Genomic DNA, 57,523 nt, shown 5'->3' on the forward strand with positions numbered 1-57,523 from the left:
GCCATGCAGCAGTGTGTTCATTAGCGCCAGACGGCGAGTGCCCGGCACCAGTTCTACACCGACAAAGGCACGATTGCGCTGGAATGCTTGGGCTTTGGCGTCGAGGTCGTAGTAATCGTCGGTTTGACTTTTGATATAGGCGTCAGCAGCGATCAAAAAGCCCGCAGTACCGGCGGCCGGGTCTTGTACGGTCTCGCCCGGCTGCGGCTTGATGCAGCGGATGATGCTGTCGATCAGCGGGCGCGGGGTGAAGTACTGGCCGGCGCCGGACTTGGTCTCGCTGGCGTTCTTTTCCAGCAGGCCTTCATAAAGATCGCCGAGGCCGTCTTGGCGGGCGCTGAACCAGTCGATACCGTCGAGGCTCTTGATCAACTGCTCGAGGTGGCGCGGTTCCTTGAGGCGAGTCTGAGCGTCGGCGTAGATGGCGGAAATCAGCGGGTCAGGGTTTTTGCCAAGGTCCAGCAGCATCTGCCGGTAGTGATCAAGCAGGTTAACGCCAGACTTGCCAGCCAGGTCTGGCCAGCGCGCGCCTTCGGGCAGCTTGTGGCCGAAGCTATCGTTGTTCTGCACCTGTTCGTATTCCATCTTGATGAACAGCAGAAGCACGAGCTCGGTGACGTAGTCACTGTAGTTGATGCCATCGTCGCGCAGGACGTCGCAGAGGTTCCAGAGTTTCTGGACGATATCGGAGTTGGTCATGGGGTACCTGTGGCGAAGTGTGTAAAGCGCCAGATTTCGCTGGCGCAAAGAAATGATTGTCTGGGCTCAGTCGTCTGAGGAGCTTTGTTCAGCCTTTAGCGCTCGGCCCGTCGCAGTCAGGCGATAGCGTTGCTTGCTGCTGTTGGGCTTGTCTGGAATGGTCATCTCGACCACGCCAAGCCTCAGTAGTGGGGTCAAAACCTGCTCGCGGAACTTGCTGCGGTTGCTGCGCCCGACGAAGGTCATTAGCTCTGGCGCAGTGTGATCGCCCGTCATCTTGCACAGGATCGTTATCTGCTCTTGCTGCAAAGACAGGCGAGTTTCGGCTTGTTCTCCTTCGACAGCGGACTCAGTCCCTACTTGGTCCCTACTTGGGCCCGACTTAGTCCCTACTTGGTCCCCACTTGGGCCTGAAAGAGGCCCTTTTTCAACGGCGCGCTGAATCACCACCTTGAACTGATTACTCTCCCGGTCGTCCTCCAGCCGGATCATTGGCCAAGCATCAATAGCGCGCGGGATGCCGGTGCCCAAACCGCGATAGGGGAGAATGTGCACAGCATGGGAGGTGAGTGTGGGGTTACGACGGTTGGACAGGCCGAATCGAATTTTCTCGGTATCGAGCACGTCAGGCAGGTGCCCGGGGCTGATCAGTTCGATGCGATCGGCGAAGATCATGATCCGGATGGAGGCGCTGACAAAGTAGTCGCGGTGGATCAGGGCATTGACCAACAGTTCTTCAAACACCTCCTCCGGCACTTCCAGCTGGCCGAGGGTATTGAAGCCCTGCTGTCGCTGCACGTGGCGTAGGTTGCGCTTTATGAAGGCAAGGCTGCGTCGGTACTGCTCCTGCAGATTGCCGTCGATATCTTCGCTGTCTAAATAGTGGCGGTCATGTAGAACCGTGCCCGGAAACGCCACGGCCTTGATATCGAACGCCGGGCACAGACGTTGTGGTGCCTTGCCGAAGAGCAGTAAACCGGCCAAATTGGGTGTGTCGCCACTGGCGAGGCCAAGATTTTCCAGGATGCGGGTAGTTTCCAAACCTGTCTGTTCGGGGGGCTGCCGAAAGCGTCTCTGGAAATACTCGCCAAGCGCTTTGGCGTCGATATCCGCCACGCTGCTGCCCCCGACTGGTACCGCATCGGCACACACCAGTCCGGCCTGCTGGAACAACCGCTGCAGTTCTTCGCGGGCCGTGACCCGACGCTTGTCGGCGCCGTTCTTTACCCAGATGCGACCCTGGTTGTCGACATAGGGTTTATTCAGCCCTTGTTCGACTGTCACCACCATGACCAGCCCGTGCTCGGTCTGAAGGTTGATGGACAATGGATTGATCGCCGGACGGACATTCTGTGAGGCTGCGTTGGAGAGCAGTTGATTGAGTCGCGAAATGTCGGCGCTACTCAATCCGCTCACCGTGCCGGAGTCGTCTACGCCAATCAGCAAATATCCACCGGACGTATTGGCGAACGCCACCAACTCGGCTGCCAAGGCATCGATATTGCTGAAATCGCGCTTGAACTGATGGCGACTGTCTTCACCACGGGCAAGGATCTGATGAAGCTCAGCAGGGGTCATGAGGCATCTCTAAGTAGCGCGGCGATAAGTCGTATAGCAGGGGGATTATCCCTTATGAACGAGCACGCTGGCCAATCCGGTGTTCCAGATCGGTCTCATCCCGTTTGTGCCCAAAGGTTGTTATTCAGGGCATCCAGTACCACGCCCAGGTTGCCGCCGAGCATCTTGTCCAGCCGCGTACTGCCGCCATCGCTCTTGAACGCCTCACCAATCTGCTTCTTGTCAATTACGACCTCGTGCACCAGCTGCTTGGCCAAGCGGTCAAGCCACTTACGCTGAATTTGAGTCCAAGGCTGCAGGGTATAAATCGTCTCCATTGCCTTAGTTACGCGCTGCTCAAATGGTAGCAAAGCCTCTCCGAGGGCGGCGCGGCGGATGAAGCCGACGATGCTGGCAGCGATTTCCTGATTGGTTTGATTGCGCCAGGCGCTTTGCAGGTTCACCTCACTGTAGCCATGCCCGTCGAGCAGCAGGCGCACTTCGCGCAATTGTTCACGGGTCAGGTCTTGCGGGCGGTTGACCACTACGCCGAGGGCCACTGACTGGTTCAACTGATTCTTAATGAAATCGTTGAAGCTTTCCAGATAGTCCGAGGGCTTTTGGTAATCGCCGTAGTTCTGCTCACGGACCACCAGTTCGTCCGTGTGAGTGGAAATCACCGGGTAGTTCAGCGATCCCAGCAGGGCATTAACCGTGGCGAGTTGATCGAGCAGTTGGGCATGCTGTTGGATGAACTGCGCAGCTTGCTGGGGGCCGAGCTGGTGCAGGTGCTGATGCAGTTTGTCCGGGGCTACGCCCCAGGTGTATTCCAGTTCGGCGAGCTTTGCCTTTAGGGTTGGCTTTTGCTCGGCCTTATGGCTGGCCTTACGCAGGATGCGCATGACCCGCTGGCTCAACTGGTCCAGGACGTCGTGGGCATGGCTAGTGTCTGGCTGGTTACCAGGAGCATCGAGGCTGGCTGGGTTGCTTAGCTCGCTGACCAGCTGTTCGAGGCTGATGTTTGGGTCTTTCACTAGCGGCTTCATTGTATCTACTGGCTCGAGGGCGGCGTACAGATCAACCGGATCGTAGATTCTGAATACCGTCTTGCCGATTTCATCGCAGCGGCGAGTCGCGCGGCCCTTCATCTGTTCGTAGAGAATGCGCGAACGCACTCGGCGCATGAACACCAAGTGGCAAATGCGTGGTACGTCGATACCGGTGGTCAATAGGTCGACCGTAATGGCAATGCTCGGGTAGCGCTCGTTCTTGTACTGGCGTATCAGTTGTTTGACCTTGTCACTTTGCCCGGTGATGATCTGTACAGCTGCCTGGTTGTAATCCTCGCCGTGAACGTCCTTGAAGGCTTCGTCGAGAAGGTTTTTGACTCGCTCGGCATGGGCTTGGTTAACGCAAAAGATCATCGTTTTTTCGTCGCCCGATGGGTCGAGCTCTTGTGCCAGTTGCTCGCAGATGACTTTATCGAAACCGGGCGTAATCACGCGGCGATTGAAGGACTCGATTTCGAAGTCGAGTTCGTCCTCGAGCTCGGCGACATCAACCTCGCCGGTGCTCGTATCAATGACGCTGACACTCTCGCCCTTGGCAAAGTGGATGCCATTCTGGCTCAGCAGAGTTTGGTAGCGGATTGGAGGTTCGTGATCAATCAGCCAGTCGTCAGCCACGGCTTCACGGTAGCTGTAGGTGTATATCGGAGCCCCGAAGACCTCGCTGGTGTGCTTGGCTGGGGTAGCGGTGAGCCCGACGCGGCAGGCGTCGAAATAGTCGAGCACGCGACGATACTGCGATAGATACTGGTTGAAGTCGCGCACGGCCAGCTCGCCTTCAGTCATTTCCTGATCGAGGGTGTAACCGCGGTGGGCTTCGTCGACGATAATGCAGTCGAAGGCATCGATGGGCGGCGGAGTGTCCGACTGGAAGATGCGCTTGACCATGGCCTGCACAGTGGCGACCTGAACCCGTGTTTCAGCTTCGGCAGCCATGTCACCTAGTTCTTTGACGTCGTAGATCTGCGCCAACGTGTGGTTCTGTTCCAGCGTCGCCTCGTTGAAGGCTTCGATGGCCTGTTCCCCCAAGGCGCTGCGATCAACCAGGAAAAGAATACGGCGAAAGCGCTCGGCCTTCAGCAGGCGGTACATCAAGCCAATGATAGTGCGCGTTTTTCCGGTTCCTGTCGCCATGGCTAGCAGACAGTTGCGGCGATTGGCGGCTAGCGCCTGCTCGACGGCGCGGATGGCGTTTTCCTGATAGTCACGCAGCTTGAGATATGCGAAGCCTTCCTGCTGTAGTTTCGCCTCGGCGTCCTCACGACTGCGTTTGAGCAGATCGAGTAGGCCGCCCGGCGTGTGGAAGTCCTGCAGAGGCCGGCGCAGGTTGGCCGAGCTGCGCAAGTCACGAAACCAGATGCCAGAAAGCTCAGCGAGCTGCTTAATGAAGGGCCGGCCATTGCAGGCAAAGGCAAACGGGACTTTGAAGTGGCCGCCCTGGCCATCCGCCCAGCCCGTGTTCTGCCCGGCCGGTTGCAGATTATCGGTAACGATCAGTTGGCGTGAATAGCGCTCGGCTTGGGGAATGCGGTCCGCTATGTTGATACGCTTGCGCTTGGCTTCGACGATGGCGACTGGGATTAGGCCGGCGAATAGCACGTAATCAGCGTTTTCTTTCGGCTTGCTGGTTGGCCATTCGGCGATGGCCTTGTTCTTGCCCTTTTCGGGCCGAGTGCCCTTGCTGTAGGTAAGATCGAGTGAATCGGCTTCCCAGCCGGCATCGTTCAACTGTTGATCGATGAGAATACGGGTGAGGTCTTCATTGAGGTCGAACTGGCTGCTTGCCTGCTGAGTTTTACGCGTGACCTGCTGGGCAGCTTGCGGCTGATCTTCAAGCTGTTGTTGCAGCTCTTTCAGCCGCGCCTCGAAATCGACTCGAGCTTTCGATAGTTCTGTCTCGCGTTCAAGGGCAATCTGCTCGTAGACGCGGGCTTCTTCGCTCATCTGCCCAACAAGACTGGCTTGTTCATGCTTTTCTTGCGCCAGTAGCTCGGCTAATTGATGGTTGTTCTCCAATTGCTGGCGACTGTCGCCCAGCTCTGCGCGAAGTTTTTCGATCTGCCCCTGCAGCTCACGTAGAGGCTCACTCGGATCGGCCGGAACCATGAAAGGCCCACCCTTGAAGGTGTTGCCGCCCGTGCCAAATGACTGGTGGTACCAGATCGCCAAGGCACGGGCGACTCTCAGCCCGTCCAGTGCCTCACGATGCTGGGTGCGGAATTCATGGGTAGCCTTATTGCCTTCGATGCGCAGCGTATGGAATAGATTACGGATGTTACCGTCGAGCTGGATTTCACGACTCAGGCGGAATAGCAGATCAGCTTGGGAAGTGGTGGCGTCGAACTCAATGCCTGCTCTTACCGCCAGATCCTGGGCGAGCGCTTCGCCCAACTGGCGCAGTTTAATCAGCGTCGTGTTGGGGTCACTGGAAAATACTCGCTCGGCCGCATTGGCAAGTTGGAAAAAAACCGGATCGTGTTCTTTGAAAAAGGCGAAGTTGCTGTTCTCTGCCATGTTCCATCCCTTGAGTTCGTCACCAGCCATCTCGAGAGTAGTGGCGCTATAAGGGCATAATGCCAGACGAAGTGTGGTGCGTGTTAGGCATATGCAGTCGGTCCAGCTTGACCAGCTATTGGTCGAGGGCGAGACGTTACGCTTGTTCGCGGCGACATTTGCGCATAATTGCCGGACGCGAATTGTACTTCGGTTGAGCCACTGCGTTAGCAGCATGATCTTTTACGTTCTGACCATCTGGGGTGCTGGCCACGGCAGCGTTTGGAAGCTTCGTTCTAATGGAGCCGCTGGGGAGTCAATGGCGAAACGCGCCTGGAATTGCACCAATTGAAAGCATTGGAGTGAGGTAGACGTCGGTGGCATTCAGTAGTGGCGCGGCGAATCTTCACTTTTATCGTGTTAGCCCTTGGTGATGCGTCTTTGGGTAACCGGTTCGCGGTAGTTGAAATCCCACAGCCGCGAGTCGTTGCTGCGTACGCGAAGCTGCAAGACGTCTCCGTGTGTGAGGACGTAGTCCTCGACACCGGTTCGACTCCCTTGAGTTGTCGGTCGGAAAAGCGGGGGCTGGAATACCATTTGGAATACCTGAACGGTCAGAACTCGGCGGAGGCTAAAACACCTCACGTGCGCTTAAAGCCTTGGATTTCACTAATTTCAGGCACAAAAAAAGACGTCCGTGGACGTCTTTAGATGATGAAGTGGTGGAGCCGGGGGGATTTGAACCCCCGTCCGCCAGTACTCCGCTGTCGGTACTACATGCGTAGCCGTGTCTATTAAGTTAACCCTCAGCGACCCGACGGGCAGGGTGCTTTGGGCGAGTTGTGTAAGTTTTAGCCGCTTCGTCCACAACGTACTGCACGGCGATTCTGTTCTATATGACAATCATTTTGGGTTTACAGACATCCCCTGATGATTGCTGGACCCGAAGGTACCAGGAGTGCATGTCAGCTGCAATTAAGCAGCGAGAGCAGCACCGTATTGGTCGTCATTGGCAACTATAAGTAGTTGCAACAGTGGATTTACGACTTCTGTTACCAAGTCGGCATGCACCTAGAGTTTCGCAACCGGCGTCGAATCCTAAACGGCCCCGAGCCTGGTGCTCTGTGTATCTTGTGAGCAACAAGCCTGCGCAGTGTACGCCAAACGGCTCACAAGGCCAACCCGAAGGTTGGCCTGAGCTTCGATCAGTTGTTGGTTCCGCTGGTTTTGCGGATTTCCAGAATGGTTTGCTGGGTTTCAGCCACGCATTCGTCGATCTTGCCCTGGGCCTTGAGTGCCTGGGCCTTTTGCACACTGGCTTCTACCCGTTGATTCAGGTCGGGTGAGGCCATTGCCTGCGCCTTGGCGTTGTTGATGGTTTGCAGATTGGCATCACACAGGTCAGCGGGCTTGTCGGCAGCGAACGAAGCCGACGCCATCATCGAGGCAGTAACGAACAGACCTAACAGTACAGAACGTTTCATATGAATCTCCTTGAACTGAGGGATCCAGACTTCGCTGGCCGTCAGGACGGGCAACCGAATGGAGGACAAGCCCCGATTGTTCGGGGCCTGTTCTGTGGACTGCGGTCGCTCGCAAGGGTTCTATTTTTCTTCAGAGGGCGGTTGCGGGGGCTTTGGCTCGGGTTACCCGGTCCACCAGATACACCAGACCGTGGTAGTCGATTCCACCGTGTTGCGTCAGACCGATCTCACAGGTGCGGCTGGTGGAAATCCCCTCGCTGCACTGTTGCACCGCGTCCTTGAGCGTTCGCAGCGAATGGCTGTTGAGCTCCGGCGTGGTGAAACCCTTGTCGCCGGCGAAACCGCAGCAGTGAATGCCTTCCGGAATCACCACGTTCTTGCTGCATTGGCGCGCCAGGTCGATCAGCGCCTGGCTTTCCCCAAGGTGCTGAGTGCTGCAGGTCACGTGAACGGCAATCGGTGCTTCCTGCGGCGTGAACTCGAGCCGATCCATCAGATGCGTACGGATGAATCGCACAGGGTCATACAGATCCAGACGAACATTTCCCACATCCTGCACCAGTCGCAACGTGCAGGGGCTGGTGTCGCAATAGATCGGATCGAGCCCGCCGCGACTGGCCTGGAGCAATGCGCCGATCAGCTCCTGACGCTTGTGCTCGGCCTGTTCGGCGTAGCCCTTGGACGCGAAGGGCTGGCCGCAGCAGAGGTTGTCCAGGTTGTCCGGGAACACCACCTGATAACCGGCCTTTTCCAGCAGACCACGGGTTTTGTCGTACAGCGACATCTGCTCCTTGTCGCCCGCCGCCGGTCCCATCACCCGCGAGACGCAGGCCGCCAAGTACACAACGCGCGGGCGTTCGTCCGACACGGCCGGGCTGAAGCGAATGGCTTTTTCCGGCTGCGGCATCGCGTGGGTCCACAGCGGCACCTGACCTTTGGACAGCCGCGTCAGGGTGGCCGACAGCTTCGCCAGACGCGGTGCCCCCAACAACATCCGCGCACCGTTGGCCACATGCAGAGTGAAACGCGCACCTTGCAGGGTGGTGGCGAAGTTTCCTTCGATCAGGTTGGCGGTTTTCGTATGGGTTGCGTGACGGCTGCGCAGCTTTTTCACCAGCTCGCCGGTATTGATTCCCACGGGGCAACGTTGCGCACACAAACCGGTCGCGGCGCAGGTATCTATGCCTTGGTAGTCGTAGGCTTTTTCCAGTTCGGTGGTGTCGATCCCGGCGCGTTTTCGCGCCTGAATATCGCGCCAGATCACAATGCGCTGGCGCGGGCTCAGGGTCAGTCCTTTGGAGGGGCAGACCGGTTCGCAGAAACCGCACTCGATGCATTTATCCACAATCTCGTCGGCCGCCGGCAGCGGTTTCAGGTGCTTGAGGTGGATCTGTGGATCTTCGCTGAGCACCACGTCCGGATTGAGAATGCCGTTGGGGTCGAGCAGGCGTTTGAGTTGCCACATCAATTGATAGGCGTCACTGCCCCATTCCAGTTCGACGAAGGGCGCCATGTTGCGCCCGGTGCCGTGTTCGGCCTTCAGCGAACCGCCGAACTCCACGGCCACCAGTTGCGCCACGTCGTCCATGAACGCCTGATAGCGTGCGACTTCTTCCGTGCTGTTGAAGCCTTGGGTGAAGACGAAGTGCAGATTGCCTTCCAGCGCGTGTCCGAAAAGGATCGCTTCGTCGTAGGAATGTTTGTCGAATAGCTCGATCAAGCGGTTTACGCCGATGGCCAGTTGCTCGACCGGGAAGGTCACGTCTTCGATGATCACCGTGGTGCCGGTCTTGCGCACCGCGCCGACGGCAGGGAAGGTGTCCTTGCGGATCGCCCAGAGGCGGGCGTTTTCGACCGGGTCTTCGGTGAAATCGACCTGCTTTTCCACCGGGAAGCCATTGAGCGACGCCATGATCTGCGCCAGTTGTTCCTGCAGCAAAGTGGAAGAGGCGGCGCGGGATTCGATCAACAGCGCGCAGGCATTGTTCGACAGCTGCTGTACGAAAGCCGGCATGCCGGGTTTGTCCTGCACCGAGCGCAGGCTGCGGCGGTCGAGCAGTTCCACGGCCGACACCGGTTGGCTTTTCAGCACGGTGACGGCGTTGCAGCAGGTTTCCACATCCGGGAATACGATCAGCGCCGAGGCCTTGTTCGGATGGTCGATCACCGTGTCGTAAGTCACGGCGCTGATGAAACCGAGAGTGCCTTCGGAACCGACCAGCAAGTGGCTCAAGATATCCACAGGCTCATCGAAATCCACCAGGGCGTTGAGCGACAGGCCGGTGGTATTTTTCAGACGGTATTTGTGGCGGATTCGCGCGGCCAGTTCGGCATTGGCGCGGGTCTCGCGGCCCAAGCTCGCCAGACGTTCCAGCAAGTCACCGTGGCTGACTCGAAACGCCTCGACGCTGGCGGCATCTTCGGTGTCGAGTCGCGTGCCGTCGGCCAGCACCAGACGAATCCCGGCCAGCGTGTGATAGGTGTTTTGCGCAGTGCCGCAGCACATGCCGCTGGCGTTGTTGGCGACGATGCCACCGATTTTGCAGGCATTGATCGACGCCGGATCCGGACCGATCTTGCGCCCGAATGGCGCCAGCCATGCGTTGGCCTGGGCGCCGATCACGCCCGGTTGCAGGCGGATCTGCGTGCCCTGGCCGCGAATTTCACGAGCGTTCCAGTTATCCCCAAGCACGATCAACACCGAATCACTGATCGCCTGGCCGGACAGGCTGGTGCCGGCAGCGCGGAAGGTCACCGGGACCTGATCGCGCTGGGCCAGTTTCAGCAGCGCTACCACTTCATCTTCGGATTCGACGCGGATCACCAGTTGCGGAATCAACCGGTAGAAACTGGCATCGGTGCCGAAAGCCAGGGTCGACAGCGGATCGTCGAAACGCCGTTCGGCAGGAATCAATTGCTGCGCATCGCGCAGGAAAGTCGCCGGTAAGGTCATTGGTCCTCCAGGATCAACACCACCAGATCTTTCGGGCCGTGGGCGCCGTAAGCCAGGACTTGTTCGATGTCGGCGGTTTTCGACGGGCCGGACACCAGCAGCGCGTTGGTCGGCATGCCTTGGGCCCACTCGAATTCCTGCTGCACCTGATAGAAGTTGTCACGAATCTGGCTGGCCTTGAGCAGGGCGAAATGCACCGGCGGCACCAGGCTCATCAACCGTGGCTCTTCGCGGGTCGGCCAGAGAATCAGGCTGCCGGTGGCGGCGATGGCGCCGAGGGTGCCGGTGAGGCTGGCCGGGGTGTCGTTGAACAACTCGGCTTTCCATTCCTCCATCGGCCGGTCGTAGGATTTCAGCGCCGGCAGATCAGGATTGTTCGCCCAGTGTTGTGTGATGCGCTGCCCGTGAGGCGTAGTCGGTGCGATCAGCAGGCTCGGCAACTGACGGTCGCGCAGCAATTGCGCCAGCAGCGCCGGCCACCCATCAGCGGATGTCAGGTGGATTTCGGTGTGCACCGCTTCCATCAGTTTGCGCAGTTGCGGGATCCGTTGTTCGGCGCTGTAGGTGTAAGGCTGGGTCACCAGATCGACGTCGAAGTTGTCGGCAATCGGTGTGGTGCCGGTCAGACTTTTACGCAACTTGCCGAGGATATTTTGCTTGGCGCTCATCAACGGTCTCCTTGTTTGGCCAGGTGTTCGCGAGCCATGTCATGCAGTGAGCGGGCGGCGGGTTTCGGTGCGCTGTGGTTCTGCGTCCACGGCCCGACATTGTTCGGCGCCAGGGCGCGCAGGCGCGTGGCGAAAAACGCAAACAGTCGATACAAGGTCGGCGAGCTGTTGAGCTTCGCCCAGGCGTTCCAGATGAAGCGTTCCTTGCGCGAGTATTTGCTGCCCTGGCCGCGCATCACTTGATGAGGACTGTCGGGGGCTTTGACGTTCTCTTCGCGTAGGCGGCGCAGCAGTGCAGGAATAGGAATTTTTACCGGACACACTTCACCGCAGGCTCCGCACAACGAAGAAGCGCTCGGGTGATCCGGGACTTTCGCCAGGCCGACCATGTGCGGGGTGATGATTTTGCCGATCGGGCCGGGGTAAACCTCGCCGTAGGTATGGCCGCCGACGCGGGTGTAGACCGGGCAATGATTCATGCAGGCGCCGCAGCGGATGCAGTTCAAGGTTTGGCGCAGTTCGCTGTCGGCAAACGCCTGGCTGCGACCGTTGTCGAGCAGTACCAGATGCACTTCCTGCGGGCCGTCGAGTTCATGCTCCTTGCGCGGGCCGGAGATCATGTTGACGTAGGTGGTGATCGGAATGCCCAGCGCCGAGCGGGTCAGCAGCGACAGTAGCGGCACCACGTCGCGCAGGTTTTCCACGACTTTTTCGATGCCGGTGACGGCGATGTGCACCGGCGGCACGGTGGTGGTCATGCGGCCGTTGCCTTCGTTTTCCACCAGCAGCAGGGTGCCGGTTTCGGCCACGGCGAAGTTGACACCGGAAACGCCGATGTCCGCTTCGAAGAATTTCTGCCGCAGGACCCTGCGACCGATCTGAATGAGTTGGTCAACGTCCTTGGTGTATTCCACGCCAAGTTTGTCGTGGAACAAGGACGCGACCTGACCGGCATTCTTGTGGATTGCCGGCATGATTATGTGTGAAGGCTTCTCGTGGTCGAGCTGGACGATGTACTCCCCCATGTCGGACTCCAGACATTCAATGTCCCGAGCCTCGAGGAAATGGTTCATCTCCATCTCTTCGCTGACCATCGATTTGCCCTTGATCACTTGCCGCGCCTCGTGAGCGCGGATGATCGAAAGGACGATGCCATTGGCCTCGTCCACCGTTTCCGCCCAGTGCACTGTCACACCGTTGCGGGTCAGGTTCTGTTCCAGTTGCTCAAGCAGGTCGGGCAACTTGGAGAGCGCGCGGGCACGGATTGCATTGCCCAGTTCACGCAGGTGTTCTCTTTCGTGGGCATCGCTGAAAGCCGCTGCCCGCTTGGTCATCAGTGAATCCATCGCAGTGCGGAAGTTGTTCCGTAACTGCGAATCGCCCAAGGCATTGTGTGCCCGGGTGCGGAAGTCTTCTTCTACGGCAACCGTAGGAATAATCGTGGAAGTGCTCATCGCGCACCTCCGGTTCGTTGCCAGAGGAAGCTCGCCAGGTGTTGCCCGCGCAGTGCTTCCTGCTGTTTTTCCAGCGAGCCGTTGATGTTCATCAGGCAGCCGCAGTCGGCACTGAGTACCTGATGCGCGCCGGATTCCTTCAACGCCCGGGTCTTGTCGGCCACCATCGCGCCGGAAATGTCTGGCATACGGACGCTGAATGTCCCACCGAAGCCACAGCATTCGCTTTCGTGATCGTGGTTGACCCGTTCCACGTTGCTCAACTGCGCCAACAACTCGCGGCCGTGCAGGTGGGTGTTCATTTCCCGTCGCGCCGAACACGAGGTGTGCAGCGCCACTTTGACCGGCTCGCCGCTGTCCTTGAGCTGCACCTTGCAGACGAACAGCAGAAACTCGGCCAATTCATAGGTGCGGGCCGCGAGGGCCTGAACCTGTGTCAACGTTTCCGGCTCGTCCTTGAACAAGTCGGCGTAATGCTCGCGGATCATTCCGGCGCACGAACCCGACGGCACCACCACCGGACAGTCCCCGGCAAACAGCGCCAGTTGCGAGCGCGCCACCGTCCGTGCCTGCTCGGTGTAACCCGATGTGTAGGCCGGTTGTCCGCAGCAGCTCTGCCCTTGCGGGTAGTCGACCCGGATGCCTTCGCGCTCCAGCAAGTGGATCGCGTCCATCCCGGCTTCCGGGTAGAACAGGTCGACCACACACGTGCCGAACAGGTAGACCCGCGACGGTTTCTCGCTGGGGTATTGCCGGGGTTCGGGCAGTGGCGGTGCGACGCGAGTGGCGTTGGGCACAGCGTTGTAAAAAAGCTCGCTCATCAGGCGTGTCTCCGGGTGGGCCCGGTTATCCGTCTGTTGAGGCTGCCGAATATAGAGCGCGTTGCTTTCAGCAGCCTTACAGACCGGGTTGTGAATTGCTGACGCCGGAATCACGAACCGGCGTCGGTTATTTCCATGTCGCTTGTAGTCTTAATGCACCAGCATGCCAGTGAACCAGTAGGCCTGAGCCAAAGTGATCAGGCCGACGATCGTGGCAAAGAATAGGCTGTGCTTGAGGGTGAAGCGGAACAGATCGGATTCCTTGCCCACCAGACCGGTCGCGGCGCAGGCCACGGCGATCGATTGTGGCGAGATCATCTTGCCGGTCACACCGCCGCTGGTATTGGCGGCCACCAGCAAAGTGTCGTTGACCCCGATCTGGTGCGCGGTGGTCGCTTGCAGCGAACTGAACAGGGCGTTGGACGAAGTATCGGAACCGGTCAGGAACACGCCGAGCCAGCCGAGGAAAGGCGAGAAGAACGGAAACGCCGCGCCGGTCGCCGCCAGCACCAGAGCCATGGTCGAGGACATGCCGGAATAGTTGGTGACGAAGGCAAACGCCAACACCATGCCGATCGACAGGATCGGCCAGCGCAGTTCGTAGAAGGTCTCTCTCAAAGTGGTCAGACCAGTTTTGAAATTGATCTTCAGCACCAGCATCGAGATCAGCGCGGAGAAGAAAATCGCCGTGCCGGTCGCGGAAATCGGATCGAGTTTGAATACGGCCGGGATCGCGGTCGGGGCGGCCACGATCGGTGCGGTCTTGATCACCAGTTGATCAAGGTGCGGAATCGCGAAGTTGAACACCCAGGCGTACATCGAACCGCCGGCGGCGAACATGGCCTTGAAGGGCTTGAGCGTCCAGATGGTCACCAGCACGGTGAGGATCAGGAACGGCGACCACGCCTTGAAAATTTCCCCGAGGCTGTAAGGCGAAGCGACTGTGGTGCGCTTCTGGCCGAAACCGCCGACGCTGGCAGTTACCACCGAAGCGGAAACGGCACCGGCAATGTGCTGGCCGGCGGCACGTTTTGGCTGCCAGACCTTCAGGAACAGGGTCAGCGAAATCAGGCTGGCCAGGGCCGACGTGATGTCCGGCAGTTCCGGGCCGATGAAGTTCGAAGTGAAGTATTGAGTCACGGCGAAGCTCAGGCCGGCAACCAGCGCTGCTGGCCAGGTTTCACGCACGCCGCGCAGGCCATCCATCATGAACACCAGCCAGAACGGCACGAACAGCGACAGCAGCGGCAGCTGGCGGCCGGTCATTGCGCCGATCTTGAACGCGTCGATGCCGGTGACTTGCCCGGCCACGATGATCGGAATCCCCAGTGCGCCGAACGCCACCGGTGCGGTGTTGGCGATCAGGCACAGGCCGGCGGCGTACAACGGGTTGAAACCCAGGCCTACGAGCAGCGCAGCGGTAATCGCCACGGGCGCACCGAAACCGGCGGCGCCTTCCAGGAAGGCACCGAAGCAGAAACCGATCAGCAGCACCTGCAAGCGTTGGTCGTCAGTGATCGACAGCACCGAGCTGCGGATGACCTCGAACTGACCGCTCTTGACCGTCAGTTTGTACAGGAACACCGCCGCCACAATGATCCAGGCAATCGGCCACAGGCCGTAGGCGAAGCCATATCCGGCGGCGGCGAACGCCATGTCGACCGGCATCTGGAACGCGAAGATCGCCACGGCGATGGCCAGGGCGAGCGTGATGCTGCCGGCTACATGACCTTTGAGGCGGAACACCGCCAGAGCGAGGAAGAAGAAAACGATGGGGATGACGGCCGCGAGTGCGGACACGCCGAGACTGCCGAGCGGGCTGTAGAGCTGTTGCCAGGTTTGCATATGGGGTGGCCCCTAATTGTTGTTGGTCAGGCGCTGTCAGCGTTCTTGGTTAATTGGTAATACCAATTTACAATCGCTGTTGGCTAGGGTAAAAGCCTTGATGTCGGTGTGTCAATTTGCCGCCCTGAAACTTTCGTCGAATCACCGGTGCAGAATCGATCTGATCCGGTCCGGGGCGTTTCATCTGGCAGGTGTCGGCAAGGCGCCGATAGGCCAGAATAGAGAGCCCGGCGAGCGGTCGGGATGGTGGAGAATTGAGTGATGGGGTTTGATCAGATACGTCAGCGCCGTTTGTCTGATGACATTGTCGAGCGACTGGAAGGGATGATTCTCGAGGGCACGCTGAAGTCCGGCGAGCGTCTGCCGGCCGAGCGGGCACTGGCGGAGCAGTTCGGCGTTTCCCGGCCTTCGTTGCGCGAGGCGATTCAGAAACTGGCGGCCAAGGGCTTGCTGGTCAGCAAGCAGGGCGGCGGCAACTATGTTGTGGAAAGCCTCGGTTCGACGTTCAGCGATCCGCTGCTGCAATTGCTGGAAAGCAATCCCGAGGCACAGCGCGATCTGCTGGAATTTCGTCACACACTGGAGGCATCGTGCGCCTATTACGCAGCGTTGCGCGCCACAGACGTGGATCGTGAACGGCTGACGGCGGCGTTTGAAGAGTTACAGGATTGCTATTCGCGTCACGATGAAGTGAGCCGGGCGGAAGAGGGTGCGGCGGATGCGAAATTCCACCTGGCGATTGCCGAAGCCAGTCACAACGCAGTGTTGCTGCACACCATTCGCGGCTTGTTCGATCTGCTCAAGCGTAACGTGGTGACCAACATCGGTGGCATGTACAAGCAGCGCACGGAAACCCGCGACATGCTGATCACCCAGCATCGGGAATTGTATCTGGCGATTATCGAGGGGCGCGCGGAGCAGGCGCGTGAGGTCTCCAGCCGACACATTCTGTATGTGCAGGAAGTGCTGGAAGAAGTGCGACAGGAAGTGCAGCGCATGGCTCGCGCCGAGCGACGCAAAGGGATGTAAAAAAGACCGCTCCCGTGCCAGGCGCGGGAACGGTCATTCAGGCAGAGGAATCAGTCTTCCTTGCCCTTGTTGCGCACCGCACGCTGCAACTCGCGACCGGCGTCGCGTTCGCGTTCGGTATCGCGCTTGTCGTATTCCTTCTTGCCCTTGCCGAGAGCAATCTCGCACTTGACCATGTGCTTGCTCCAGTACCAGGACAGGCACACGCAGGCGTAACCCTTTTGCTGCACGGCGGCGGCGAGCTTGTCCAGTTCGCGGCGGTTGAGCAGCAACTTGCGGGTACGCACCGGGTCGGCAATGACGTGGGTGCTGGCGGTCATCAGAGGCGTGATGTGGCTGCCGAGCAACCAGGCTTCGCCATCCTTGAGCAACACGTAACTGTCGACCAGTTGCAGCTTGCTTGCCCGCAGACTTTTTACTTCCCAGCCGGCCAGGACCAGACCAGCCTCGAACTTGTGCTCGATGAAGTAATCGTGTCGCGCCTTTTTGTTTTGCGCGATGGTCCCTGTTGGGTGTTTCTTCTGTTTAGCCATAGGGGCGGCATTATATGGAGATAAACGGCTGTCGGCTACGGTGATGCTGCGTGCTTGAGCAGGTTGAGTGAATCCCGGACAATGCGGCCTCTTTTTCTAACGCTTGGGCGTGATAAACGATGTCGACAGACAAGGTTTCTGTCCACGGCAGTTGGGCTAGCCGCTGGGTTTTCATATTCGCCGCGACCGGTTCGGCCGTGGGATTGGGCAGCATCTGGAAATTCCCCTACATGGTCGGGGTCTACGGTGGCGGCGCCTTCGTGCTGATGTTTCTGGCGTGTATCGCGCTGATCGGTATCCCGGTGATGCTCGCCGAAACCCTGATCGGCCGCCGTGCCCGTCAGAGCCCGGCGAATGCCCTGAAGATGCTGGCGCTGGAAGCCGGTCACTCGGGCAAATGGTCGTGGGGTGCGTTCGCCGGGATGATCACGGCGTTGCTGATCCTGTCTTTCTACAGTGTGGTCGGCGGCTGGTCGCTGGATTACATCATTGATATGGGGCGCGGAGATTTTCAGGGGGCTACGGCCGATCAGGTCGGGGCCTATTTTGGCAATGTCATCTCCGACCCCTGGCGCCTGACACTTTGGCACACGGTTTTCATGCTGTTGTCGGCTGTGGTGATCGCCAAGGGCGTGGTTGCCGGGCTTGAGCGCAGCCTGCGGATCATGATGCCGCTGCTGTTCGTGATGGTGCTGGTGCTGCTGGGTTACAGCATGACCACCGGGCATTTCATGGAGGGTGTGCACTTCATGTTCGATTTCCACCCGGAAAAAGTCCTCGACGGCTTGCTGCCGGCCATGGGCCACGCGTTCTTCTCCCTGAGCGTGGGCGTGGGCTCGATCATGATCTACGGCGCCTATATGACCAAGGAAGCTTCGCTGTCCGGTACGGTTGTGGGTGTGGCGTTGCTCGATACCTTTGTTTCGCTGGTGGCCGGTCTGGCCTTGTTTCCGATTGTGTTCGCCGGTGGTTTGAACCCGAGCGAAGGCCCGGGGCTGATGTTCGTCAGCCTGCCATTTGCTTTCGGTAACGTGCTTTTCGGCCAGTTGATGGGCGTGGTGTTTTTCGTTTTAGTGGCGATTGCCGCCTGGAGCTCAGCGATTTCCTTGCTTGAGCCGATGGTCGCCTATCTGGTCGAGCGGACTAAAATCAGTCGTGCCTGGGTGACATTCTGGTTGGCGTTCACCTGTTGGTTCGTTGGCCTGGGCACGGTGTTTTCCTTCAATATCTGGAAGGAAGCCAAATTTTTCGTGAACGATGGCGGGGTGTTCCATCTCTACCAATGGGGTGCGGCCGGTGGCCTGGACTTCTTTGGTGTGATCGACTTCTTCACCTCGCGGATCATGTTGCCGCTCGGCGGGCTGTGCTTTGTGCTGTTTGCCGGTTGGGTGATGGGGCGTGAAGCGGTGCGTGACGAATTGTCGATTCGCAGCCCGGCGCTGTTCGCCCTGTCTCTGTTCTTGATGCGCTATGTGGCGCCCATCGGCATTCTTGTAGTGTTTGCCGCCCAGCTCTGGAAGTGACGCTTACATGACGACACATATTCAACGATCGGCGCTGCTGCCTTACCCGGCGCAATTTCTCTACGACCTGGTCAATGACGTGGCGCGTTACCCCGAGTTTTTGCCGTGGTGCTCGTCTGCAGAAGTCCTGGAAAGCTCGCTCGAGCATATGCGCGCCAGTGTCGGCGTGGCCAAGGGGGGGCTCAGTCAGCACTTCGTGACGCGCAATACGCTGGTGCCGGGGCAGTCGATTGAGATGAACCTGGAGGAGGGGCCGTTCAATCAACTGCACGGCGTCTGGGTGTTCAAGGCGCTGAACGAGAAGGCCTGCAAGATCAGTCTGGATCTGTCCTTCGACTACGCCGGGCCGCTGGTCCGCGCGACGCTCGGTCCTTTGTTCAATCAGGCAGCCAATACACTGGTGGATGCGTTCTGCCAGCGCGCCAAGCAGATGCATGGTTGAGCCGGTGATCGAAATCGAAGTGGTGTATGCCGCCGTTGATCGTCAGGTTTTGCGTGTAATCAGTGTTGCCGAGGGTACGACGGTGCGTGCGGCGCTGATGGCGTCCGGGATTGATGCTGAGTTTCCGGAGCTGGATCTGATCAGTTGTCCTTTGGGGATCTTCGGCAAAGTGATCGCTGATCCTGATGCCCGGCGGGTTCAGGAAGGCGATCGCATCGAGATCTATCGACCGTTGTTGGCTGATCCGAAAGAGGTGCGCCGTCTGCGTGCCGCCAAGGCTGCCGAAGCCAAGGCGCGAAACCAGTAGGGTGGTCGAACGGCAGGCAATAAAAAACCCGGAATTTCCGGGTTTTTTATTGCGTCGCAAATTATTGCGGCGAGGTGTCCAGCGGTTCTGGCGTTGGAACCGGAACGGTTTCCACACCATCGACGTCCTTCTGGATCTGATCCAGCAAGGAGCCTGGCTTGGCCGGTTTTTCCGGTTTCGGCTGCTCGGTGTTCTCAGCAGGAGCGGTCACGCTGGTGCCACTGTCCTTGCCGAGAATGGCTTCGTCACGGCTGACGCCCGGCATGAAGTCACCGGACAGGCTGACAAGACGGTCATTCGAGTCGAAAATGACACTCATGCGTTCCTGCTGGCGTTCACCGCCACCCGGTTGCAGGCTGTACAGATAATCCCAGCGGTTGGCATGGAACGTGTCGGCAAGCAGAGGGTTGCCCATGATAAACCGTACTTGCGGCCGGGTCATTCCCGGGCGTAACTGGTCTATCATGTCCTGCGTGACGACATTGCCCTGCTGGATGTCGATTTTGTAAACCCCGGGGAATGAACAACCGGCGAGTGCGAGCAGTCCCACAAAGGTGAAACTGGTTAGCAAGAGCTTGGTGTTTTGCATCGGTGGGCGACTTCCACTATCTTGGCTGGGACAACGTAAACGCCGATCATACCCGCATTAAGAGAAGCTGCGAAGCAGCATCGCGAGAAAGCTGACCATGGTTGAAAATAGCGAACTACGCAAAGCCGGCCTCAAAGTGACCCTGCCACGGGTCAAGATCCTGCAAATGCTCGACTCTACCGAGCAGCGTCACATGAGTGCCGAGGACGTCTACAAGGCGTTGATGGAAGCTGGCGAGGATGTCGGTCTGGCCACGGTTTACCGTGTTCTGACCCAGTTCGAAGCGGCTGGCCTCGTGGTCCGTCACAACTTCGACGGCGGCCACGCGGTATTCGAATTGGCCGATGGTGGCCACCACGACCATATGGTTAACGTGGAGTCGGGCGAAGTCATCGAATTCTTCGACGAAGAAATCGAAAAGCTTCAGAAGGCGATCGTCGAGAAGCACGATTACGAGTTGGTTGATCACAATCTCGTCCTGTACGTACGCAAGAAAAAGTAAGCATGTCGCGCGAATTTCAGGTTCGCGAAACGAACGAAGGCGACCCGAGGGTCGCCTTCGTGCTTTCTGCGGTTCTTAAACCTTTGCGGTTACGACCATCTTCTTCGCGTGCGCCAAGGACTCTTTGGTCAGATCGATGCCGCCCAACATCCGCGCGACTTCTTCTATGCGGTCATTCTTGCTCAGCTTCGAAACGGCCGTATGAGTCGCCTGCTCGCCACGTACCTTGTGCACGAACAGGTGCTGATGCCCCTGAGCCGCAACTTGCGGCAAATGCGTGACCGTCAGAACCTGTCCGCGATCCCCGAGGCGGCGTAACAATTGGCCGACGATTTCCGCCGTCGGACCGCCAATCCCCACGTCCACTTCGTCGAATACCAATGTCGGTACGCGAGAGGTCTGGGCTGTAATCACCTGGATGGCCAGGCTGATCCGTGACAACTCACCGCCGGACGCCACTTTGGCCAAGGCTTTCAAGGGTTGACCCGGGTTGGCGCTCACCAGCAGCTCGACTTGTTCCAGACCATTGGGTTGCAACTCGCTGCTATTGTTGGCGCGCAGTTCGATGGTGAAGCGCCCGCCGGGCATGCCCAGGCGCTGAATCTCCTGTTCCACCGCGCTTGCCAGGCTGCCGGCTGCCTGATGGCGCAGCTCACTGAGTTCCCGAGCCTTTTCCTGATAGTGGCGGGCATAGGAAGCGAGTTCTTCGGCGAGGCGTTCGATGGATTCATCGTTGGCGTCCAGCGCTTCGATTTCGTCGAGCAGCTTCTGCTGCATCTCTGCCACTTCCGTCGGCTGAATGCGGTGTTTGCGTGCCAATGTGTAAATGGAGTCCAGGCGTTCCTCGAGATATTGCAGGCGCGCCGGATCAGCGTCGAAGTTGTCGAGAAAACGATTGAGCTCGCCGACGGCCTCTTCGACCTGGATTTGCGCACTGGTCAGCAGGCTGCTCGCTTCACCCAGCGCACCCACCGAGCTGTTCACGCTCGACAGTCGGTTGAGGCTGGCCGTCAAGGCATTCAGCACATTGCCGGAATCGCTTTCGCTGCATTGCTCGACCACTTGTCGGCAGATGCCGAGCAGGGTTTCGGCGTTGGTCAGGTTCTTGTGTTGCTGCTCCAGCTCTTCCAGCTCGTTTTCACCGAGGCCGAGGTTTTCCAGTTCTTCGAGTTGATAGCTGAGCAGTTGATGGCGTGCACGCTGTTCGTCGCCGGAGTTGGAAAGGCGTTCCAGCTCCTGGCGAGTCTGGCGCCAGCGCTGGGCGGCCAGGTGAACCTGGCGTGCCAGATCGGTGGCCCCGGCGTACTCGTCGAGCAGGCGCCGGTGGGTGTCGGTCTTGAGCAGGGATTGGTGTTCGTGCTGGCTGTGGATATCGATCAGCAGCTCGCCGAGTGCCTTGAGATCGCCAAGCGGGCAGGGCGTGCCATTTATATAGCCGCGTGACCGACCTTCGGACGTGATGACCCGGCGCAGGATGCACGGGCCGTCGATTTCCAGGTCGCGTTCCGCCAGCCAGGCGCTGGCCTCGGGGATGTCGGCTAGGTCGAAGGTCGCCAGGATATCGGCCTTGTCGGCGCCCGGTCGAACCACGCCGCTATCGGCGCGATCACCGAGCGTCAGGCCCAGGGCGTCGAGCATGATCGACTTGCCGGCGCCGGTTTCCCCGGTAATCACGCTCATGCCGCGATCGAGTTCGAGATCGAGATGTTCAACGATGGCGTAGTTGTGTACGGACAGGTGCACCAGCATAAAGGCCGCTCCCAGGCTTCAGGTCTGGTTATTTATACAGTGTTTTGTTTCGGGCTGACAATGCCCTCGCTTGGATCGATGAGGATGATCCGATCAAATGCCTGTCGCGCCCGGGAATGCCAATGCAGCACTTTTTTGTAGGGTTAATCGTTGTCAGCCCTTGAAGCCTGATTTTGCGGCCCCATATATCGGGGCAGAAGCGCGAATCGAACTCGCGGACGATATTGAAAGGAGAATTCTATGGCTGACGAACAGACAGTAGATACGCAAAATCCAGAAGCCAATCAGGCGCCCGAGGCCTCGGGTGATGACCTGGCGACCCGTGTACAAGTGCTCGAAGAGCAATTGGCCGCCGCGCAGGATCAATCGCTGCGCGTAGCTGCCGATCTGCAGAACGTCCGCCGCCGTGCCGAGCAGGATGTCGAAAAGGCGCACAAGTTTGCGCTGGAAAAATTCGCCGGCGATCTGCTGCCGATCGTCGACAGCCTGGAGCGTGGTCTCGAGCTGTCGAGCCCGGATGACGAAAGCATCCGTCCGATGCGCGAAGGCATCGAGCTGACCCTGAAAATGTTTCACGACACCCTCACGCGCTATCAGCTTGTCGCTGTCAGCCCGCAGGAAGGCGAACCGTTCAATGCCGTGGAGCATCAGGCGATGGCCATGCAGGAAAGTGCTGACCTGGAGCCGAACAGCATTCTGAAGGTGTTCCAGAAGGGCTACCAGCTCAACGGTCGCCTGCTGCGTCCGGCGATGGTCGTGGTCAGCAAGGCGCCGGCGCCAGTTTCGCCTTCGATTGACGAGAAGGCTTGAAATTAGCCGCAAGGCCCCCATTTACAAGTCAAGCGTTTAAGTATTACCGCAGTCAGCCACCACTGCTGCGGCAAAAAAATCCAAAGTTTCGGGAGAGTGAACATGGGCAAAATTATCGGTATCGACCTGGGGACTACCAACTCCTGCGTCTCCGTGCTGGAAAACGGCAAAGCCAAAGTTATTGAGAACGCTGAAGGCGCGCGCACCACGCCGTCGATCATCGCTTACGCCAACGATGGCGAAATCCTGGTCGGTCAGTCGGCCAAGCGTCAGGCTGTGACCAACCCGCACAACACCCTTTTCGCAGTGAAGCGTCTGATCGGTCGCCGCTTCGAAGAAGAAGTTGTACAGAAAGACATCAAGCTGGTGCCTTACAAGATCGTCAAGGCTAACAATGGTGACGCTTGGGTCGAGGCCTCCGGCAAGCAGATGGCTCCGCCGCAAATCAGCGCCGAAGTCCTGAAAAAGATGAAGAAGACCGCCGAAGACTATCTCGGTGAGGCTGTGACCGAAGCGGTGATCACCGTTCCGGCGTACTTCAACGACAGTCAGCGTCAGGCAACTAAAGATGCTGGCCGCATCGCCGGTCTGGACGTAAAACGTATCATCAACGAACCGACCGCTGCTGCTCTGGCTTACGGTATGGACAAGGCCAAGGGCGATCACACCGTGATCGTTTACGACCTCGGTGGTGGTACTTTCGACGTCTCCGTGATCGAGATCGCTGAAGTTGACGGCGAGCACCAGTTCGAAGTGCTGGCCACCAACGGCGACACCTTCCTGGGTGGCGAAGACTTCGACATGCGCCTGATCGACTACCTCGTCGACGAGTTCAAGAAAGAGTCCGGCATGGACCTGAAGAACGATCCTCTGGCCCTGCAGCGTCTGAAAGAAGCCGCTGAGAAAGCCAAGATCGAGCTGTCTTCCTCGCAGTCGACCGACGTCAACCTGCCGTACATTACTGCAGACGCGACCGGTCCGAAGCATCTGAATGTGAAGATCTCCCGTGCCAAGCTCGAATCGCTGGTTGAAGATCTGGTGACTCGTACCATCGAGCCATGCCGCATTGCTCTGAAAGACGCCGGCATCGACGCCAGCAAGATTGACGACGTGATCCTGGTCGGCGGTCAGACCCGTATGCCGATGGTGCAGAAAGCTGTTTCGGATTTCTTCGGTAAAGAAGCACGTAAAGACGTGAACCCGGACGAAGCTGTTGCCATGGGTGCTGCGATCCAGGGCGCCGTTCTGGCCGGTGACGTGAAAGACGTTCTGCTGCTCGACGTCAGCCCGCTGACCCTGGGTATCGAAACCATGGGTGGCGTGATGACCGCGCTGATCGAGAAAAACACCACGATTCCTACCAAGAAATCGCAAGTGTTCTCGACGGCCGACGACAACCAGGGCGCCGTGACCATTCACGTCCTGCAAGGCGAGCGCAAGCAAGCCGCACAGAACAAGTCCTTGGGCAAGTTCGACCTGGCCGATATTCCACCTGCTCCACGTGGTGTGCCGCAGATCGAAGTGACCTTCGACATCGACGCCAACGGCATCCTGCACGTAGGTGCGAAGGACAAGGCGACTGGCAAAGAGCAGAAGATCACCATCAAGGCCAACTCTGGTCTGTCGGATGAAGAAATCCAGAAGATGGTGCGCGACGCCGAGCTGAACGCCGAGGAAGACCGCAAGTTCGAAGAGCTGGCCGCTGCCCGTAACCAGGGTGATGCACTGGTTCACTCGACTCGCAAGATGATCGCCGACGCTGGCGACAAAGTGACTGCAGAAGAGAAGACTGCAATCGAAGCGGCTGTGGTTGCCCTGGAAGCTGCCGTCAAAGGCGACGACAAGGCTGCCATCGACGCCAAGGTTGAAGAGCTGTCGAAAGTCTCTGCACCGGTTGCTCAGAAGATGTACGCCGAACAGGCTCAGCCTGCTGAAGGCGCAGCACCGCACGACGAGAAAGCTGAAAAGGCTGACGATGTTGTCGATGCCGAGTTCGAAGAAGTCAAAGACCACAAGTAAGTTGTTGGTCGCCCGGTTGACTGCCTTGCGGCGGTGACTGGTAGGATGTCGCCGCGCGGGAGCTTGCTCCCGCGTTGGCGTATCTGGAATACGCGAATTTTTACAGCATGCGACAAGCTTCGTGTGTTGGCGGTATGGCCGGGAATGCTCCTGCTTTTCGCGCCGCAAATACCGCATGAACCAAAGACCAGGATCGTTGAATTGACGTGAGTTGGGTCCGGGCCTGTATTGGGGCTCAACGAGTTTGGCGAAGCTCAGGAGGGATTTGCCGAACGTCCTCAAGAGTATGAAGAACTTATGGCTAAGCGTGACTATTACGAAGTGTTGGGTGTTGAGCGCGGCTCAAGCGAAGCAGACCTGAAAAAGGCCTATCGCCGTCTGGCGATGAAGCACCACCCGGACCGTAATCCCGGTGACAAGGCGTCGGAAGATCTGTTCAAGGAGGCCAACGAAGCCTACGAAGTGCTGTCCGATTCCAGCAAGCGTGCAGCGTACGATCAGTACGGTCATGCCGGCGTCGACCCGAGCATGGGCGGCGGCGGTGCCGGTTTCGGCGGTCAGAACTTCTCCGATATCTTCGGTGATGTCTTCAGTGACTTCTTCGGTGGCGGTCGCGGCGGTTCCCGTGGCGGCGCTCAGCGCGGCAGCGATTTGCGTTACACCCTGGAACTGAACCTGGAAGAAGCGGTACGCGGTACGACCGTGAATATCCGCGTTCCGACGCTGGTCAATTGCAAACCATGCGATGGCTCGGGCGCCAAGAAAGGCTCGTCACCATCGACGTGCCCGACTTGCGGCGGCATCGGTCAGGTACGCATGCAGCAAGGCTTCTTCTCGGTGCAGCAGACCTGCCCGCGCTGCCATGGCCAGGGCAAGATCATTTCCGACCCGTGCGACTCCTGCCACGGCGACGGTCGCGTCGAAGAATACAAAACCCTTTCCGTCAAAGTGCCGGCCGGTGTCGACACCGGTGACCGCATTCGTCTGTCCGGTGAAGGCGAGGCGGGCACTCAGGGTGGTCCGACCGGCGACCTGTACGTGGTGATCAATGTCCGCGAACACGACATCTTCCAGCGTGACGGCAAGCATCTGTTCTGCGAAGTGCCGATCAGCTTCGTCGACGCGGCCCTGGGCGGCGAGCTGGAAATTCCGACCCTCGACGGTCGCGTCAAGCTGAAGATTCCGGAAGGGACTCAGACCGGCAAGCAGTTCCGCGTGCGCGGCAAAGGCGTGGCGCCAGTGCGTGGCGGTGGTGCGGGTGACCTGATGTGCCGCGTGGCCGTCGAGACGCCGGTCAATCTGACCCGTCGTCAACGTGAACTGCTGGAAGAGTTCCGCAGCTCCCTGGCGGACGACAACAGCCACTCCCCGAAAACCACCGGTTGGTTCGACGGTGTGAAACGCTTCTTCGGCGATCTGTAAGGAGTCGGCATGCGACGTATAGCTGTGATGGGCGCTGCCGGGCGCATGGGCAAGATTCTGGTCGAGGCGGTGCAGCAGCGCGCGCCACTGACCGGTCTGACGGCCGCGATTGTCCGCCCTGGCAGTACGCTGATCGGTGTGGATGCCGGTGAGCTGGCTTCGCTCGGTCGAATCGGCGTGCCGCTGTCCGGGAATCTGGAATCAGTGGCGGAAGAGTTCGATGTGTTGATCGACTTCACCCTGCCGGAAGTGATGCTGAAAAACCTGGCCTTCTGCCGCAAGGCCGGCAAGGCGATGGTGATCGGCACGACCGGGCTGGACGCTGCGCAGAAGCAGTTGCTGGCCGAGGCGGGCAAGGATATTCCGATCGTGTTCGCCGCCAACTTCAGTGTCGGCGTCAACCTGTCGCTGAAGCTGCTCGACATGGCGGCACGGGTGTTGGCGGAAGATGCGGACATCGAAATCATCGAAGCCCATCACCGGCACAAGATTGATGCGCCGTCGGGTACGGCCCTGCGCATGGGTGAAGTGATCGCCAATGCGCTGGATCGTGATCTGCAGAAAGTCGCGGTCTATGGTCGTGAAGGCCACACTGGTGCCCGTGAGCGTGAAACTATCGGCTTTGCCACTGTTCGCGGTGGTGATGTAGTGGGCGATCACACGGTGTTGTTTGCCTGCGAGGGCGAGCGGCTGGAGATCACGCACAAGGCTTCGAGTCGCATGACATTCGCCAAGGGCGCGGTGCGTGCGGCGTTGTGGCTGGATGCTCGCGAGCCTGGTTTGTACGACATGCAGGACGTGCTCGGCCTGCATTGAGATGTTCTGAAGCCGGCGCAAACGCCCTGTTTGTGCCGGTTTTGCTCCGCCGGGCGACGCCCTGTCGCATTCTCTGGCCTTTCAGGCTCATTGGCGGTAGACCAAAAATCCCTTTTTCTGTAAGCTACAGCTTTAGTGTGTCCACTAAAAGCGCGCAGAATAATTCAGTGAAGAAGCGGGGTGACGTGTCCATACGTCACTCCGCTTTTTTACAACCTGCGATTGCCCTTTCATGCGTTATTTACGGGAGGTCTTCTTGACTAAGCCAGCCATACTCGCCCTTGCTGATGGCAGCATTTTTCGCGGCGAAGCCATTGGAGCCGACGGTCAGACCGTTGGTGAGGTGGTGTTCAACACCGCAATGACCGGCTATCAGGAAATCCTTACCGATCCTTCCTACGCCCAACAGATCGTTACCCTGACTTACCCGCACATCGGCAACACCGGCACCACGCCGGAAGACGCCGAGTCCGATCGCGTCTGGTCCGCTGGGCTGGTCATTCGTGACCTGCCGCTGGTAGCGAGCAACTGGCGTAACACGATGTCCCTGTCCGATTACCTGAAAGCCAACAATGTTGTGGCGATCGCCGGTATCGACACCCGCCGCCTGACCCGCATCCTGCGTGAAAAAGGCGCACAGAACGGCTGCATCATGGCCGGCGACAACATCTCCGAAGAGGCGGCCATCGCCGCGGCGCAAGGCTTCCCGGGCCTGAAGGGCATGGATCTGGCGAAAGTCGTCAGCACCAAGACCCAATACGAATGGCGCTCCACTGTCTGGGATCTGAAAACCGACAGCCACGCGACCATCGAAGCCTCCGAGCTGCCTTACCACGTGGTTGCCTACGACTACGGCGTCAAGGTCAACATCCTGCGCATGTTGGTCGAGCGCGGCTGCCGCGTCACTGTCGTTCCGGCACAGACCCCGGCGGCCGACGTGCTGGCCTTGAAGCCGGACGGCGTGTTCCTGTCCAACGGTCCTGGTGATCCGGAGCCTTGCGACTACGCGATCCAAGCGATCAAGGAAGTGCTGGAAACCGAAATTCCAGTCTTCGGCATCTGCCTCGGTCACCAGCTGCTGGCTCTGGCCTCCGGCGCCAAGACCCTGAAAATGGGCCACGGCCACCACGGTGCCAACCACCCGGTGCAGGATCTGGACACTGGCGTCGTGATGATCACCAGCCAGAACCACGGTTTCGCGGTTGACGAAGAAACCCTGCCAGCCAACGTCCGCGCGATCCATAAATCGCTGTTCGACGGCACCCTGCAAGGCATCGAGCGCACCGACAAGAGCGCGTTCAGCTTCCAGGGTCACCCTGAGGCGAGCCCGGGCCCGAACGATGTGGCCCCTCTGTTTGACCGCTTCATCAACGAGATGGCCAAGCGACGCTAAGCGCTCGCCTTGAGACTGTAGCGAGAAGCCCTTGAGGGCGGCCCCGGAACCGGCGGCCCCCTCGGGACTTCAGAAATCGATCAAGACGGCTTGCCGACTGACCTGCGGATTTGAGTGACAAACCCATGCCAAAACGTACAGACATTAAAAGCATCCTGATTCTCGGCGCTGGCCCGATCGTTATCGGCCAGGCCTGCGAATTCGACTACTCCGGCGCCCAGGCCTGTAAAGCCCTGCGCGAAGAGGGTTACCGCGTCATCCTGGTGAACTCCAACCCGGCCACCATCATGACCGACCCGGACATGGCCGACGCGACCTACATCGAGCCGATCAAATGGCAGACCGTTGCCAAGATCATCGAGAAAGAGCGTCCGGATGCCGTGTTGCCAACCATGGGCGGCCAGACTGCTCTGAACTGCGCCCTGGACCTGGAGCGCGAAGGCGTTCTGGAGAAGTTCGGCGTTGAGATGATCGGTGCCAACGCCGACACCATCGACAAGGCTGAAGACCGTTCGCGTTTCGACAAGGCGATGAAAGCCATCGGCCTGGAATGCCCGCGTTCCGGTATCGCCCACAGCATGGAAGAAGCCAACGCGGTGCTCGAGCGCCTGGGCTTCCCGTGCATCATCCGTCCGTCCTTCACCATGGGCGGCACCGGTGGCGGTATCGCTTACAACCGTGAAGAGTTCGAAGAAATCTGCGCCCGTGGTCTGGACCTGTCGCCAACCAAAGAGCTGCTGATCGACGAATCGCTGATCGGCTGGAAAGAATATGAGATGGAAGTTGTCCGCGACAAAAAGGACAACTGCATCATCGTCTGCTCGATCGAAAACTTCGACCCGATGGGCGTGCACACCGGTGACTCGATCACCGTTGCCCCGGCTCAGACCCTGACCGACAAGGAATACCAGATCCTGCGTAACGCCTCGCTGGCGGTACTGCGCGAGATCGGCGTCGAAACCGGCGGTTCCAACGTTCAGTTCGGTATCTGCCCGGACACCGGCCGCATGGTCGTGATCGAAATGAACCCGCGTGTATCCCGCTCGTCGGCTCTGGCCTCGAAAGCCACCGGTTTCCCGATCGCCAAGATCGCGGCCAAGCTGGCGGTCGGTTACACCCTCGACGAACTGCAGAACGACATCACTGGCGGTCGTACCCCGGCGTCCTTCGAGCCGTCCATCGACTACGTCGTGACCAAGCTGCCGCGCTTCGCTTTCGAGAAGTTCGCCAACGCTGACGCGCGCCTGACCACTCAGATGAAGTCGGTCGGTGAAGTCATGGCCATCGGCCGTACCTTCCAGGAATCCCTGCAGAAAGCCCTGCGCGGTCTGGAAGTGGGTGTTTGCGGCCTGGACGAGAAAGTCGACCTGAGCAACCCGGAAAGCATGAGCGTGCTCAAGCGCGAACTGACCGTGCCGGGCGCCGAGCGTATCTGGTACGTGGCGGACGCCTTCCGCGCCGGCATGACCGTCGAAGAAATCTTCGGCATGAACATGATCGATCCGTGGTTCCTGGTGCAGATCGAAGATCTGATCAAGGATGAAGAGAAGGTCAAGACTCTCGGTCTGTCCGCTATTGACCGCGATCTGATGTACAAGCTCAAGCGCAAAGGTTTCTCCGACCAGCGTCTGGCCAAGCTGCTGGGCGTCACCGAGAAGAACCTGCGCACTCACCGACACAAGCTGGAAGTGTTCCCGGTCTACAAGCGCGTCGACACCTGCGCGGCCGAGTTCGCCACCGACACCGCCTACCTGTACTCGACCTACGAGGAAGAGTGCGAAGCCGCGCCGTCCGGTCGCGACAAGATCATCATCCTCGGCGGTGGCCCGAACCGTATCGGTCAGGGCATCGAGTTCGACTACTGCTGCGTTCACGCGGCACTGGCGCTGCGCGATGACGGTTACGAGACCATCATGGTCAACTGCAACCCGGAAACCGTTTCCACTGACTACGACACTTCCGACCGTCTGTACTTCGAACCGGTGACCCTGGAAGACGTGCTGGAAATCTGCCGCGTCGAGAAGCCGAAAGGCGTGATCGTCCAGTACGGCGGCCAGACGCCTCTGAAACTGGCTCGCGCCCTGGAAGCAGCCGGCGTGCCGATCATCGGCACCAGCCCTGACGCCATCGACCGTGCCGAAGACCGTGAGCGCTTCCAGCAAATGGTCGAGCGTCTAAACCTGCGTCAGCCGCCAAACGCTACCGTGCGCAGCGAAGACGAAGCCGTTCGCGCTGCCGCGAAAATCGGTTACCCGCTGGTGGTGCGTCCGTCCTACGTACTGGGCGGCCGGGCGATGGAAATCGTCTACAAGGAAGAAGAACTCAAGCGTTACCTGCGTGACGCGGTGCAAGTGTCGAACGACAGTCCGGTGCTGCTCGACCACTTCCTCAACTGCGCCATCGAGATGGACGTGGATGCGGTCTGCGACGGCAAGGACGTAGTGATCGGCGCGATCATGCAGCACATCGAACAGGCGGGCGTTCACTCCGGTGACTCCGCGTGCTCGCTGCCGCCGTACTCGCTGCCGGCACACATCCAGGACGAGATGCGCGAACAGGTCAAGAAAATGGCCCTGGAGCTGGGCGTGGTCGGCCTGATGAACGTTCAGTTGGCGCTGCAAGGCGAAGACATCTACGTCATCGAAGTCAACCCGCGTGCTTCCCGTACCGTACCGTTCGTGTCGAAGTGCATCGGTATTTCCCTGGCAATGGTCGCGGCTCGCGTGATGGCCGGTAAAACCCTGAAGGAAATCGGCTTCACCAAAGAAATCATCCCGAACTTCTACAGTGTGAAAGAGGCGGTGTTCCCGTTCGCCAAATTCCCTGGCGTTGACCCGATCCTCGGCCCAGAGATGAAGTCCACTGGTGAAGTGATGGGCGTCGGCGACACCTTCGGCGAAGCCTTCGCCAAAGCCCAGATGGGCGCCAGCGAAGTGCTGCCGACCGGCGGTACCGCATTCATCAGCGTGCGCGATGATGACAAACCACTGGTTGCAGGCGTGGCCCGTGATCTGATCAACTTGGGCTTCGAAGTCGTCGCCACTGCCGGCACTGCCAAGCTGATCGAAGCCGCAGGTCTGAAAGTGCGTCGCGTGAACAAGGTGACCGAGGGGCGTCCGCACGTGGTCGACATGATCAAGAATGACGAAGTCACTTTGATCATCAACACCACCGAAGGCCGCCAGTCGATCGCCGATTCCTATTCCATTCGCCGTAACGCCTTGCAGCACAAGATTTACTGCACCACCACCATTGCTGCTGGCGAAGCTATCTGTGAAGCGCTGAAATTCGGTCCCGAGAAGACCGTACGCCGCTTGCAGGATCTACACGCAGGATTGAAGGCATGAATAAATACCCAATGACCGTCCAGGGCTCCAAGGCCCTGGAAGAAGAGCATGCTCACCTGACCAAGGTCGTTCGTCCGAAGCTCAGCCAGGACATCGGTACGGCCCGCGAGTTGGGTGATTTGAAAGAAAACGCTGAATACCATGCTGCGCGCGAACAGCAAGGCATGGTCGAGGCGCGGATCCGTGACATCGAAGGTCGCCTGCAGAACGCGGTGATCATTGACGTGACGACCATTCCGCACACCGGCAAAGTGATTTTCGGCACTACCGTCGAAATCGCCAACGTCGAGACTGATGAAAGCGTGACTTACCAGATCGTGGGTGAGGATGAGGCGGACATCAAACTCGGCAAGATTTCCGTCGGCTCGCCGATCGCTCGCGCCTTGATTGCCAAGGAAGAGGGCGATACGGTCGTCGTGAAAACGCCAGGTGGCGATATCGAGTACGAGATTGTCGAAGTCCGTCACATCTGAGGGTGGGCGCCTGCTGCATGCGGGCGCAATGCTCTGGCAACTGGCCCAGATGTTGTGGGTCGGTGGCCTGTGGCTGGTACATCTCGGTCTGCGACCGGTGCTGGGTCAAATCGGCCTGGCACCGCTGCTGATCGATGAAGTTGCAAGTACGTTTGAAGTGGCGGTGGTGGGGTTTGCCGTCGCGTGCGTGATATTTCAGGCTTTGGTGCTGGTACAGGCCGAGGGCCTTGCCAGTCTATGGCGGGATTTTCGCGGGCAAGTGTTGCTGATGGCGTTGTATGCGTGTGCGATGTTTGTCGCAGTGCGTGGCGGCTGGCCGGATGCGCAGCGCTGGCAGGTGTTCAGCTTTCTTGTGTTGGGTTTTTCCGGGTTGGTGCTGGTATTGCAGCCGGTGCCGGGATGGAGTGGCAGGGTGCGCGAAGCACACCCATGACCCTTGCCATCACTTGAAGCGATGGACGTTCGACAGCTGCTTGTTGACGCTGAAGTTCTTGCGGTAAATCAGTGCCATCTTGCCGATGACTTGAACCAGATCGGCCTTGCCGACCTTGCACAGCTCTGCAACGGACGCCAGGCGCGCCTCGCGATCGAGGATGTTGAGCTTGATCTTGATCAGCTCGTGATCTGCCAATGCGCGTTCGAGCTCGGCTAAAACACCCTCAGTCAAACCGTTGTCAGCCACAGTCAGAACCGGTTTCAGGTGGTGACCAATGGATTTGTATTGTTTCTTCTGCTCTGGAGTGAGCGGCATAATCTGACCCTTTCGTCTGGATTCTGTAAAATGGCGGCCATTTTACCCGAGGGCTCGTGGATCCGCCCAATTAATCACGACCCTAATCAACGAGGTGCCCAATGGCGCGTTCCAAGACAAGCCTTGGTTGGCTGAAAAGACATGTCAATGATCCCTATGTGAAGCAAGCGCAGAAGGATGGCTACCGCTCGCGTGCGAGTTACAAGCTTCTGGAGATCCAGGAGAAATACAAACTGATCCGTCCGGGCATGAACGTCGTCGACCTGGGCGCGGCGCCTGGCGGCTGGTCGCAGGTCACCAGCCGGCTGATCGGTGGTCAGGGGCGACTGATCGCCTCGGACATCCTGGAAATGGACAGCATCCCGGACGTGACTTTCATCCAGGGTGACTTCACCGAGGATGCAGTGCTCGCTCAGATCCTTGAGGCTGTGGGTAATTCGCAGGTGGACCTTGTGATTTCCGATATGGCCCCCAATATGAGTGGTACGCCTGAAGTGGACATGCCAAAAGCCATGTTCCTTTGCGAGCTGGCGCTTGATCTGGCGGAACGGATACTCAAGCCGGGTGGCAATTTCGTGATCAAGATTTTTCAGGGCGAAGGGTTCGATACTTACCTGAAGGATGCTCGCAAGAAGTTCGACAAGATCCAGATGATCAAGCCGGACTCCTCTCGTGGCAGCTCTCGCGAGCAGTACATGCTGGCTTGGGGCTACCGCGGTCGTAGCGAGTAAAACGAGGTTTTTTGGCGGGGCGATAGGTTTTTCATATTTCGCCCCGCGCGCATAAGCGAATATTGTGTAGAAAGTGTTTCACAAAGGGTTACAGACGGCGCCTGCCAGAGCTGTAGGTAATGTAGTAAGTTAGGCCGGTGAATATCATGCGAAGCGCGCGCCAGTAGCGGAGCTTGCTTCAGAGGGTAGTTAATTGAACGATATGGCAAAGAATCTGATCCTGTGGTTGATCATCGCGGCTGTCCTGGTGACGGTGATGAACAACTTCTCCAGCCCTAACGAGCCGCAGACCCTCAACTATTCCGACTTCATCCAGCAGGTCAAGGATGGCAAGGTCGAGCGCGTGGCCGTCGACGGCTATGTGATTACCGGCAAGCGCAACGATGGCGACAGCTTCAAGACCATTCGTCCGGCAATTCAGGACAATGGCTTGATTGGCGACCTGGTCGACAACCACGTTGTAGTAGAAGGCAAGCAGCCTGAACAGCAAAGCATCTGGACCCAGCTTCTGGTAGCCAGCTTCCCGATCCTGGTGATCATCGCGGTGTTCATGTTCTTCATGCGCCAGATGCAGGGCGGTGCGGGTGGCAAGGGCGGGCCGATGAGCTTTGGCAAGAGCAAGGCGCGTCTGCTGTCCGAAGATCAGGTGAAAACCACCCTGGCTGACGTTGCCGGTTGCGACGAAGCGAAGGAAGAAGTGGGTGAGCTGGTCGAGTTCCTCCGTGATCCGGGCAAGTTCCAGCGCCTGGGCGGCCGCATTCCTCGCGGCGTGCTGATGGTTGGCCCTCCGGGTACCGGTAAAACCTTGCTGGCCAAGGCGATTGCCGGCGAAGCCAAGGTGCCGTTCTTCACCATTTCCGGTTCCGACTTCGTCGAAATGTTCGTCGGTGTCGGTGCGAGCCGCGTTCGTGACATGTTCGAACAGGCCAAGAAGCACGCTCCATGCATCATCTTCATTGACGAGATCGACGCCGTTGGTCGCCATCGTGGCGCCGGCATGGGGGGCGGTCACGACGAGCGCGAACAGACTCTCAACCAGTTGCTGGTCGAGATGGACGGTTTCGAAATGAATGACGGCATCATCGTCATTGCAGCGACCAACCGTCCTGACGTGCTGGACCCTGCTTTGCTGCGTCCGGGTCGTTTCGACCGTCAGGTGGTGGTCGGCTTGCCGGACATCCGTGGTCGCGAGCAGATCCTCAAGGTTCACATGCGTAAAGTGCCAATGGGTGACGATGTCGCTCCGGCCGTTATCGCACGTGGCACGCCGGGTTTCTCCGGTGCCGATCTGGCGAACCTGGTCAACGAGGCTTCTTTGTTTGCTGCCCGTGCCGGCAAGCGCATCGTCGAAATGAAGGAGTTCGAACTGGCCAAAGACAAGATCATGATGGGCGCCGAGCGCAAATCCATGGTCATGTCCGAGAAGGAAAAGCAGAACACCGCTTATCACGAAGCAGGCCACGCCATTGTTGGCCGCGTCGTGCCCGAGCATGATCCGGTCTACAAGGTGTCGATCATCCCGCGCGGTCGTGCGTTGGGTGTGACCATGTTCCTGCCGGAAGAGGATCGCTACAGCCTGTCCAAGCGTGCGCTGATCAGTCAGATCTGCTCGCTGTACGGCGGCCGTATTGCCGAAGAGATGACTTTGGGCTTTGACGGTGTAACCACGGGTGCTTCCAACGACATCATGCGTGCGAGTCAGATTGCGCGGAACATGGTGACCAAGTGGGGTCTGTCGGAAAAACTGGGTCCGTTGATGTACGCCGAAGAAGAGGGTGAAGTATTCCTCGGTCGCGGCGGTGGCGGTCAGAATGCCAGCTTCTCAGGTGAGACAGCCAAGCTGATCGACTCCGAAGTGCGCAGCATCATCGATCAGTGCTACGGCACCGCCAAACAGATACTCACGGACAACCGCGACAAGCTCGATGCCATGGCGGATGCCCTGATGAAGTACGAGACGATCGATGCCGAGCAGATCGACGACATCATGGCCGGTCGTACACCGCGCGAGCCTCGCGACTGGTCGGGTGGTACCGGTACTGGCACGCCGCCTGTCATTCAGGGCGAGCGTTCGGAAACACCGATTGGCGGCCCGGCTGCCGACGTTTAAGGTTTGAAATGACTTCTGTACAGTCCCTGACCCGGTTGCCTTGCGGCAACCGGGTTCTTGATTTGGCCCGGACGCACGTCATGGGCATTCTCAACGTAACTCCCGATTCCTTTTCCGACGGTGGCCGATACAGCCAGCACGATGCTGCCTTGCGTCATGCAGAAGCCATGGTTGCAGCGGGTGCGACGCTGATCGATGTGGGCGGGGAGTCGACCCGTCCGGGCGCGCGGGCAGTTTCTCCATTGGAGGAGCTGGAGCGCGTCGCTCCTGTCGTCGAGCTGATCAATCGCGAACTGGATGTGGTCATATCGGTCGATACGTCCACTCCGGCGGTCATGCGCGAAACAGCGCGTTTGGGTGCCGGCTTGATCAACGACGTTCGTTCGCTACGGCGGGATGGCGCGCTTGATGCGGCGGCGGCCACGGGATTGCCCGTGTGCCTGATGCACATGCTCGGCGAGCCTGGCGACATGCAGGATGATCCGCGTTATCAGGATGTCACCCGGGAAGTGGGTGAGTTTCTTGCTGAACGCATGGCTCGGTGTGAGGTGGCAGGCATTCCGGCCGAGCGGATCGTTCTCGATCCGGGCTTCGGCTTCGCCAAAACCCTGCAGCACAATCTAAGCTTGTTCAAGCATATGGAAGCCCTGCATGCGCTGGGGCGGCCACTGTTAGTGGGCGTTTCGCGCAAAAGCATGATCGGTCATGCGTTGAATCGCCCTGTAGGTGAGCGTCTTTACGGTGGTCTGGCATTGGCTGCCCTGGCATCGGTGAAAGGTGCGCGTATATTGCGCGTCCATGATGTGGCGGAAACGGTGGACGTGGTGCGAATGCTCGCAGCCGTGGAATCAGCCGAATAAGAATGATGGAGCACTTATGAGCAAGAAATACTTTGGTACTGACGGCATTCGTGGTCGTGTCGGGGAATACCCGATCACTCCGGACTTCATGCTCAAGCTCGGCTGGGCTGCCGGCATGGCCTTTCGCAAGATGGGCGCCTGCAAGGTGCTGGTCGGCAAGGACACGCGGATTTCCGGTTACATGTTCGAATCGGCACTTGAAGCTGGCCTGACATCTGCCGGCGCCGATGTAATGCTGCTCGGCCCGATGCCGACTCCAGCTATTGCCTACCTGTCGCGGACCTTCCAGGCTGAGGCCGGGATCGTGATCAGTGCATCGCACAATCCGCATGACGATAACGGCATCAAGTTTTTCTCCGGCAAGGGCACCAAGTTGCCCGATGAGCTGGAGCTGATGATTGAAGAGCTGCTCGATACGCCAATGACCGTTGTCGAGTCGAGCAAGATCGGCAAGGTGTCGCGCATCAATGATGCGTCAGGCCGCTATATCGAGTTCTGCAAGAGCTCCGTGCCGACTGGCACCAGTTTCTCCGGCCTGAAGATCGTCATCGACTGCGCACACGGTGCCACTTATAAGGTAGCGCCGAGTGTTTTTCGTGAGCTGGGTGCCGAGGTCGTTGTTCTGTCGGCTCAGCCTAACGGTCTGAACATCAATGACAACTGTGGCTCCACGCACATGGGCCAATTGCAGGCGGCGGTGTTGTCCGAGCATGCGGATCTGGGTATCGCCTTCGACGGTGATGGTGATCGGGTGCTGATGGTCGACCACACCGGGGCGATAGTCGATGGTGACGAGCTGATTTTCATCATCGCGCGCGATCTGCATGAGCGAGGCAAATTGCAGGGCGGTGTGGTCGGTACGCTGATGAGCAATCTGGGCCTGGAGTTGGCTCTGGCGGATCTGGGTATTCCTTTTGTGCGTGCAAATGTCGGCGACCGCTATGTGATTGCCGAATTGCTGGAGCGCGATTGGCTGGTCGGGGGCGAGAACTCCGGACATGTCGTTTGCTTCAACCACACGACGACTGGCGATGCGATCATTGCGGCGTTGCAGGTGCTGATGGCATTGAAAACACGCAACGAAGGTCTGGCGCAAACTCGTCAGGCCCTGCGTAAGTGTCCTCAAGTGCTGATCAACGTGCGCTTCGGCGGTGGCGACAGCCCGCTGGAGCACCCGGCTGTCAAGGAAGCGAGCGCTCGCGTAACCCAGGCGATGGCGGGTCGTGGTCGCGTGCTTTTGCGCAAGTCCGGAACAGAGCCTCTGGTGCGTGTGATGGTCGAAGGCGAGGACGAATCCCAGGTTCGTGGCTATGCCGAGGAACTGGCAAAACTGGTAACTGAAGTTTCTGCCTGATTCGGCTTGCCAGCCATGATTGTGTTGGGTAACATCTGCGCCCACTTTGACCGACGAGGTACAGCATGCGTCGCCCTATGGTAGCTGGTAACTGGAAGATGCACGGTACCCGCGCCAGCGTCGCTGAGCTGATCAACGGCCTTCGTCATCTGGCCTTGCCAAGCGGTGTTGATGTCGCGGTATTCCCGCCTTGCTTGTATATCAATCAAGTGATTGATGGCTTGAAAGGTAAATCGATTTCGGTTGGTGCGCAGAATTCTGCGGTGGAATCCATGCAAGGTGCCTTGACGGGCGAGATTGCGCCGAGTCAGTTGGTGGATGCAGGTTGTTCCCTGGTGCTTGTCGGGCACTCCGAGCGTCGCCAGATCATGGGCGAGCGAGACGGAATGCTGAATCGCAAGTTTGCAGCGGCGCAGGCATGTGGCTTGATTCCGGTGTTGTGTGTAGGGGAGACCCTGGAGCAGCGCGAAGCCGGAAAGACTCTTGAGGTTGTCGGGCGTCAGCTGGGCAGTATCATCGAGGAGCTGGGTGTCGGTGCTTTTGCCAATGCGGTGATTGCTTATGAGCCGGTCTGGGCGATTGGTACCGGGCTGACTGCAACGCCGCAGCAGGCTCAGGATGTGCATAAGGCCATTCGTGAGCAGTTGGCGGCAGAGAATTCTGAAGTGGCACGAGGTGTGCGACTTCTATACGGCGGCAGCGTGAAGGCGGCCAATGCGGTCGAACTGTTCGGCATGCCGGATATCGATGGGGGGCTCATTGGTGGGGCTTCCCTGAATGCAGATGAGTTCGGTGCGATTTGTCGCGCCGCGGGAAACTGAAAAAATGCTGGAAACAGTCGTAGTCGTTTTTCATCTGCTGGGTGCATTGGGCGTAGTTGCTCTGGTTTTGCTGCAGCAGGGTAAAGGTGCGGACGCTGGCGCGTCTTTCGGAGCAGGTGCTTCAAATACTGTGTTCGGAAGCCAAGGTTCCTCTACCTTTCTTAGTAAGTTTACTGCTATACTTGCCGCCGGTTTCTTCATAACCAGCTTGGGGTTAGGGTACTTTGCTAAAGAGAAGGCTCATCAGCTGACTCAAGCAGGTTTGCCAAACCCGGCAGTGTTGGAAGTTCCAAAGCAACAACCGGCTTCTGATGATGTCCCGGTGCTTCAAGAGCAAAAGTCGGCTACTCCAGCGACTGACGTACCTCCAGCTCAAGAGCAGAAGTAAGAAGGGTTTCAAACGTAGTATTGCCGAGGTGGTGGAATTGGTAGACACGCAACCTTGAGGTGGTTGTGCCCATAGGGTGTAGGGGTTCGAGTCCCCTTCTCGGTACCAATTAGTCAGGAGAGCCCGCTGTTGCGGGCTTTCTTGCAGGTGGAAGGTTACATTGACCCTATAAGGGATCGGTCGTATACTTCCGCCCCAGCTTTGTCGCGGGGTGGAGCAGTCTGGTAGCTCGTCGGGCTCATAACCCGAAGGTCGTCGGTTCAAATCCGGCCCCCGCAACCAGTTTAAGGAGCCCCTTTTAAGGGGCTTTTTGTTAGCTGGACACTTTCAACGCCGCTGTTCGACGGCGTTTCAAGGATGGGCGTTTCGCCCATTTTTTTATTTTGCATAGCATGCACATACATGCACGAGGGGGTTCAGGTGTCGAGCAAGCTAGAAGAGTTGCAGGCCTTGTTGGCCCCGGTGGTCGTGGCCCTAGGCTATGAATGCTGGGGTATTGAGTTTTCGGCTCAAGGTCGCCACTCAATGTTGCGCGTTTATATCGATAAGGAAGGCGGCGTACTGGTGGACGATTGCGCCATCGTCAGCCGTCAGATCAGCGGTGTGCTGGATGTTGAAGATCCGATTTCCGTTGAATACACCCTTGAAGTTTCCTCGCCAGGCATGGAACGCCCACTGTTCACTCTTGAGCAGTTTGCCAAATATGTCGGTGAACAAGTGAAGATCAAGCTGCGCTCGCCTTTTGAAGGTCGACGCAACTTTCAGGGCCTTCTGCGCGGTGTAGAAGAGCAGGACGTCGTGGTGCAGGTGGAAAACCATGAGTTCCTGTTGCCGATCGATATGATCGACAAGGCCAACATTATTCCCAGTTTTGACTGAGACGCGGATCCCGCGGATCCAATGGCTTGCGAAAGGCGAGGCGTACGATGAGCAAAGAAGTACTGCTGGTTGTTGAGTCGGTATCCAATGAAAAGGGTGTACCGGCAAGCGTAATTTTTGAAGCGCTGGAGCTGGCTCTGGCCACTGCTACCAAAAAGCGTTTTGAAGACGAAGTTGATCTGCGTGTGGAAATCAACCGCCACACCGGTTCCTACGAAACATTCCGTCGCTGGACGGTCGTCGAAGAGAATGATCTCGATGATCCGGCCATCGAAACCTGGCCGAGCAAGGTTGCTGAAACGCACCCTGGCGCCAAGGTTGGCGACGTCGTTGAAGAAAAGATCGAGTCCATCGAGTTCGGCCGCATCGCTGCGCAGACCGCCAAGCAGGTCATCGTGCAGAAAGTGCGCGAAGCCGAACGCGCTCAAGTGGTTGACGCTTATCGCGAGCGCCTCGGAGAAATCATCTCCGGCACCGTGAAGAAAGTGACCCGCGACAACGTGATCGTCGACTTGGGTAATAACGCTGAAGCGTTGCTGGCCCGTGAAGACATCATTTCTCGCGAAACCTTCCGTGTTGGCGTGCGTCTGCGTGCGCTGCTCAAGGAAATCCGCACCGAGAACCGCGGTCCTCAGCTGATCCTGTCGCGTACCGCGCCGGAAATGCTGATCGAGCTGTTCCGTATCGAAGTGCCGGAAATTGCTGAAGGTCTGATCGAAGTCATGGCCGCATCCCGTGATCCGGGTTCGCGTGCCAAGATCGCTGTCCGTTCCAAGGACAAACGCATCGACCCGCAAGGCGCGTGCATCGGTATGCGCGGTTCGCGCGTCCAGGCCGTGTCGGGCGAGTTGGGTGGCGAGCGTGTCGACATCGTCCTTTGGGACGATAATCCGGCTCAGTTCGTGATCAATGCCATGTCGCCGGCAGAAGTGGCGGCCATCATCGTTGACGAAGATGCCCATGCCATGGACATCGCCGTTGGCGCAGACAATCTGGCTCAGGCCATCGGTCGTGGTGGTCAGAACGTGCGTCTGGCGAGCCAGCTGACTGGCTGGACCCTGAACGTGATGACCGAATCGGACATCCAGGCTAAGCAGCAAGCGGAAACCGGCGACATCCTGCGCAACTTCATCGACGAGCTGGAAGTCGACGAAGAACTGGCTCAGGTGCTGGTAGACGAAGGCTTCACCAGCCTGGAAGAGATTGCCTACGTACCGTTGGAAGAAATGCTCAACATCGACGGCTTTGACGAAGACATCGTCAACGAGCTTCGCGCTCGTGCCAAGGATCGCTTGTTGACCAAAGCCATCGCTACTGAGGAAAAGCTGGCAGACGCCCATCCGGCCGAAGACCTGCTCTCGCTTGAGGGTATGGACAAGGATTTGGCGATGGAACTGGCGGTGCGCGGCGTAATTACCCGCGAAGACCTGGCCGAGCAGTCTATTGACGACCTGCTCGACATCGACGGCATTGACGATGATCGTGCCGGCAAGTTGATCATGGCCGCCCGAGCCCACTGGTTCGAGTAATTAGGCGCGGCCTGAGGAGAGAAGTGCATGACGCAAGTCACGGTGAAACAACTGGCCGATGAGGTCAAAACACCGGTAGAGCGCCTGTTGCAGCAGATGCGTGAGGCAGGTCTGCCGCACACCGCCGCCGAAGAAAATGTGACTGACAGTGAGAAGCAATCCCTGCTGACCCACTTGAAAAGCAGCCACAAGGCGAAAGTGGAAGAACCACGCAAGATCACGCTGCAGCGTAAAACCACCAGCACCCTGCGTGTGGCTGGCAGCAAAAGCATCAGCGTTGAAGTCCGCAAGAAGAAAGTTTTCGTACAGCGTAGCCCGGAAGAAATCGAAGCCGAGCGCAAGCGTGAACTGGATGAACGTCGCGCAGTAGAAAATGCTGCCCGTCAGAAGGCTGAAGAAGAAGCCCGCGTGCGCGCCGAAGAAGAAGCGCGTCGCCAGCCTGCTGCGCCGTCCGCTCCTGCCGAAGCCGTCGCTGCACCTGCGCCAGTGGCCGAACCAGTGCGCGAAGCCGCGCCGGTTGTGGCTGCTGCCCCAGCTGCCGACACTCGCAAGCGTGACGAGCAGCGCCGCCCGGACAAACCACGTGCCGACGACAACAACCGTCGTGGTGGTGGTGATGGCGAGCGCAAAAACGCTCCGCATCGCGCATCGGTCAAGGAAAAGGCTCCGGCGCCACGTGTGGCGCCACGCACGACCGACGAAGAAAGCGATGGCTTCCGTCGCGGCGGTCGCGGCAAGGCCAAGCTGAAGAAACGCAACGCCCACGGTTTCCAGAGCCCGACCGGCCCTGTCGTGCGTGAAGTGAAGATCGGCGAAACCATCACTGTTGGCGATCTCGCCCAGCAGATGTCGGTCAAGGCTGCCGAAATCATCAAGTTCATGTTCAAACTGGGTACTCCAGCGACCATCAACCAGGTGCTTGATCAGGAAACTGCTCAACTGGTAGCCGAAGAACTGGGCCACAAAGTGACTCTGGTCAGCGACACCGCCCTGGAAGATTCCCTGGCCGAGTCCTTGAAGTTCGAAGGTGAAGCGGTTCCTCGTGCGCCGGTTGTGACCGTAATGGGTCACGTTGACCACGGTAAGACCTCGCTGCTCGACTACATCCGTCGTGCCAAGGTAGCTGCTGGCGAAGCCGGCGGTATCACCCAGCACATTGGTGCATACCACGTTGAAACCGAACGCGGCATGGTCACTTTCCTCGACACCCCGGGTCACGCCGCGTTTACCGCCATGCGTGCCCGTGGTGCCAAGGCGACCGACATCGTGATCCTGGTGGTTGCGGCGGACGACGGCGTGATGCCACAAACCATCGAAGCGGTTCAGCACGCTGTTGCTGCCGGCGTTCCGCTGGTGGTTGCGGTGAACAAGATCGACAAGCCGGGTGCCGATCTCGATCGCATCCGTAGCGAACTGTCGGCCCACGGCGTGACCTCTGAAGACTGGGGTGGCGACACTCCATTCGTTCCGGTTTCCGCGAAGATGGGTACCGGCGTCGACGAACTGCTCGAAGCTGTATTGCTGCAGGCTGAAGTTCTCGAACTGACCGCCACGCCTTCGGCTCCTGGCCGTGGTGTCGTGGTTGAATCTCGTCTCGACAAGGGCCGTGGCCCGGTGGCGACTGTTCTGGTTCAGGACGGTACGCTGCGTCAAGGTGACATGGTGCTGGTCGGCTCGAACTATGGCCGCGTGCGCGCCATGCTCGACGAGAACGGCAAGCCGATCAAGGAAGCGGGCCCGGCCATTCCGGTCGAGATCCTCGGCCTGGACGGTACGCCTGACGCTGGCGACGAGATGAGCGTGGTTGCCGACGAGAAGAAAGCCCGTGAAGTGGCTCTGTTCCGTCAGGGCAAGTTCCGCGAAGTCAAACTGGCTCGCGCTCACGCCGGCAAGCTGGAAAATATCTTCGAAAGCATGGGTCAGGAAGAGAAGAAGACGCTCAACATCGTCCTCAAATCCGACGTCCGTGGTTCGCTGGAAGCTTTGCAGGGTGCTCTGAACGGCCTGGGCAACGACGAAGTGCAAGTGCGCGTGGTCGGTGGCGGCGTCGGTGGTATCACCGAGTCCGATGCCAACCTGGCACTGGCTTCCAACGCTGTACTGTTCGGCTTCAACGTGCGTGCCGATGCCGGCGCACGGAAGATCGTCGAGCAGGAAGGTCTGGACATGCGTTACTACAACGTGATCTACGACATCATCGAAGACGTCAAGAAAGCCCTGACCGGTATGCTTGGCAGCGACGTTCGCGAGAACATCCTCGGTGTGGCCGAAGTCCGTGACGTGTTCCGTTCGCCTAAGTTCGGCGCTATCGCCGGCTGCATGGTGATCGAGGGTACTGTCCACCGTAACCGTCCGATCCGTGTACTGCGTGAAGACATCGTTATCTTCGAAGGCGAGCTGGAATCCCTGCGCCGCTTCAAGGATGACGCTTCCGAAGTACGTGCCGGCATGGAGTGCGGTATCGGCGTGAAGAGCTACAACGACGTCAAAGTCGGCGACAAGATCGAAGTCTTCGAGAAGGTTCAGGTTGCTCGCAGCCTCTGACTCGCGCACTTCAAGGGCCACGTCGGGCCGCCGCATGCAAGTGCGCGGCACGGCGTCAGGACTCTAAACGCAACGCCCGGTCTGGCTTTTGTCAGGCCGGGCGTTTGCCGCTTTCAGACCTTGCGGGTTTCACCGCAGGGCAGTAACAGGTAACAAATCATGGCAAAAGAATACAGCCGTACCCAACGTATCGGCGATCAGATGCAGCGTGAGCTGGCCCAGCTGATCCGTCGTGAAGTCAAAGACCCGCGCGTCGGCCTGGTCACCATTACCGCTGTGGAAGTCAGCCGTGACGTCGGTCACGCGAAGATCTTCATCACCGTGATGGGGCAGGACAACGCCGAAGACATCGCGCAAAGCATCAAGGTGCTCAACGCTGCCGCCGGTTTCCTGCGCATGCAGCTCGCCCGCGAAATGAAGCTGCGCAGCGTGCCGCAATTACACTTCCACTACGACGAAAGCGTCGTGCGGGGTGCGCACCTGTCGGCCCTGATCGAGCGCGCCGTGGCTGAGGACAATCAGCACGTGGCTGCGGCAGAACCCGAAGACACCAAGGAGTAACTCGGTGGCTCAGGTCAAACGTATCCGTCGTAATGTCAGCGGCATCATCCTGCTCGACAAGCCGCTGGGGTTCACCTCCAACGCCGCGTTGCAGAAGGTTCGCTGGCTGCTCAACGCCGAGAAGGCCGGTCACACCGGCAGTCTCGACCCACTGGCTACTGGCGTGCTGCCGTTGTGCTTTGGCGAGGCGACCAAGTTCTCGCAGTACCTGCTCGATTCCGACAAGGGTTACGAAACCCTGGCGCAACTGGGCAAGACCACCACCACGGCGGACGCCGAAGGTGAGGTTTTGCAGGAGCGTCCGGTGACCGTTGGTCAGGCCGACGTTGAAGCGGTTCTGCCGAAATTTCGTGGGCAAATCAGTCAGATACCGCCGATGTACTCGGCTCTCAAGCGTGATGGCCAGCCCCTGTACAAGTTGGCCCGTGCAGGCGAAGTAGTGGAGCGCGAACCGCGTTCTGTTACTATTGCGCGCTTGGAATTGCTGGCCTTCGAAGGCGATACTGCGCGTCTTGCGGTGGATTGCAGCAAGGGCACCTATATTCGCACCTTGGTGGAGGATATCGGTGAGCAACTCGGTTGTGGTGCGTACGTCGCTGAACTGCGTCGTACCCAGGCCGGGCCTTTCACCCTGGCGCAGACCGTGACTCTCGAAGAGCTGGAAGCGGTACATGCCGAAGGCGGCAACGAAGCGGTCGATCGCTTCCTGATGCCATCGGACAGTGGCCTGCAGGATTGGCCGTTGTTGCAGTTCTCGGAAGCGAGCGCGTTCTACTGGCTCAACGGCCAGCCGGTACGTGCCCCGGATGCTCCGAAGTTCGGCATGGTGCGGGTACAGGATCACAACGGTCGCTTCATCGGTATCGGTGAAGTGAGCGAAGACGGGCGCATCGCGCCGCGTCGACTGATTCGGTCAGAATGACCGGAAACCGGTCTGTGTAACAGCAGGCCGGCGAGTGTGGCTGTCAACAGGCACGGTCACTACTCATTTATAGATACAGGGATTTGTCCCTGGCCTGTTGAAACTGTTTTTGAAACAGTTTCCTGATAAAAGGATTGCCTCATGGCTCTCGACGTTCAAGAAAAAGCTCAAATCGTTGCCGACTACCAGCAAGCTGTTGGTGACACTGGTTCGCCAGAAGTGCAAGTTGCACTGCTGACCGCCAACATCAACAAACTGCAAGGTCACTTCAAGGCCAACGGTAAAGACCACCACTCCCGTCGTGGTCTGATCCGCATGGTTAACCAGCGTCGCAAGCTGCTGGACTACCTGAAAGGCAAGGACGTGAGCCGTTACAGCGCTCTGATCGCTCGCCTGGGTCTGCGTCGCTAATCAGCGATTGCGCTATGAGGTTGGTTGTCTGTCAGACGTCAGCGGGTTTCCGCCGGCGTCCGGCAGGCTCCCAGCCTCAAGTTTTATCTGGATACACGTTTTACCCTGGACAGGCGTCGGGCCGATTCCCGGCATTGCCCAAGAATTTCGCAAGAAACCAGTTCCCCCAAGAGCCACAAAGAAGGTAGGACACCGTGAACCCGGTAATCAAAAAATTCCAGTTCGGTCAGTCGACCGTTACCCTCGAGACTGGCCGTATCGCCCGTCAGGCCTCCGGCGCAGTATTGGTCACCGTTGACGACGACGTCAGCGTATTGGTGACCGTAGTCGGTGCCAAGCAAGCCGATCCGGGCAAGGGCTTCTTCCCTCTGTCCGTTCACTACCAGGAAAAGACTTACGCTGCCGGTAAGATCCCTGGCGGTTTCTTCAAGCGTGAAGGCCGTCCTTCCGAGAAAGAAACCCTGACTTCCCGACTGATCGACCGTCCGATCCGTCCGCTGTTCCCGGAAGGTTTCATGAACGAAGTGCAGGTTGTCTGCACCGTCGTTTCCACCAGCAAAAAGACCGATCCGGACATCGCTGCGATGATCGGTACCTCGGCTGCCCTGGCGATCTCCGGCATTCCGTTCGATGGCCCGATCGGCGCCGCTCGCGTGGCTTTCCACGAAAGCACCGGCTACCTGCTGAACCCGACTTACGAGCAGCAAGCTGCTTCGAGCCTGGACATGGTTGTTGCCGGTACTTCGGACGCTGTGCTGATGGTTGAATCGGAAGCCAAAGAGCTGACCGAAGACCAGATGCTGGGCGCGGTACTGTTTGCTCACGACGAGTTCCAGGTCGTCATCAACGCCGTTAAAGAACTGGCTGCCGAAGCAGCCAAGCCAACCTGGACCTGGGCACCTGCTCCAGAAGCCACCGAGTTGCTGGCCGCTATCCGTTCCGAGTTCGGCGAAGCGATCTCCCAGGCTTACACCATCACCATCAAGGCCGACCGTTATGCGCGTCTGGGCGAGCTGCGTGACCAGGTTGTGGCCAAGCTGTCCGGTGAAGAAGGCCAGCCTTCGGCTGCCGACGTCAAAGCCGCTTTCGGTGAAATCGAATACCGCACCGTTCGCGAAAACATCGTTAACGGCAAGCCACGTATCGACGGTCGCGACACCCGCACCGTACGTCCGCTGAACATCGAAGTCGGCGTTCTGCCGAAGACTCACGGTTCGGCACTGTTCACCCGTGGCGAAACCCAGGCTCTGGTCGTCGCGACGCTGGGCACCGCCCGTGACGCACAGCTGCTGGACACCCTGGAAGGCGAGAAAAAAGATCCGTTCATGCTGCACTACAACTTCCCTCCGTTCTCGGTGGGCGAGTGTGGTCGCATGGGTGGCGCCGGTCGTCGCGAAATCGGTCACGGCCGTCTGGCCCGTCGTTCGGTTTCGGCCATGCTGCCTGCCGCTGACGTGTTCCCGTACACCATCCGTGTGGTATCGGAAATCACCGAATCCAACGGTTCGAGCTCGATGGCTTCCGTTTGCGGCGCTTCCCTGGCCCTGATGGACGCGGGTGTTCCGATGAAGGCACCGGTTGCCGGTATCGCCATGGGTCTGGTTAAAGAAGGCGAGAAGTTCGCCGTCCTGACCGACATCCTGGGCGACGAAGACCACTTGGGCGACATGGACTTCAAGGTAGCCGGTACCGCCAAAGGTGTGACCGCGCTGCAGATGGACATCAAGATCAAGGGCATCACCGAAGAGATCATGGAAATCGCTCTGGGCCAAGCCCTGGAAGCGCGCCTGAACATCCTCGGCCAGATGAACCAGATCATCGGCCAGTCGCGTACCGAACTGTCGGCCAACGCTCCGACCATGATCGCGATGAAGATCGACACCGACAAGATCCGTGACGTTATCGGTAAGGGCGGCGCGACCATCCGTGCGATCTGCGAAGAAACCAAGGCTTCGATCGATATCGAAGACGACGGCTCGATCAAGATCTTCGGCGAAACCAAGGAAGCGGCTGAAGCAGCACGTCAGCGCGTTCTGGGTATCACCGCTGAGGCCGAGATCGGCAAGATCTACGTCGGCAAGGTTGAGCGCATCGTCGACTTCGGCGCATTCGTCAACATCCTGCCGGGCAAGGACGGTCTGGTTCACATCTCGATGCTGAGCGACGCTCGCGTAGAGAAAGTGACCGATATCCTGAAAGAAGGCCAGGAAGTGGAAGTGCTGGTACTGGACGTGGACAACCGCGGTCGTATCAAGCTGTCCATCAAAGACGTGGCAGCTGCCAAGGCTTCGGGCGTTTAATCACCCCGCAGCTCTAGCGCAATGAAAGATGCCCCGCCGTGAAAACGGCGGGGCATTTTTTTTGTCCATGAAATATCGAGTCATTCGGCGAAGTTGCCGACCCGCAAGACCAGTGCTAGGTTTAGCCCACCGCCCGTGTAGCTCAGCCGGTAGAGCAGCGCACTCGTAACGCGAAGGTCGCAGGTTCGATTCCTGTCTCGGGCACCACCTCTCCCTAATCCTTTTAAACCGGCATTTATGTTCCACAGGTCAACTTTTTGTGGGAGAGATGTAAAGAGCCGTGTAATTCGTCATGCAAACGTCCTATATTCGGTGCCTGCATGAGCATCGCTTAGCAGTTTTCAGATGATCCCGAATGGTTCCGAAGGCCGGACAGTCCGCGTCAGAGAGATCCTTGATGATCCAGATCCATCCTCCATTCCCATGATCAGCGAGAACGCCATGACCGAATTAACTCAAGAGCAACGTCACGAAGAAGCGCTAAGAAAATACATCCTGGATGTTCCGGATCTGCAGGAAGAGATCAAGGACCTGAGTCCCGATGATCAGAAAGACCAGATCCAGTGGGCGTTCGAAGACGAAGCCGAAGCCCAGGGCCTGCAACCTTGGGAGTTGACCCTCAAGTACACCAGTACGCCTGAAGAGTTTGAGGCCAAGCGTCTGGAGCTGCACAAGGAAGCGGCTGAAGTGCTGGGTGTCGAGTGGGAAGAGTACTGCGAGATGAACAATCTGGTGGTCTGAAACAAAAACGCCAGCCTCGAAAGGGCTGGCGTTTTTTATTGCGTGATCGACTCAGATGCTCAGGCGCATCGACAGGTCCACAGCCTTCACATCCTTGGTCATCGCGCCGATCGAAATGTAGTCCACCCCGGTCTGTGCGATCGGCAGCAGCGTGCTTTCGTTGATGCCGCCACTGGCTTCCAGTTTTGCCTTGCCGGCGTTCAGGCGCACGGCTTCGCGCATGTCATCGAGGCTCAGTTCGTCGAGCATGATGATATCGGCACCGGCGGCCAGCGCTTCTTTCAGTTCCTCCAGACTTTCCACTTCGATTTCCACCGGCTTGCCCGGGGCAATCTTGTGCGCAGCGGCAATGGCTTGTGGGATGCCACCGCTGGCGGCGATGTGGTTTTCCTTGATCAGGAACGCGTCGTACAGGCCGATGCGATGGTTATGGCAACCGCCGCAGGTGACCGCGTATTTCTGCGCCAGACGCAGGCCCGGCAGGGTCTTGCGGGTGTCGAGCAGTTTTACCGAGGTCTCGGCGACGAAGTCCGCCAGGTATTGCGCGCGGGTCGCCACGCCCGACAGCAATTGCAGGAAGTTCAGGGCGCTGCGCTCGCCGGTCAGCAGCGAACGGGCCGGGCCTTCCAGATGAAACAGCGGCTGATTCGGCGAAACCCGTTCGCCATCGCGCACCTGCCAGTGCACCGCCACCCGCGGATCGAGCTGGCGGAACACCGCATCGACCCAGGCTGTGCCACTGATGACGGCGGCGTCGCGGGTGATGATGGTGGCTTTGGCCAGGCGTTCGGCCGGGATCAGTTGCGCGGTGATGTCGCCGCTGCCGATGTCTTCGAGCAACGCACGGCGCACGTTGGCTTCGATTTCGGCGGTCAAATCGGCGAGACGTAGATTCGGCATAACGGGCTCCACAAACTAAGTGGCCCGATTATAGGGGCATGGCGTCGGCCAACCCAAGGCGAGAACAGCCAGGCAGCGCTGCATCCGGTCGATTTTCTTTGAGCAAACCCGTTTCTGTCGTGGTCACTGCAAGGTGTTGGCGCATAGGGGAAACCCTGACGGCTCTGGCGCCGGGGACAACTTTTGCAAGATAATCCGCCTTGCATTTGACGCCATGACTTTGACGTCGGCGAATCACCGTTTCAGGAGGCTTGGATGCACAACGACGGGAATGTAGTGCCTCTGCACAAGGCCACTACCGATCAGGCGACTCACTCGCCGCTCGCCCGCCTGCCTGTGATTCTGCTTCAGGTTCGCGACAAGGCTGCCCAGCGCCTGCGCAACGGTTTGCAGGAGTTGTTCGATAACGCCGACGACACCCTGTTCGAAATGGCCGATCGGGCACGCAATGACGTCGAACAGAACATTTTTTTCGAAGCCATGCGCGACCTGCGCCTCAAGCGCAAGAACATCGAGCGCGGTTTTCTCGAGCAGTTCTTCGAGGCCTTTGTCGGCCTCACTCAATTCGATCCCGTCCCCACCGTCCTCTCTCATGCTTTGCAGCACGAGGACACGACAGTGCGCACCGATGACATGGAGCGCAACGTCGCGGTCGAGACCATGGTCGGCCGCGTACTGAATCGCGACGGTTTCGCCCTCGATCAACTGACCACGCGATTCAATGCGCTGTTGGGCAAGACCCTGGACGATCATTACAACCCGCTGGGCCCGGCGATGCTTTGCGAATACTTCCTGCAGGCCGGGCGCAACTTGGGGGTGGAGATCAAGGTCAAACTGATCCTGCTCAAACTGTTCGAGCGGTATGTGCTGGCCGATACCGATCAACTCTACGCCGAAGCCAATCAACTGCTGATCGCCACGGGCGTATTGCCCGAGCTCAAGCCGGCACCGGCCCGTCGCGCCATCGATCAGGCCGTGGCCAGCGTGCAGGGCGAATTCGAGGGCGTCGACAAAACCCAGACCGATGCGGGCGTGCAGGAGGTCTTCGCCGCGTTGCAGGAGTTGCTGCTGCACGTGCGCGGCACCGTTGCGCCGACCCTGGAGCCCAGCGCTCCCGCCCAGCCGATTTCCACCCGCGACCTGCTGCGCCTGCTCTCGCACCTGCAGCAATACGTACCGGCGCTGGCAGTGCAGGACGATTTCGATCTGCGCCATCAACTTGAACAGTTGCTGACCCGGGTCAGCGTGCGCAGCGGCAAATCACGAATCGTCGGCGGGGCGGACGAGGACGTGATCAATCTGGTGGCGATGGTCTTCGACTGCATCCTCGATGATCGCAACCTGCCGGATTCGCTCAAGGCGCTGATTGCCCGGTTGCAGATCCCGATGTTGAAGGTCGCGGTGATCGACAAAAGCTTCTTCAGCCGCAGCAGCCACCCGGCGCGGCGGCTGCTCAATGAAATTGCCGAGGCGGCGATGGGCTGGGGCGAGTGCGACGGTAATGCGCGCGACAGCCTGTACCTGCGCATCGAACAGGTGGTGCAGCGCCTGCTGGCGGATTTCGTCGATGACCCGGCGATTTTTTCCGAGTTGCTGGCGGATTTCCTCGCCTTCACCAGTGACGAACGCCGTCGCAGCGAATTGCTTGAACAGCGTTTGCGCGATGCCGAAGAGGGCCGGGCGAAAACTGAACTGGCTCGTCAGCGGGTCGAGCAGGCGTTGAATCAGGCGTTGCTGGGCAAAGTCCTGCCACCGTCGGTAGTGACGTTCGTGCAGGAGGCCTGGAGCAAGGTGTTGCTGCTGACTTGCCTCAAGCACGGCGATCAGTCCGCCGAATGGCATGCCGACGTGCAGACCATGGAGCAATTGATCTGGAGTGTGCAGCGCCACGACGACGCCGAAGCCGGTCTGCGTCTGTTGGCGCTGGTGCCGGGATTGCTCAAGTCATTGAGGGACGGCCTGAGCACTTCAGCTTTTGACCCGTTTGCCACCAGCGGCTTTTTCAGTGAGTTGGAAGCGCTGCATGTGCGCCTGCTCGAGCCGTCCAGCGCACCGGATCAGTCCGTGCTGCCGGAAATGATCGAGGTGTCGCAGACGATTGTCTTGCAGATGGCCGACGACGGTCTCAAGCCACGCACGCCAGCGCGTTTGCCAGCCGACGATGCGGGTCTGCGCCAGGTTGATCAGCTGCGTCTGGGCAGTTGGGTGGCGTTCGAGGAAGACGAAGAACACACCCTGCGCTGCAAACTGGCGGCGATCATCGAGGCGACCGGCAAGTACGTGTTCGTCGACCGTACCGGGATGAAAGTGCTGGAGCGCGAGCGCACCGAACTGGCCCTGGCGTTTCGTCGCGGCGCGGTGCGGACGCTGGACGACACCTTGCTGTTCGATCGGGCGCTGGAGTCGGTGCTCGGCAATCTGCGGCGGCTCAATCGCGGCAAGTGATCGCGCGCCGGGGGCCGATCACGGCATACTGGTCGCCAACACAGTCGGCGTTGAAGGAATCGGTATGCAGTTGGATCCCGCAAGCGGGTGGTGTCACGGGGTGCAGGTCTGCCCTTCGCCCAACTTCAATGAACGCCCGGCGGGCGAAGTCTCCCTGTTGGTCATCCACAACATCAGCTTGCCACCGGCGCAGTTCGCCACCGGCAAGGTCCAGGAATTTTTCCAGAATCGTCTGGATGTCACGGAACATCCCTACTTTGCCGGGATCGCCGACCTGCGCGTGTCTGCGCATTTTCTGATCGAACGTGACGGCAAGGTCACCCAGTTTGTCTCCTGTCTTGAGCGTGCCTGGCATGCCGGTGTTTCGGTGTTCGAAGGACGGGAAACCTGTAACGATTTTTCCGTGGGCATCGAGCTGGAAGGCACCGATGATCTGCCGTTCACCGATGCGCAGTACCAGGCGTTGACCGTGCTGACCCGGCAGATACAGGTGGCGTTCCCGGCGATCACCGTCGAGCGCATCTGCGGGCACAGCGACATCGCCCCCGGACGCAAGACCGACCCCGGACCCGCATTCGACTGGGCACGCTACCGCGCCGCCCTGGCACAAGAGGAAGGACAATGAGTTTTCTGGTGTTACTGCTGGCGGTCTGGATCGAGAAGTTCTCGGCTCTGCGCCAACGGGTGCAACGCGATGGCGGATGGATCCGCGAACTGCACAAGCTTGAAACCGGTGGGCTGGCGAAACAGCCGTGGCTGGTGCTGATTGTTCTGGTGCTGCTGCCGGTGGCATTGCTGGGCTTGTTGCTGCTGGTGCTGGAGCCGGTGGCCTATGGTCTGCTGGCATTGCCGGTGCATTTACTGGTGGTGATTTACAGCCTGGGGCGGGGTGACCTGCTCGGCGAACTCGGGCCGTTTCGCGACGCTTGGCGCCGTGAGGACCTGCAGGCCGCCGCCCATGTGGCCAAGCGTGATCTGAACATCTGCGCCGAAAGCGGCGAACAATTGCTGGAGCAAGTGCAGCGGCATCTGTTGTGGCAGGCCTACCAGAGCTTTTTTGCGGTGATTTTCTGGTACTTCCTGCTCGGTCCGGTGGCGGCACTGAGTTACCGCTTGCTGGCGCTGGCGGAGGAAAACGCCCAGAACCCGGCGGTGGCCGAACGGGCAGGGCAACTGCGTCACGCCTTCGACTGGGTGCCGGTGCGCCTGCTGGCGGCGAGCCTTGCACTGGTGGGCAATTTCGTCGCGGTCAGCCGAGTAATGCTGCACGAGCTGCTGAACTGGAACATCAGCGCTGCGCAACTGATCAACAGGGTCGGACTGGCGGCCGGGGAAATCCCGCCGGCCGCTGTCGGCCCCGAAGGCATCAACACCCTCGACTGCCTGTGGGAGTTGCTGCTGCGGGCGGCGGTGCTGTGGTATGCCGGATTTGCCCTGTGGACAGTGCTGGCGTAGGCCGTTCGAGTAATGAGGGGGGCAATCCCCCTCGTTAACCTTAAGTTACAAAACCTCCCTTCGATTTGAGCTATACAGAGATAGCGCCCGATAGTGGCTATCTGCTGTCGCCCCGCGCCTGCCAATAAAAACAAGAAAAAACCAAGGGAGACTTCCAGTGAAGAGCTTGCTCTATCCCGCCGTCTCGCTGATGAACCGCTTGAGCTTCGGCATGAAGTTCAGCCTGATCAGCGTGCTGTTCCTGGTGCCGATGCTGGTGACCAATTTCTATCTGGTGCGCGATTCCTATCGCGAATTCCAGGGCACCCGGGTGGAGCTGCAGAGCCTCGACCTGCTGGGCAGCAGCCTGACCCTGCGCCGGGATCTGGAAACCCTCAACAGTCTGGTGCAGATCAACGTCACCCTCGGTCAGTCCGGCAAGGCCGGCAATGTCGAGGTGCAGATCACCGGCCTTGAGCAAAACGTCCTGGCCCGCCTGCAAGGGCTGACGCCGATGACCGAGGATCCTGAGCAGATCAAATTCTTCGAGACCAAGCGCGATGAAATGATCGCTGCGTTCAAGAACCAACAAGCGGAAAACTCCCTGCAAAGCAAAAGTGCGCTGATCGGCAAACTGCTGGGCAATGCGCAGGTTTTCAGCCAGATCGTGGCCAGTCAGGCCGGATTGAGTCGCGACAACCAGAGCGACATTCGCCAGCTCACCGAGCTGATCACCGCGAATACGCCGGCCGTCACCCAGGCCTTGGGCGAAGGTCGGGCGATGGGTTCGTATTCATTGGGCCAGGGCTTTCTCAACAGTTCGTCGAGCACCCGTTTCGACGAGCTGCTGGTGCAGATTGAAAAACTTCAGGCCGAATATGGCCTGAAATTGCAGGACGCGCTGGGCTCCAGCAAAGCCGCCCGTGACTCCCTGAGCGCACTGGCGGATGCCAGCAAGGCGTCGTTGAAACAGGCCGGCACACTGATCGAAGAACAAGTGGTGATGGCCGAAACGCTCGACGCTCCATGGCAGGGGTTTTATGACCAGGTCACCGGGCTGATGGACCAGACCTATCAGCTCGACGACGCCACTCTGAAATTCCTCGACACCCAATTGCAGCAGCGCCTGGGGCAAAACCGCACGCACATGGTGCTGCAAGCCGTGGCGTTGTCGGTAGTGTTCGTGCTGATTTTCTATCTCTACGGCGGGTTCTACGCCTCGACTCGCGCCACCCTGAAAAACCTCGGCGCCATGATGGATAAAGTCGCGGCAGGCGACATGACAGTGAATTTCCGCGCCAACAGCCGCGATGAACTCGGCGAGTTGGGCGAAGTGTTCAACGGTACGGTGAGGAAAATCCACGACCTGATCGAACGGGTCGGCCACACCGTTGGCGAGGTCGAGCGACAGGCGGGGCAGGTGGAAAACGTCTCGGCGCGAAGCAATCAGGCGGTCGCCGGGCAGCGCACGCAGATCGAGCAAGTGGCCACCGCGATGAACCAGATGTCGGCGACATCGCTGGAGGTGGCACGCAGTGCAGCGGCAGCGGTCAGCAGCGCCCACAGCGTTAATGACGAAACCATCAGCGGTCGCGGGCTGGTGGAATCGCAGCAGGGCAGCATTGCTGCACTGGCGAGCGAAATCGATCAGTCAGTGCTGGTGATCAACCAGTTGGCCAGCGACAGCCAGGCGATCAGCCGTGTTCTGGAAGTGATCAAGAGCATCGCCGAGCAGACCAACCTGCTGGCGCTCAACGCCGCGATCGAGGCCGCGCGGGCCGGTGAGCAGGGCCGCGGTTTTGCCGTGGTCGCTGACGAAGTCCGCACGCTGGCCAAACGCACCCAGCAATCGACCGAAGAAATCGAGCAGATGATCGCCAGACTCCACGGCGGCGTCGGTGCGGCAGTAAAGGCCATGGGTGTCAGCCATCAGATGGCCAGCGGCACGGTGGGGCAGTCGGAGAAAGTCCAGCAGGCGCTGGAAAACATCCTCGGCGCTGTCGGCATGATCGTCGACCAGAACCAGCAGATCGCCGCCGCCGTCGAGCAGCAGACCGCCGTCGCCCACGATATCGACCAGAACATCGTCGAGATCAACCGTGCCGGCGAGCGCACCGCAGAAGGCGCGCACCAGACCGAAGATGCCAGCCGTGCGTTGTCGGCGCAGGTGGTCGAGTTGAAACAGCTGATCAGCGCGTTCCGGGTTTGAATTGACCTGCCTCCTGTGAGGCAGGTTTTTTCGGAATGGCTTGTAGTACTTTTTTGCTTAGATCTGTAAGCAAAATCCTGTTTTCCTCCAGGCGCTGGTTTTTCGTCTTCAATGAACCAAGCTCAGTTCTTTGACCACTCGGAGGAGATCGCACATGTCCGCCGCAACCCTGGGCGTCCAGGGCCTCTGCGCCCACTGCCAGACCACGCTGGTGCTCAAACCTTGGCAACTGAATGCCATTTCGATCCACGAAGCGTTCACCTGTGCCCATTGCCAGAAAAGCCTGGAATTGCGTTGCCCCAAGCAGATCAAACGTTTCCGTTCGCTCGATTCACTCGGCCTGCTGCGCGCCAGTGCGCTGGTGACGGTGTGCACCGCGCTGCTGGTGGCCCTGGTGATGGAATGGGTGGGTCTGCTCAGCGTCACCGAGCAGATGAACGGATCGCTGATCGCGATTTTCGTGTACTTCGCGGTGATTCGTTATGCCCGGCAGCGCCAGCATCTGACGCTGATTCTCGACGCGGCCAAGGCCCACGCCGACTGACTACCAGCCGAACACCTCGCAACTGTTGGCGGTACTGGCGGCAGCGAGTTGTTGCGCACTGATGTTCATCAAAGTGGCCAGTGAGTCGCAGATCGCCGGCAGATGCGCTGGCGTATTGCGAATGCCGGGGTACATGGCGGGCGCCATGTCCGGTGAGTCGGTTTCCAGCACCACCGAATCCAGTGGCAAGTCGGCCAGCACCCGGTGCATGCGCAACGCCTGCGGCCAGGTCGGTGCCCCCCCGAGGCCAAGTTTGAAACCGAGCTTGATATATTCCCGCGCTTCTTCACGGCTGCCGGCGAAGGCGTGGATGATGCCAGCGCGTTTGAGCTTGAAGCGCTTGAGCGTGGCAATCACCGCCGCATGACTGCGCCGCACATGGATCAATGCCGGCAGTTCAAAATCTGCCGCCAATTGTAGTTGTGCCTCGAAAAGCGCTTGCTGGCGTTCGCGGTCGAGGGTTTCGATGAAGTAATCCAGGCCGATTTCGCCGACCGCGCACAGCTGCCGATGACCCTTTAGCCGTGTCAGCCAATCGCCCAGAGCAAGCAGGTCTTCAGGCCGATGCTGATCGAGATAGACCGGGTGCAATCCGAACGCTGCGTACAGATCGGCATCGCTTTGCACCAGATCCCACACCCGTTGCCAGTTACCCTCATAGACCCCGAGCACCACCATCCGCCGCACCCCGAGGGCGCGGCTTTCGCTCAGCAGTGCCGCGCGGTCGGCGTCGAAGTCGGGGAAGTCCAGATGGGTGTGGCTGTCGATCAGCTCCACGGCTCAGTCCCGGTGAATACGCTGCTTGAAGGTACGGGCAATGGCTTGCACGCCAGGCTGGTAGTCCGATTGTTCGACCGCCGCCAACGCCAGTTCCAGCGCCTTGTCGGCGATCAACTGGTGCTGCTGGGCCATGGCGTTGACCGGCAGCGGCAGAAAGTCGAGCAACTGGGTGTCGCCGAATGTGCCGAGGCGCAGCGGGCGGTTTTTTAACGGGAAGTCATGCAGCGCGTCGAACACCCCCTGCAACAGTACGTAGGACGTGGTCACCAGCGCATCCGGCAAATGCCCGAGGCGTTGCAGGAGTTCTTCCATCA

Annotated in this window: 48 protein-coding genes, 3 tRNA genes, 1 other RNA gene and 1 pseudogene (2 of these 53 only partly in view); 35 read left to right on the forward strand and 18 right to left on the reverse strand. The window is 59.1% G+C overall.

Annotated features, from left to right (window positions below):
• The 11 genes and pseudogenes from QRN46_RS17375 to QRN46_RS17420 form a co-directional block, all read right to left on the reverse strand.
• Positions 1-699, reverse strand: the beginning of a protein-coding gene (locus QRN46_RS17375; RefSeq protein ID WP_285356192.1) for a class I SAM-dependent DNA methyltransferase. The gene continues 852 nt to the left of window position 1, outside the view; 699 of the gene's 1,551 nt are visible here — the first part of the coding sequence; the start codon lies at positions 697-699; the stop codon falls past the left edge of the window.
• A 66-nt stretch (positions 700-765) separates the two neighbouring features.
• The gene (locus tag QRN46_RS17380) at positions 766-2,277 is read right to left on the reverse strand and encodes an RNA/DNA-binding domain-containing protein (protein WP_285356195.1); all 1,512 of its coding nucleotides are present in this window, start codon (positions 2,275-2,277) and stop codon (positions 766-768) included.
• A 95-nt stretch (positions 2,278-2,372) separates the two neighbouring features.
• Positions 2,373-5,837 (reverse strand): type I restriction-modification system endonuclease, encoded by a 3,465-nt coding sequence (hsdR, locus tag QRN46_RS17385; RefSeq protein ID WP_285356197.1) that lies wholly within the window; start codon positions 5,835-5,837, stop codon positions 2,373-2,375.
• A 402-nt stretch (positions 5,838-6,239) separates the two neighbouring features.
• Positions 6,240-6,361 (reverse strand): annotated as a pseudogene (locus tag QRN46_RS29025) (integrase arm-type DNA-binding domain-containing protein); the annotation flags it as partial.
• A gap of 175 nt (positions 6,362-6,536) precedes the next feature.
• Positions 6,537-6,926: a transfer-messenger RNA gene (gene ssrA, locus QRN46_RS17390) on the reverse strand.
• 95 nt (positions 6,927-7,021) lie between these two features.
• A complete protein-coding gene (locus tag QRN46_RS17395; RefSeq protein WP_007953788.1) occupies positions 7,022-7,300 on the reverse strand; it encodes a PA2433 domain-containing protein in 279 nt (92 codons plus the stop codon).
• Positions 7,301-7,430: 130 nt separating this feature from the next.
• Entirely contained in the window at positions 7,431-10,253 is a 2,823-nt protein-coding gene (locus QRN46_RS17400) for an FAD-binding and (Fe-S)-binding domain-containing protein (protein WP_285356199.1), read from the reverse strand.
• The gene (locus QRN46_RS17405; RefSeq protein WP_011332385.1) at positions 10,250-10,921 is read right to left on the reverse strand and encodes a LutC/YkgG family protein; all 672 of its coding nucleotides are present in this window, start codon (positions 10,919-10,921) and stop codon (positions 10,250-10,252) included. The genes QRN46_RS17400 and QRN46_RS17405 overlap by 4 nt, the downstream gene beginning before the upstream one ends.
• A complete protein-coding gene (locus QRN46_RS17410; RefSeq protein ID WP_085711865.1) occupies positions 10,921-12,375 on the reverse strand; it encodes a LutB/LldF family L-lactate oxidation iron-sulfur protein in 1,455 nt (484 codons plus the stop codon). The genes QRN46_RS17405 and QRN46_RS17410 overlap by 1 nt, the downstream gene beginning before the upstream one ends.
• Positions 12,372-13,196, reverse strand: a complete 825-nt coding sequence (locus QRN46_RS17415) for a (Fe-S)-binding protein (RefSeq protein WP_201818974.1) — start codon at positions 13,194-13,196, stop codon at positions 12,372-12,374. The genes QRN46_RS17410 and QRN46_RS17415 overlap by 4 nt, the downstream gene beginning before the upstream one ends.
• Before the next feature lie 150 nt (positions 13,197-13,346).
• Positions 13,347-15,041, reverse strand: a complete 1,695-nt coding sequence (locus QRN46_RS17420; RefSeq protein ID WP_011332388.1) for a lactate permease LctP family transporter — start codon at positions 15,039-15,041, stop codon at positions 13,347-13,349.
• 261 nt (positions 15,042-15,302) lie between these two features.
• Here QRN46_RS17420 and QRN46_RS17425 point away from each other — a divergent pair, with 261 nt between their 5' ends.
• Positions 15,303-16,070 (forward strand): FCD domain-containing protein, encoded by a 768-nt coding sequence (locus QRN46_RS17425; RefSeq protein WP_007953782.1) that lies wholly within the window; start codon positions 15,303-15,305, stop codon positions 16,068-16,070.
• 50 nt (positions 16,071-16,120) lie between these two features.
• Here QRN46_RS17425 and smpB read toward each other — a convergent pair whose 3' ends face one another.
• A complete protein-coding gene (smpB, locus tag QRN46_RS17430; RefSeq protein ID WP_007953781.1) occupies positions 16,121-16,603 on the reverse strand; it encodes an SsrA-binding protein SmpB in 483 nt (160 codons plus the stop codon).
• A gap of 119 nt (positions 16,604-16,722) precedes the next feature.
• Between smpB and QRN46_RS17435 the strand changes: the two genes are divergently transcribed.
• The 3 genes from QRN46_RS17435 to QRN46_RS17445 are packed head-to-tail and all read left to right on the forward strand — an operon-like array spanning position 16,723 to position 18,875.
• Complete coding sequence (locus QRN46_RS17435; protein WP_011332389.1) at positions 16,723-18,126, forward strand: sodium-dependent transporter; 1,404 nt, start codon at positions 16,723-16,725, stop codon at positions 18,124-18,126.
• Between the two features lie 7 nt (positions 18,127-18,133).
• Complete coding sequence (locus QRN46_RS17440) at positions 18,134-18,568, forward strand: type II toxin-antitoxin system RatA family toxin (protein ID WP_201818980.1); 435 nt, start codon at positions 18,134-18,136, stop codon at positions 18,566-18,568.
• Positions 18,561-18,875, forward strand: coding sequence for an RnfH family protein (locus QRN46_RS17445; RefSeq protein ID WP_011332390.1), 315 nt, complete (start codon positions 18,561-18,563; stop codon positions 18,873-18,875). Before QRN46_RS17440 ends, QRN46_RS17445 begins: the two co-directional genes overlap by 8 nt.
• A gap of 61 nt (positions 18,876-18,936) precedes the next feature.
• On the opposite strand, the gene QRN46_RS17450 is transcribed toward QRN46_RS17445, so the two are convergent.
• Entirely contained in the window at positions 18,937-19,464 is a 528-nt protein-coding gene (locus QRN46_RS17450) for an outer membrane protein assembly factor BamE (RefSeq protein WP_011332391.1), read from the reverse strand.
• 97 nt (positions 19,465-19,561) lie between these two features.
• On the opposite strand from QRN46_RS17450, the gene fur reads away from it, so the two are divergent.
• Entirely contained in the window at positions 19,562-19,966 is a 405-nt protein-coding gene (gene fur, locus QRN46_RS17455) for a ferric iron uptake transcriptional regulator (RefSeq protein WP_011332392.1), read from the forward strand.
• A gap of 75 nt (positions 19,967-20,041) precedes the next feature.
• On the opposite strand, the gene recN is transcribed toward fur, so the two are convergent.
• On the reverse strand, positions 20,042-21,715 hold the full coding sequence (gene recN / locus QRN46_RS17460) for a DNA repair protein RecN (RefSeq protein ID WP_221615027.1): 1,674 nt from the start codon (positions 21,713-21,715) through the stop codon (positions 20,042-20,044).
• A 240-nt stretch (positions 21,716-21,955) separates the two neighbouring features.
• On the opposite strand from recN, the gene grpE reads away from it, so the two are divergent.
• The 8 genes from grpE (at position 21,956) to QRN46_RS17500 (ending at position 32,428) form a co-directional block, all read left to right on the forward strand.
• Positions 21,956-22,525 carry a nucleotide exchange factor GrpE gene (grpE, locus tag QRN46_RS17465; RefSeq protein WP_011332394.1) on the forward strand — a complete coding sequence of 190 codons (570 nt, stop codon included), beginning with the start codon at positions 21,956-21,958 and terminating at the stop codon, positions 22,523-22,525.
• A gap of 102 nt (positions 22,526-22,627) precedes the next feature.
• Entirely contained in the window at positions 22,628-24,544 is a 1,917-nt protein-coding gene (gene dnaK / locus QRN46_RS17470; RefSeq protein WP_011332395.1) for a molecular chaperone DnaK, read from the forward strand.
• Positions 24,545-24,841: 297 nt separating this feature from the next.
• Entirely contained in the window at positions 24,842-25,966 is a 1,125-nt protein-coding gene (gene dnaJ, locus QRN46_RS17475) for a molecular chaperone DnaJ (RefSeq protein ID WP_041475136.1), read from the forward strand.
• Positions 25,967-25,975: 9 nt separating this feature from the next.
• Positions 25,976-26,782: a 4-hydroxy-tetrahydrodipicolinate reductase gene (gene dapB, locus QRN46_RS17480; RefSeq protein ID WP_011332397.1), complete on the forward strand. Its 807-nt coding sequence runs from the start codon at positions 25,976-25,978 to the stop codon at positions 26,780-26,782.
• A 256-nt stretch (positions 26,783-27,038) separates the two neighbouring features.
• Positions 27,039-28,175 carry a glutamine-hydrolyzing carbamoyl-phosphate synthase small subunit gene (gene carA / locus QRN46_RS17485; RefSeq protein ID WP_041475137.1) on the forward strand — a complete coding sequence of 379 codons (1,137 nt, stop codon included), beginning with the start codon at positions 27,039-27,041 and terminating at the stop codon, positions 28,173-28,175.
• A gap of 125 nt (positions 28,176-28,300) precedes the next feature.
• Positions 28,301-31,522 carry a carbamoyl-phosphate synthase large subunit gene (gene carB, locus QRN46_RS17490; protein ID WP_039769162.1) on the forward strand — a complete coding sequence of 1,074 codons (3,222 nt, stop codon included), beginning with the start codon at positions 28,301-28,303 and terminating at the stop codon, positions 31,520-31,522.
• Positions 31,519-31,995 carry a transcription elongation factor GreA gene (gene greA / locus QRN46_RS17495; RefSeq protein ID WP_007953757.1) on the forward strand — a complete coding sequence of 159 codons (477 nt, stop codon included), beginning with the start codon at positions 31,519-31,521 and terminating at the stop codon, positions 31,993-31,995. Before carB ends, greA begins: the two co-directional genes overlap by 4 nt.
• A gap of 28 nt (positions 31,996-32,023) precedes the next feature.
• On the forward strand, positions 32,024-32,428 hold the full coding sequence (locus QRN46_RS17500) for a hypothetical protein (RefSeq protein ID WP_064382589.1): 405 nt from the start codon (positions 32,024-32,026) through the stop codon (positions 32,426-32,428).
• A gap of 9 nt (positions 32,429-32,437) precedes the next feature.
• Here the strand turns inward: QRN46_RS17500 and QRN46_RS17505 are convergent, their stop codons facing one another.
• Positions 32,438-32,746 (reverse strand): YhbY family RNA-binding protein, encoded by a 309-nt coding sequence (locus QRN46_RS17505; RefSeq protein ID WP_011332401.1) that lies wholly within the window; start codon positions 32,744-32,746, stop codon positions 32,438-32,440.
• A 101-nt stretch (positions 32,747-32,847) separates the two neighbouring features.
• Between QRN46_RS17505 and rlmE the strand changes: the two genes are divergently transcribed.
• From rlmE to QRN46_RS17590, 17 genes are all read left to right on the forward strand, one after another.
• On the forward strand, positions 32,848-33,477 hold the full coding sequence (gene rlmE, locus QRN46_RS17510) for a 23S rRNA (uridine(2552)-2'-O)-methyltransferase RlmE (protein ID WP_011332402.1): 630 nt from the start codon (positions 32,848-32,850) through the stop codon (positions 33,475-33,477).
• A gap of 202 nt (positions 33,478-33,679) precedes the next feature.
• Positions 33,680-35,587: an ATP-dependent zinc metalloprotease FtsH gene (gene ftsH, locus QRN46_RS17515; RefSeq protein WP_285356218.1), complete on the forward strand. Its 1,908-nt coding sequence runs from the start codon at positions 33,680-33,682 to the stop codon at positions 35,585-35,587.
• Positions 35,588-35,595: 8 nt separating this feature from the next.
• Entirely contained in the window at positions 35,596-36,447 is an 852-nt protein-coding gene (gene folP / locus QRN46_RS17520) for a dihydropteroate synthase (protein WP_201818983.1), read from the forward strand.
• Positions 36,448-36,463: 16 nt separating this feature from the next.
• The gene (gene glmM / locus QRN46_RS17525) at positions 36,464-37,801 is read left to right on the forward strand and encodes a phosphoglucosamine mutase (protein WP_285356224.1); all 1,338 of its coding nucleotides are present in this window, start codon (positions 36,464-36,466) and stop codon (positions 37,799-37,801) included.
• A gap of 65 nt (positions 37,802-37,866) precedes the next feature.
• The gene (gene tpiA / locus QRN46_RS17530; RefSeq protein WP_007953744.1) at positions 37,867-38,622 is read left to right on the forward strand and encodes a triose-phosphate isomerase; all 756 of its coding nucleotides are present in this window, start codon (positions 37,867-37,869) and stop codon (positions 38,620-38,622) included.
• A 4-nt stretch (positions 38,623-38,626) separates the two neighbouring features.
• Entirely contained in the window at positions 38,627-39,010 is a 384-nt protein-coding gene (secG, locus tag QRN46_RS17535) for a preprotein translocase subunit SecG (protein ID WP_011332406.1), read from the forward strand.
• A gap of 22 nt (positions 39,011-39,032) precedes the next feature.
• Positions 39,033-39,118 (forward strand) — tRNA-Leu (locus tag QRN46_RS17540).
• Positions 39,119-39,215: 97 nt separating this feature from the next.
• A tRNA-Met gene (locus QRN46_RS17545) sits at positions 39,216-39,292 on the forward strand.
• A gap of 138 nt (positions 39,293-39,430) precedes the next feature.
• Positions 39,431-39,889 carry a ribosome maturation factor RimP gene (rimP, locus tag QRN46_RS17550; protein WP_041475500.1) on the forward strand — a complete coding sequence of 153 codons (459 nt, stop codon included), beginning with the start codon at positions 39,431-39,433 and terminating at the stop codon, positions 39,887-39,889.
• A 47-nt stretch (positions 39,890-39,936) separates the two neighbouring features.
• Positions 39,937-41,418 (forward strand): transcription termination factor NusA, encoded by a 1,482-nt coding sequence (nusA, locus tag QRN46_RS17555; RefSeq protein ID WP_003221546.1) that lies wholly within the window; start codon positions 39,937-39,939, stop codon positions 41,416-41,418.
• A 27-nt stretch (positions 41,419-41,445) separates the two neighbouring features.
• Complete coding sequence (gene infB / locus QRN46_RS17560) at positions 41,446-43,962, forward strand: translation initiation factor IF-2 (protein WP_007953742.1); 2,517 nt, start codon at positions 41,446-41,448, stop codon at positions 43,960-43,962.
• Between the two features lie 159 nt (positions 43,963-44,121).
• A complete protein-coding gene (rbfA, locus tag QRN46_RS17565) occupies positions 44,122-44,523 on the forward strand; it encodes a 30S ribosome-binding factor RbfA (RefSeq protein ID WP_007953741.1) in 402 nt (133 codons plus the stop codon).
• Positions 44,524-44,527: 4 nt separating this feature from the next.
• Positions 44,528-45,445, forward strand: a complete 918-nt coding sequence (truB, locus tag QRN46_RS17570; protein ID WP_221615029.1) for a tRNA pseudouridine(55) synthase TruB — start codon at positions 44,528-44,530, stop codon at positions 45,443-45,445.
• Positions 45,446-45,586: 141 nt separating this feature from the next.
• Positions 45,587-45,856 (forward strand): 30S ribosomal protein S15, encoded by a 270-nt coding sequence (gene rpsO / locus QRN46_RS17575; RefSeq protein ID WP_011332409.1) that lies wholly within the window; start codon positions 45,587-45,589, stop codon positions 45,854-45,856.
• Between the two features lie 194 nt (positions 45,857-46,050).
• Positions 46,051-48,156, forward strand: coding sequence for a polyribonucleotide nucleotidyltransferase (gene pnp / locus QRN46_RS17580; protein ID WP_011332410.1), 2,106 nt, complete (start codon positions 46,051-46,053; stop codon positions 48,154-48,156).
• 131 nt (positions 48,157-48,287) lie between these two features.
• Positions 48,288-48,363: transfer RNA gene (locus QRN46_RS17585), tRNA-Thr, on the forward strand.
• Positions 48,364-48,597: 234 nt separating this feature from the next.
• On the forward strand, positions 48,598-48,897 hold the full coding sequence (locus QRN46_RS17590; protein WP_041475501.1) for a DUF6388 family protein: 300 nt from the start codon (positions 48,598-48,600) through the stop codon (positions 48,895-48,897).
• A gap of 51 nt (positions 48,898-48,948) precedes the next feature.
• Here the strand turns inward: QRN46_RS17590 and nadC are convergent, their stop codons facing one another.
• Positions 48,949-49,797 carry a carboxylating nicotinate-nucleotide diphosphorylase gene (gene nadC / locus QRN46_RS17595; protein WP_011332412.1) on the reverse strand — a complete coding sequence of 283 codons (849 nt, stop codon included), beginning with the start codon at positions 49,795-49,797 and terminating at the stop codon, positions 48,949-48,951.
• 255 nt (positions 49,798-50,052) lie between these two features.
• Here nadC and QRN46_RS17600 point away from each other — a divergent pair, with 255 nt between their 5' ends.
• The 5 genes from QRN46_RS17600 (at position 50,053) to QRN46_RS17620 (ending at position 56,429) form a co-directional block, all read left to right on the forward strand.
• Positions 50,053-52,242 (forward strand): DUF1631 domain-containing protein, encoded by a 2,190-nt coding sequence (locus QRN46_RS17600; protein ID WP_011332413.1) that lies wholly within the window; start codon positions 50,053-50,055, stop codon positions 52,240-52,242.
• Between the two features lie 64 nt (positions 52,243-52,306).
• Positions 52,307-52,867 (forward strand): 1,6-anhydro-N-acetylmuramyl-L-alanine amidase AmpD, encoded by a 561-nt coding sequence (gene ampD, locus QRN46_RS17605; RefSeq protein WP_285356240.1) that lies wholly within the window; start codon positions 52,307-52,309, stop codon positions 52,865-52,867.
• On the forward strand, positions 52,864-53,697 hold the full coding sequence (gene ampE / locus QRN46_RS17610) for a regulatory signaling modulator protein AmpE (protein ID WP_039769185.1): 834 nt from the start codon (positions 52,864-52,866) through the stop codon (positions 53,695-53,697). Before ampD ends, ampE begins: the two co-directional genes overlap by 4 nt.
• Positions 53,698-53,854: 157 nt before the next feature.
• Entirely contained in the window at positions 53,855-55,885 is a 2,031-nt protein-coding gene (locus QRN46_RS17615; RefSeq protein WP_285356243.1) for a methyl-accepting chemotaxis protein, read from the forward strand.
• A 154-nt stretch (positions 55,886-56,039) separates the two neighbouring features.
• Positions 56,040-56,429, forward strand: coding sequence for a hypothetical protein (locus QRN46_RS17620; RefSeq protein ID WP_201818992.1), 390 nt, complete (start codon positions 56,040-56,042; stop codon positions 56,427-56,429).
• Here the strand turns inward: QRN46_RS17620 and QRN46_RS17625 are convergent, their stop codons facing one another.
• On the reverse strand, positions 56,430-57,206 hold the full coding sequence (locus QRN46_RS17625; protein ID WP_201818994.1) for a TatD family hydrolase: 777 nt from the start codon (positions 57,204-57,206) through the stop codon (positions 56,430-56,432).
• Between the two features lie 3 nt (positions 57,207-57,209).
• A protein-coding gene (cra, locus tag QRN46_RS17630) for a catabolite repressor/activator (protein WP_074691885.1) crosses the window boundary here: on the reverse strand, positions 57,210-57,523 show its end. 682 nt of this gene lie beyond the right edge of the window; 314 of the gene's 996 nt are visible here — the last part of the coding sequence; its start codon lies off the right edge, out of view; it ends in the stop codon at positions 57,210-57,212.

Origin of the sequence: Pseudomonas sp. lyk4-R2A-10 (assembly GCF_030209075.1) — a bacterium.
Lineage (GTDB): Bacteria > Pseudomonadota > Gammaproteobacteria > Pseudomonadales > Pseudomonadaceae > Aquipseudomonas > Aquipseudomonas glycinae.

What these genes read in the sequence shown, in the direction of transcription:
- grpE (WP_011332394.1), top strand. Translation starts at nt 21,956, where the DNA reads ATGGCTGACGAACAGACAGTAGATACGCAAAATCCAGAAGCCAATCAG.
- QRN46_RS17620 (WP_201818992.1), top strand. Translation starts at nt 56,040, where the DNA reads ATGTCCGCCGCAACCCTGGGCGTCCAGGGCCTCTGCGCCCACTGCCAG.
- folP (WP_201818983.1), top strand. Translation starts at nt 35,596, where the DNA reads ATGACTTCTGTACAGTCCCTGACCCGGTTGCCTTGCGGCAACCGGGTT.
- QRN46_RS17590 (WP_041475501.1), top strand. Translation starts at nt 48,598, where the DNA reads ATGACCGAATTAACTCAAGAGCAACGTCACGAAGAAGCGCTAAGAAAA.
- QRN46_RS17425 (WP_007953782.1), top strand. Translation starts at nt 15,303, where the DNA reads ATGGGGTTTGATCAGATACGTCAGCGCCGTTTGTCTGATGACATTGTC.
- QRN46_RS17405 (WP_011332385.1), bottom strand. Translation starts at nt 10,921, where the DNA reads ATGAGCGCCAAGCAAAATATCCTCGGCAAGTTGCGTAAAAGTCTGACC.
- QRN46_RS17420 (WP_011332388.1), bottom strand. Translation starts at nt 15,041, where the DNA reads ATGCAAACCTGGCAACAGCTCTACAGCCCGCTCGGCAGTCTCGGCGTG.
- hsdR (WP_285356197.1), bottom strand. Translation starts at nt 5,837, where the DNA reads ATGGCAGAGAACAGCAACTTCGCCTTTTTCAAAGAACACGATCCGGTT.
- QRN46_RS17505 (WP_011332401.1), bottom strand. Translation starts at nt 32,746, where the DNA reads ATGCCGCTCACTCCAGAGCAGAAGAAACAATACAAATCCATTGGTCAC.
- QRN46_RS17450 (WP_011332391.1), bottom strand. Translation starts at nt 19,464, where the DNA reads ATGCAAAACACCAAGCTCTTGCTAACCAGTTTCACCTTTGTGGGACTG.
- QRN46_RS17395 (WP_007953788.1), bottom strand. Translation starts at nt 7,300, where the DNA reads ATGAAACGTTCTGTACTGTTAGGTCTGTTCGTTACTGCCTCGATGATG.
- nadC (WP_011332412.1), bottom strand. Translation starts at nt 49,797, where the DNA reads ATGCCGAATCTACGTCTCGCCGATTTGACCGCCGAAATCGAAGCCAAC.
- greA (WP_007953757.1), top strand. Translation starts at nt 31,519, where the DNA reads ATGAATAAATACCCAATGACCGTCCAGGGCTCCAAGGCCCTGGAAGAA.
- rbfA (WP_007953741.1), top strand. Translation starts at nt 44,122, where the DNA reads ATGGCAAAAGAATACAGCCGTACCCAACGTATCGGCGATCAGATGCAG.
- recN (WP_221615027.1), bottom strand. Translation starts at nt 21,715, where the DNA reads ATGCTGGTGCACCTGTCCGTACACAACTACGCCATCGTTGAACATCTC.
- QRN46_RS17500 (WP_064382589.1), top strand. Translation starts at nt 32,024, where the DNA reads ATGCTCTGGCAACTGGCCCAGATGTTGTGGGTCGGTGGCCTGTGGCTG.
- dnaJ (WP_041475136.1), top strand. Translation starts at nt 24,842, where the DNA reads ATGGCTAAGCGTGACTATTACGAAGTGTTGGGTGTTGAGCGCGGCTCA.
- infB (WP_007953742.1), top strand. Translation starts at nt 41,446, where the DNA reads ATGACGCAAGTCACGGTGAAACAACTGGCCGATGAGGTCAAAACACCG.
- rlmE (WP_011332402.1), top strand. Translation starts at nt 32,848, where the DNA reads ATGGCGCGTTCCAAGACAAGCCTTGGTTGGCTGAAAAGACATGTCAAT.
- tpiA (WP_007953744.1), top strand. Translation starts at nt 37,867, where the DNA reads ATGCGTCGCCCTATGGTAGCTGGTAACTGGAAGATGCACGGTACCCGC.
- ftsH (WP_285356218.1), top strand. Translation starts at nt 33,680, where the DNA reads ATGGCAAAGAATCTGATCCTGTGGTTGATCATCGCGGCTGTCCTGGTG.
- secG (WP_011332406.1), top strand. Translation starts at nt 38,627, where the DNA reads ATGCTGGAAACAGTCGTAGTCGTTTTTCATCTGCTGGGTGCATTGGGC.
- QRN46_RS17400 (WP_285356199.1), bottom strand. Translation starts at nt 10,253, where the DNA reads ATGACCTTACCGGCGACTTTCCTGCGCGATGCGCAGCAATTGATTCCT.
- QRN46_RS17445 (WP_011332390.1), top strand. Translation starts at nt 18,561, where the DNA reads ATGGTTGAGCCGGTGATCGAAATCGAAGTGGTGTATGCCGCCGTTGAT.
- QRN46_RS17600 (WP_011332413.1), top strand. Translation starts at nt 50,053, where the DNA reads ATGCACAACGACGGGAATGTAGTGCCTCTGCACAAGGCCACTACCGAT.
- QRN46_RS17415 (WP_201818974.1), bottom strand. Translation starts at nt 13,196, where the DNA reads ATGAGCGAGCTTTTTTACAACGCTGTGCCCAACGCCACTCGCGTCGCA.
- QRN46_RS17410 (WP_085711865.1), bottom strand. Translation starts at nt 12,375, where the DNA reads ATGAGCACTTCCACGATTATTCCTACGGTTGCCGTAGAAGAAGACTTC.
- dnaK (WP_011332395.1), top strand. Translation starts at nt 22,628, where the DNA reads ATGGGCAAAATTATCGGTATCGACCTGGGGACTACCAACTCCTGCGTC.
- nusA (WP_003221546.1), top strand. Translation starts at nt 39,937, where the DNA reads ATGAGCAAAGAAGTACTGCTGGTTGTTGAGTCGGTATCCAATGAAAAG.
- QRN46_RS17440 (WP_201818980.1), top strand. Translation starts at nt 18,134, where the DNA reads ATGACGACACATATTCAACGATCGGCGCTGCTGCCTTACCCGGCGCAA.
- QRN46_RS17380 (WP_285356195.1), bottom strand. Translation starts at nt 2,277, where the DNA reads ATGACCCCTGCTGAGCTTCATCAGATCCTTGCCCGTGGTGAAGACAGT.
- ampD (WP_285356240.1), top strand. Translation starts at nt 52,307, where the DNA reads ATGCAGTTGGATCCCGCAAGCGGGTGGTGTCACGGGGTGCAGGTCTGC.
- fur (WP_011332392.1), top strand. Translation starts at nt 19,562, where the DNA reads ATGGTTGAAAATAGCGAACTACGCAAAGCCGGCCTCAAAGTGACCCTG.
- rpsO (WP_011332409.1), top strand. Translation starts at nt 45,587, where the DNA reads ATGGCTCTCGACGTTCAAGAAAAAGCTCAAATCGTTGCCGACTACCAG.
- smpB (WP_007953781.1), bottom strand. Translation starts at nt 16,603, where the DNA reads ATGGCTAAACAGAAGAAACACCCAACAGGGACCATCGCGCAAAACAAA.
- ampE (WP_039769185.1), top strand. Translation starts at nt 52,864, where the DNA reads ATGAGTTTTCTGGTGTTACTGCTGGCGGTCTGGATCGAGAAGTTCTCG.
- carB (WP_039769162.1), top strand. Translation starts at nt 28,301, where the DNA reads ATGCCAAAACGTACAGACATTAAAAGCATCCTGATTCTCGGCGCTGGC.
- glmM (WP_285356224.1), top strand. Translation starts at nt 36,464, where the DNA reads ATGAGCAAGAAATACTTTGGTACTGACGGCATTCGTGGTCGTGTCGGG.
- dapB (WP_011332397.1), top strand. Translation starts at nt 25,976, where the DNA reads ATGCGACGTATAGCTGTGATGGGCGCTGCCGGGCGCATGGGCAAGATT.
- QRN46_RS17435 (WP_011332389.1), top strand. Translation starts at nt 16,723, where the DNA reads ATGTCGACAGACAAGGTTTCTGTCCACGGCAGTTGGGCTAGCCGCTGG.